General features: G+C 66.6%; 41 protein-coding genes. 31 read left to right on the top strand and 10 right to left on the bottom strand.

All coding sequences use genetic code 11. From position 1 onward, the window contains the following. Nucleotides 1–70: 70 nt before the first annotated feature. The 3 genes from IV088_RS03050 to IV088_RS03040 form a co-directional block, all read right to left on the bottom strand. Nucleotides 71–1,069, bottom strand: coding sequence for a DctP family TRAP transporter solute-binding subunit (locus IV088_RS03050; RefSeq protein WP_291097560.1), 999 nt, complete (start codon nt 1,067–1,069; stop codon nt 71–73). 194 nt (nt 1,070–1,263) lie between these two features. Further along, complete coding sequence (locus IV088_RS03045; protein ID WP_291097559.1) at nt 1,264–1,689, bottom strand: nuclear transport factor 2 family protein; 426 nt, start codon at nt 1,687–1,689, stop codon at nt 1,264–1,266. A gap of 204 nt (nt 1,690–1,893) precedes the next feature. Next, a complete protein-coding gene (locus IV088_RS03040) occupies nt 1,894–3,492 on the bottom strand; it encodes a hypothetical protein (RefSeq protein WP_291097557.1) in 1,599 nt (532 codons plus the stop codon). A 233-nt stretch (nt 3,493–3,725) separates the two neighbouring features. On the opposite strand from IV088_RS03040, the gene IV088_RS03035 reads away from it, so the two are divergent. The 6 genes from IV088_RS03035 (at nt 3,726) to ribB (ending at nt 11,224) form a co-directional block, all read left to right on the top strand. Further along, nucleotides 3,726–5,009, top strand: coding sequence for an acyl-CoA dehydrogenase family protein (locus IV088_RS03035; RefSeq protein WP_291097555.1), 1,284 nt, complete (start codon nt 3,726–3,728; stop codon nt 5,007–5,009). A 24-nt stretch (nt 5,010–5,033) separates the two neighbouring features. Next, nucleotides 5,034–5,636, top strand: coding sequence for a nitroreductase family protein (locus IV088_RS03030; protein ID WP_291097553.1), 603 nt, complete (start codon nt 5,034–5,036; stop codon nt 5,634–5,636). Beyond that, nucleotides 5,633–6,238, top strand: a complete 606-nt coding sequence (locus tag IV088_RS03025; protein ID WP_291097551.1) for an NADPH-dependent FMN reductase — start codon at nt 5,633–5,635, stop codon at nt 6,236–6,238. The genes IV088_RS03030 and IV088_RS03025 overlap by 4 nt, the downstream gene beginning before the upstream one ends. Before the next feature lie 21 nt (nt 6,239–6,259). After that, nucleotides 6,260–7,627 (top strand): oxidoreductase, encoded by a 1,368-nt coding sequence (locus IV088_RS03020; protein WP_291097549.1) that lies wholly within the window; start codon nt 6,260–6,262, stop codon nt 7,625–7,627. A gap of 432 nt (nt 7,628–8,059) precedes the next feature. Further along, a complete protein-coding gene (locus tag IV088_RS03015) occupies nt 8,060–10,054 on the top strand; it encodes a TonB-dependent receptor (RefSeq protein ID WP_291097547.1) in 1,995 nt (664 codons plus the stop codon). Between the two features lie 21 nt (nt 10,055–10,075). After that, on the top strand, nt 10,076–11,224 hold the full coding sequence (ribB, locus tag IV088_RS03010; protein WP_291097545.1) for a 3,4-dihydroxy-2-butanone-4-phosphate synthase: 1,149 nt from the start codon (nt 10,076–10,078) through the stop codon (nt 11,222–11,224). A 10-nt stretch (nt 11,225–11,234) separates the two neighbouring features. Here ribB and IV088_RS03005 read toward each other — a convergent pair whose 3' ends face one another. Then, nucleotides 11,235–12,833: a tetratricopeptide repeat protein gene (locus IV088_RS03005; RefSeq protein WP_291097543.1), complete on the bottom strand. Its 1,599-nt coding sequence runs from the start codon at nt 12,831–12,833 to the stop codon at nt 11,235–11,237. Nucleotides 12,834–13,148: 315 nt separating this feature from the next. Here IV088_RS03005 and IV088_RS03000 point away from each other — a divergent pair, with 315 nt between their 5' ends. Continuing rightward, the gene (locus IV088_RS03000) at nt 13,149–14,666 is read left to right on the top strand and encodes a DHA2 family efflux MFS transporter permease subunit (RefSeq protein ID WP_291097541.1); all 1,518 of its coding nucleotides are present in this window, start codon (nt 13,149–13,151) and stop codon (nt 14,664–14,666) included. Between the two features lie 330 nt (nt 14,667–14,996). Further along, nucleotides 14,997–15,287 carry a hypothetical protein gene (locus IV088_RS02995; RefSeq protein WP_291097539.1) on the top strand — a complete coding sequence of 97 codons (291 nt, stop codon included), beginning with the start codon at nt 14,997–14,999 and terminating at the stop codon, nt 15,285–15,287. A gap of 51 nt (nt 15,288–15,338) precedes the next feature. On the opposite strand, the gene IV088_RS02990 is transcribed toward IV088_RS02995, so the two are convergent. From IV088_RS02990 to IV088_RS02975, 4 genes are all read right to left on the bottom strand, one after another. Next, complete coding sequence (locus tag IV088_RS02990) at nt 15,339–15,773, bottom strand: N-acetyltransferase (RefSeq protein WP_291097537.1); 435 nt, start codon at nt 15,771–15,773, stop codon at nt 15,339–15,341. A 121-nt stretch (nt 15,774–15,894) separates the two neighbouring features. Further along, the gene (locus tag IV088_RS02985; RefSeq protein WP_291097535.1) at nt 15,895–16,434 is read right to left on the bottom strand and encodes a phage tail protein; all 540 of its coding nucleotides are present in this window, start codon (nt 16,432–16,434) and stop codon (nt 15,895–15,897) included. A gap of 31 nt (nt 16,435–16,465) precedes the next feature. Further along, nucleotides 16,466–16,996, bottom strand: coding sequence for a phage tail protein (locus IV088_RS02980; protein ID WP_291097533.1), 531 nt, complete (start codon nt 16,994–16,996; stop codon nt 16,466–16,468). Nucleotides 16,997–17,042: 46 nt separating this feature from the next. Beyond that, a complete protein-coding gene (locus IV088_RS02975) occupies nt 17,043–17,588 on the bottom strand; it encodes a phage tail protein (protein WP_367171560.1) in 546 nt (181 codons plus the stop codon). 632 nt (nt 17,589–18,220) lie between these two features. Between IV088_RS02975 and IV088_RS02970 the strand changes: the two genes are divergently transcribed. The 23 genes from IV088_RS02970 (at nt 18,221) to IV088_RS02860 (ending at nt 55,297) form a co-directional block, all read left to right on the top strand. Then, nucleotides 18,221–24,892: a putative Ig domain-containing protein gene (locus IV088_RS02970; RefSeq protein WP_291097531.1), complete on the top strand. Its 6,672-nt coding sequence runs from the start codon at nt 18,221–18,223 to the stop codon at nt 24,890–24,892. A 149-nt stretch (nt 24,893–25,041) separates the two neighbouring features. Then, the gene (locus IV088_RS02965; protein ID WP_291097529.1) at nt 25,042–28,704 is read left to right on the top strand and encodes a hypothetical protein; all 3,663 of its coding nucleotides are present in this window, start codon (nt 25,042–25,044) and stop codon (nt 28,702–28,704) included. Between the two features lie 371 nt (nt 28,705–29,075). Further along, nucleotides 29,076–30,971 carry a 7TM-DISM domain-containing protein gene (locus IV088_RS02960; protein ID WP_291097527.1) on the top strand — a complete coding sequence of 632 codons (1,896 nt, stop codon included), beginning with the start codon at nt 29,076–29,078 and terminating at the stop codon, nt 30,969–30,971. Between the two features lie 10 nt (nt 30,972–30,981). Next, nucleotides 30,982–31,695: a response regulator transcription factor gene (locus IV088_RS02955; RefSeq protein ID WP_291097524.1), complete on the top strand. Its 714-nt coding sequence runs from the start codon at nt 30,982–30,984 to the stop codon at nt 31,693–31,695. A 259-nt stretch (nt 31,696–31,954) separates the two neighbouring features. After that, entirely contained in the window at nt 31,955–32,773 is an 819-nt protein-coding gene (locus tag IV088_RS02950) for a type II secretion system protein (RefSeq protein WP_291097522.1), read from the top strand. A gap of 27 nt (nt 32,774–32,800) precedes the next feature. Next, nucleotides 32,801–33,694 carry a type II secretion system protein gene (locus tag IV088_RS02945; RefSeq protein WP_291097520.1) on the top strand — a complete coding sequence of 298 codons (894 nt, stop codon included), beginning with the start codon at nt 32,801–32,803 and terminating at the stop codon, nt 33,692–33,694. Continuing rightward, nucleotides 33,695–34,174 (top strand): hypothetical protein, encoded by a 480-nt coding sequence (locus IV088_RS02940; protein WP_291097518.1) that lies wholly within the window; start codon nt 33,695–33,697, stop codon nt 34,172–34,174. Further along, nucleotides 34,171–35,460, top strand: a complete 1,290-nt coding sequence (locus IV088_RS02935) for a hypothetical protein (RefSeq protein WP_291097516.1) — start codon at nt 34,171–34,173, stop codon at nt 35,458–35,460. The genes IV088_RS02940 and IV088_RS02935 overlap by 4 nt, the downstream gene beginning before the upstream one ends. Before the next feature lie 82 nt (nt 35,461–35,542). After that, nucleotides 35,543–36,154 (top strand): hypothetical protein, encoded by a 612-nt coding sequence (locus IV088_RS02930; RefSeq protein WP_291097514.1) that lies wholly within the window; start codon nt 35,543–35,545, stop codon nt 36,152–36,154. Then, a complete protein-coding gene (locus tag IV088_RS02925) occupies nt 36,154–36,828 on the top strand; it encodes a hypothetical protein (protein WP_291097512.1) in 675 nt (224 codons plus the stop codon). Before IV088_RS02930 ends, IV088_RS02925 begins: the two co-directional genes overlap by 1 nt. A 17-nt stretch (nt 36,829–36,845) precedes the next feature. Continuing rightward, on the top strand, nt 36,846–37,610 hold the full coding sequence (locus IV088_RS02920) for a type II secretion system protein (RefSeq protein ID WP_291097510.1): 765 nt from the start codon (nt 36,846–36,848) through the stop codon (nt 37,608–37,610). A 45-nt stretch (nt 37,611–37,655) separates the two neighbouring features. Beyond that, entirely contained in the window at nt 37,656–39,365 is a 1,710-nt protein-coding gene (mshL, locus tag IV088_RS02915; protein WP_291097508.1) for a pilus (MSHA type) biogenesis protein MshL, read from the top strand. Further along, nucleotides 39,362–40,294 carry a tetratricopeptide repeat protein gene (locus IV088_RS02910; RefSeq protein WP_291097506.1) on the top strand — a complete coding sequence of 311 codons (933 nt, stop codon included), beginning with the start codon at nt 39,362–39,364 and terminating at the stop codon, nt 40,292–40,294. Before mshL ends, IV088_RS02910 begins: the two co-directional genes overlap by 4 nt. Continuing rightward, nucleotides 40,291–41,805: an AAA family ATPase gene (locus tag IV088_RS02905; RefSeq protein WP_291097504.1), complete on the top strand. Its 1,515-nt coding sequence runs from the start codon at nt 40,291–40,293 to the stop codon at nt 41,803–41,805. The genes IV088_RS02910 and IV088_RS02905 overlap by 4 nt, the downstream gene beginning before the upstream one ends. Then, a complete protein-coding gene (locus IV088_RS02900; RefSeq protein ID WP_291097502.1) occupies nt 41,789–43,462 on the top strand; it encodes a GspE/PulE family protein in 1,674 nt (557 codons plus the stop codon). Before IV088_RS02905 ends, IV088_RS02900 begins: the two co-directional genes overlap by 17 nt. Before the next feature lie 3 nt (nt 43,463–43,465). Then, complete coding sequence (locus IV088_RS02895; protein WP_291097500.1) at nt 43,466–44,737, top strand: type II secretion system F family protein; 1,272 nt, start codon at nt 43,466–43,468, stop codon at nt 44,735–44,737. Further along, the gene (locus tag IV088_RS02890; protein WP_291097498.1) at nt 44,737–46,965 is read left to right on the top strand and encodes a hypothetical protein; all 2,229 of its coding nucleotides are present in this window, start codon (nt 44,737–44,739) and stop codon (nt 46,963–46,965) included. Before IV088_RS02895 ends, IV088_RS02890 begins: the two co-directional genes overlap by 1 nt. After that, nucleotides 46,962–48,164 (top strand): type II secretion system protein, encoded by a 1,203-nt coding sequence (locus IV088_RS02885; RefSeq protein WP_291097496.1) that lies wholly within the window; start codon nt 46,962–46,964, stop codon nt 48,162–48,164. The genes IV088_RS02890 and IV088_RS02885 overlap by 4 nt, the downstream gene beginning before the upstream one ends. Next, nucleotides 48,161–49,474 carry a prepilin-type N-terminal cleavage/methylation domain-containing protein gene (locus IV088_RS02880; RefSeq protein WP_291097494.1) on the top strand — a complete coding sequence of 438 codons (1,314 nt, stop codon included), beginning with the start codon at nt 48,161–48,163 and terminating at the stop codon, nt 49,472–49,474. The genes IV088_RS02885 and IV088_RS02880 overlap by 4 nt, the downstream gene beginning before the upstream one ends. Nucleotides 49,475–49,501: 27 nt before the next feature. Further along, on the top strand, nt 49,502–50,227 hold the full coding sequence (locus IV088_RS02875) for a prepilin-type N-terminal cleavage/methylation domain-containing protein (protein ID WP_291097492.1): 726 nt from the start codon (nt 49,502–49,504) through the stop codon (nt 50,225–50,227). 161 nt (nt 50,228–50,388) lie between these two features. Further along, the gene (locus IV088_RS02870; RefSeq protein WP_291097490.1) at nt 50,389–51,444 is read left to right on the top strand and encodes an ABC transporter substrate-binding protein; all 1,056 of its coding nucleotides are present in this window, start codon (nt 50,389–50,391) and stop codon (nt 51,442–51,444) included. Beyond that, nucleotides 51,441–54,863: a PAS domain-containing protein gene (locus tag IV088_RS02865; RefSeq protein WP_291097488.1), complete on the top strand. Its 3,423-nt coding sequence runs from the start codon at nt 51,441–51,443 to the stop codon at nt 54,861–54,863. The genes IV088_RS02870 and IV088_RS02865 overlap by 4 nt, the downstream gene beginning before the upstream one ends. Beyond that, complete coding sequence (locus IV088_RS02860; RefSeq protein WP_291097486.1) at nt 54,860–55,297, top strand: response regulator; 438 nt, start codon at nt 54,860–54,862, stop codon at nt 55,295–55,297. The genes IV088_RS02865 and IV088_RS02860 overlap by 4 nt, the downstream gene beginning before the upstream one ends. Before the next feature lie 45 nt (nt 55,298–55,342). Here IV088_RS02860 and IV088_RS02855 read toward each other — a convergent pair whose 3' ends face one another. Then, nucleotides 55,343–56,167, bottom strand: coding sequence for an alpha/beta fold hydrolase (locus tag IV088_RS02855; RefSeq protein WP_291097484.1), 825 nt, complete (start codon nt 56,165–56,167; stop codon nt 55,343–55,345). Between the two features lie 158 nt (nt 56,168–56,325). Then, nucleotides 56,326–57,671 (bottom strand): MMPL family transporter (locus tag IV088_RS02850; protein WP_291097482.1); only part of this gene is annotated, 1,346 nt, incomplete at its 5' end.

Below are 57,671 nucleotides of genomic sequence, written 5' to 3'. Positions count from 1 at the left end.
TACTGGGCCGGCTCACGCGTGCCCAGCAGATTCAGATTGAGCCGTCGAAGACGAGGATGTTCATGGCGGCTTATTTGCGCAGCTTGTCCAGCTCGGCCATCATGGTCTTGACCGTGGCGCCGCCCAGGTTGCCGGTGTGCTTGGCGATCACCAGCCACATCTTCTCTCGCAGCTTGACCACCTCGGCGGGAGGCAGTTCGGTAACCTGCATGCCATCCTCCTTGAGGTTGTAGAGGCCGCTGTCCAGCTGGACGCGTGATTGCTCACGCTGATACCTGGACGACTCGGTGACCGCGTCCTGGACAATCTTCTTAAGGTCGGCCGAGAGCGATTCCCAGAACTTCTTGCCGATCACCACCGACTGCGGGTTGTACTGGTGGTTGGTCAGTGTCAGATACTTCTGCACCTTGAACAGCTTGGTGCTGTTGATGGTTGCAATCGGGTTGTCCTGGCCGTCGATGGCCTTTTGCTCCAGCGCCGCATACACCTCGGGGTAAGGCAGGGGCGTGGGGTTGGCGCCCAGTGCACCGACCCAGTCGACATTGATCGGGTTGGGAATGACGTGCAGCTTGAGGCCGGCGATGTCTTCCACCTTCATGATCGGGCGCTTGCTGTTGGTCAGCACGCGAAAGCCCAGCTCGTAGTAGCCCAGGCCGACCAGGCCCTTGTCTTCCAGCTTGGCATGCAGGCTCTTGCCGAAGGGGCCATCGACCACGGCTTGGGCTTCCTTGGCACTGCCGAAGAGGAGGGGGAGGTCATAGATCGCGAAGTCCTTCACGATGCTGGCGAAGGTACTGGAGTTCATCGAGGCCATCTCCAGGGTGCCATCCTGCAGCGACAACAGGTTGGACTGGTCGCTGCCCAGCGCGCCGCCGGGAAACACGTTGACCTTGAGCTTGCCGGCGGACTTGGCCTCGACGATCTCCGCGAACTTCTCCATGCCCATCACGATGGGATGGCCCTTGACGTTCTGGTTGGCGAACTTGATGGTTCGGGTCTGCGCCTGGGCCAGGCCGAAAGCGGTGAGGGCCGCGGTGGCCACCAGGGTTTTGATGAATGAGCGCTTCATGGGTTTGTCTCCAGAGAGCTTGGGAAGGGATGCGGCAAGCAGGTCAACCGCAGGGGTGGCGTGCCCGGAGCACCACCGCGGCCAAGATGGGGTCAGCCGTAGAACCGGCGCTCGGGCAACATGGCGAGCGAGCCCCAGCCTTCAACTACACCGACGCGATAGGCGTGGCAACGATCGGCGCGTAGCGGCGACCTTTATGGCCGAGGTGGCTTTGGCGGCGCAATCTTGTTGATGCCGCTCCAATGCTCGACCAGTTTTCCGTCGCGCACGCGATAGGCATCGAAAACGAAGAACGGATAGGTGCGCGTTGGATCCTCCGGTTCAGGTTGGGGGAATTCCCCTGCAATGACCACCATATCGCCTTCTGCGACGATGAACGCCGGAGGGATCATCAGATCAGGCTTCACCGAAAGCGGTGGCAAACCACGAAACGTTTCTGCAACGAACGCTTCCAGACCCGCGCGCCCACTGGCGACATGGGATGCGTGTTGACGGTAGTCCTCCGCCACAAAGTCCTTGACAGCCGCGGGATTGCGCGCGTCGAAAACATGGCGATAGAAGTCAATAACGAGTTGACGGTTGCGTGCTTCCTGGCTGGAGGAGTGAATTGGATCGGTCATCTGATTTCCGTGTTGCCTGTCTAAAGGAATGGAGCTCACGGGCGAACGAAGTCCCAAGTGCCCCATCGGGTTGCCGATGCAGTGTCGCCAACGCCGCAGGAAAACAAAGTCTCGGAGGGTCGCGCCGATTCCGTGACGCAATGTGGCCTGCCCACCGGTATGCCCGTGCGTCGCGGGACGGGAAAGCCAATGGACCTGCCGAGGCTAAGAAGCGTTCAAACGGTTCGCAATGGAGTTGAAACCCGGATGCGCTCGCAGGCCGTCATAGGCAGGAGAGGTGAGCAGCAGCAGTTCCTGCATCTGGCTGCGAGACGTCAAAGCACAGTCCAGGCATTGAAACGCCTGTTCGACATCTTCGAGTCCCGTGTGGATCAAGGTCATGGCCGCAGAGTGGGGGCCATCCGTGCGATGGTGTCCTTCCTGCAGGATGCTCAGAAGGCGTCTCGCTTCGACTTCTCTGCCGCTGCGCGCGTAGGCGTAGCCGAGGTGCGCCAAAGCCACGGGATGTTCATCCACCAGGCGGCATGCTTCTTCCAGTTGCGCGATCGCTGTCTTGTGGAATCCTGCATGAAGAAAACAATCGCCGAGCAACAGCCTGGCCGCATCGAACTCGGGTGCCAGAGCCACCGCCCGCTGGGCAAACATGATGGCACCGTCAAAGTCGCGCATGTGCATGCAGACGGCAGCCAGCGATGAATGCGCAAATGCGGACCGGGGGGCGAACTCCACCCCGTGTTCTGCGGCTTGGAACGCTTCCTGCAATCGGCCGGATTGAAGGTATCCCAATCCCATGGCGGTATGCGGTAGACCGTCTGCCGGACTGGCCATGATCGCTTGGCTGAACATCCGTGTCGCTTCGCCGGTATGGCCGGACGCGAGGCAACCCAGCCCGAGCGCCACTTGCTCGCCTGCGGTTCGGTCCCGAATCGCGCCACGGAGATACTCACACAGCGACACGTTGTCGCGCAAGACATAACGCGGGGCCATGTCGTCTTCCACTGTGATCGACGGTGGTCTGGAACGCAGCCAGGATTGAAGCGAAACCGCAACGTCTGTGGCGACCTGCCTTTGAAAGGCGATCACGTCCTCCACGTGTTGTTCGTGACGCTCAGACCAGACGGTCACATCTCGGTTCGGATCAATGATTCGCAGGTTCAGTCGATAGATCTGCCCTTGGCGGAACAGGCTGCCCTCCATCACGTAGGGGGCCTGAGATGCTTGCAGGACGTGCGGCAGCTCTTTCGCGATCTGACCAACACTTTCGCTGGAGCCCCGGGAAAGCTCCACCACGCTCGGCAGATTGGCCAGATGCAGGCTGATTTCATCGTGAAACGCCGTCACGATGTCTGAATCGTGGACGCTCAAGCCTGAGAACGGATGAATCAGCAGTCGTGCCGCAGGAGCTTGGCGGGCGAGCGGCTGCAGCGCCAGCGGCTCATTGTCTTTTCTGTCAAACCTGAAAGTCGGCATGTAGCCGCCCTTTGGCAATGAGATTCTCACCTCATCGTTCACTCCTTCGGTTTGATAGTAGAAGTCCAGGCGGGATCTCAGGCGCCACGCCTCGGTTCGCACGCTGGTCTGAAATTGCGGGTGAAAGTCCCCGTCGTGACCGAAGGCCTCCACGGCAATGGTGAATTGTTTCAGTCGTTTTCCGCGGCCAGCCAAGGTTTCTGACACCAGATATTGCAGTAGCTGCCGCAGGCGCTTCGCGAGACGGAAGGTTTCGCTGTGTACCACGGCATGAAGTGCCGCGGTGATGCGTTCTTCCTGCAGTTCGAGAGTGGGGATGAAACCTGAACGCATACCTGTATCGCTTGTCCTAACGCTGGTCACCGAATCTATTCAGTTTCCTGTCCTGCGGCGTACCGGGTATCTACCGGTGCCTAGGTCACATTGCGTCACGGATTCAGCGAACCAGCTGGGGCTCGGCTCAGCAGAAATACGTCACCGTCGTGGAATCGTCGTGACCCTCCGAGACTTTGCTTTCCGGCTTCGTTGGCGACACTAGCTCAGCTTCTCCAACCAACGAAAACGACATGAACCAACTCAGCAAGCCGGCAGACTCAGACGCCGGCTCCAGCGCAGCCTCCGTCGGTGTCAGGGGCCCGAGTCCCGAAGCAGTGAAGATGCGCGACGCGATCAAAGCGTTGACGCCGCTCCTGCGCGAAACCGCCTGGGAAAGCGAAAGAGCGACGGCCCTCGTGCCGGCGGCCTTGCGCGCACTCGATGAGACCGGCTTCTTCCGCATCACCTTGCCGAAGAAGTTTGGCGGATTTGCTTTCGGTGCACGTGACCTGGTCGAAGTCATCGCCGCCGCGTCCTATGCAGACGGGTCGGCTGGCTGGAGCGGCTTCGCTGCGTCCGGCATCCGAATGGTCCTGGCCTTCAGCCCGCAAGCGGTCGATGAGGTGAGCGCGCAGTTGCCGAACTGGGTCGGCCCGGCCGCTGTCGGCGCGTCGATCTTTTCCACCATCGTCGGCCAGGCCAGACGCACCGACGAGGGCTTCCTCGTGACCGGCAAGTGGATGTACGGCAGTGGCTGCAGCTATGCCGCATGGGCAGTGGTGGGCATCGAGTGGCAAGAGGACGGCAAGCCGGTTCGCGGCCTGGCGCTGCTGTCTCGAGATCAATACGAGGTTCTGGACGACTGGCACGTCATGGGCATGGCTGCGAGCTCAAGCAACAGCATCGTCGCCCGCAACGAGGTCTTCGTTCCGGCATACCGTGTGGTGCGCCACGCCGATTTGCCCATGGCCTTGGGCTCTCTGCCGCAGAAGTACGAAGGCCTGACCTACCGCATGGGTCCTCTGGGGACGATGCTGTCCACCGCACTGGCCAATATCGCCATTGCGCTGGGCATGGCCAAGGGATGCCTCGACGCCTTTGTCGAGCAGGCCAACAAGCGCGTCCCTTTCAACCTGCCTTACGAGACGGTGGCGGCGATGCCGTCATCGCAGGTGGTGGCGGGACGGGTCTACGCGATGGTGCAGGCGGCCGAGGCTTTGATCATGCAAACGGCCGATGAGGTCGATGCACGGGCCCGCCGTGGAGAGGATTTCGCGCCTCGCGAGGAGTCCCTTGCCACGATGACGCTGGTCTATGCCGCCAACCTCTGTGGCGACGCGATCGACGAGATGCAGCTCTGCATCGGCTCATCGTCGGTCAGCCTGCAGAACCCCATTCAACGCTTTGCGCGGGACGTCCGCGTGATGCTGACCCACGGCGCCATCCGTCGGGATCCGGCGGCGGAAATCGCAGGGCGGCACGTCCTCGGGATTCCCCCTTTCAACATGTTTGCCGGCGGCTTGGCGCAGCGCTGATTATTTTTATAAGGAAAAATTTATATGTCTACTTCCTCGAACAACCGCGTGTCGACGTACGCCATCGATCCGATCTATCTCAATCGTTGGTCTCCGCGCGCCTTGGATCCGAAGGCGGTCATTTCCGAGCAGGACTTGATGACCATTTTCGAGGCTGCGCATTGGGCCCCGTCTTCTTTCAACTCGCAACCCTGGCGCTTCATTTACGCACGCCGAGACACGCCGGAATGGTCGCGTCTATTCGATCTCCTGGTCCCGATGAACCAGGCTTGGGCGGTCCGGGCGTCCGCATTGGTCGTGCTGGTGTCCGCGACCACGGCACAGATGCCCGGAGCTCCGGGCCCGATGCCGTCGTACAGCCATTCGCTCGACGCCGGCGCGGCGTGGGCCTATCTCGCGCTGCAGGCGACGCAACTGGGTTGGCACGCGCATGCGATGGCGGGGTTCGACGTCGAGCGCGCTCCCGGCGTGCTGAACGTGCCCGACAACTTCCGGGTCGAAACGGTCATCGCCATCGGCCGGATCGGGGACAAGAGCCTGTTGCCGCCCCCCCTTCAAGAGCGTGAACAGCCCAATACCCGACGGCCGGTCGAAGAGGTGGTGATGGAGGGGGCGTTCAGGCCATGAAAACACATTCTGCCAAGCCGTTCATCGTGGGCATCGGTGGTACGGCCGTCAAGGGCTCATCGACCGAGCAGGCGCTGGTTGTTGCGCTTTCGGTCGCCGAAGCGGCAGGCGCGCGGACCCAGCTCTTTGGCGGAGAGGATCTGCTCGCACTGCCTCACTATGTGCCCGGTTGCACCGAGCGCAATGGTGATGGACGCGCATTGGTCGAAGCCGTCCGTGCCGCGGACGGCCTCCTCATTGCAAGCCCCGGCTATCACGGAACCATTTCCGGCCTCGTCAAGAACGCGATCGACTACTTCGAAGAGTTGGCGAAGGACGAGCGGGTCTATCTGGACGGCACGCCCGTCGGTTTGATCGCCACCGCCTATGGCTGGCAGGCGACCGGCGGAACGCTGGGTGCGCTGCGCTTGATCGTCCACTCGCTGCGTGGCTGGCCCACCCCGATGGGAGCCGCGATCAATACGAGCGAGCGGGTCTTCTCCGACGGCGTCTGCCAGAACCAGGCCGCGGCCAACCAGCTGAATCTGGTGGGCCGCCAAGTTGTCGAATTTGCGGCCCGCTCAGCGCACTACGCGGCTGGCCAAACCATTCAAACCGCCTAAACGTTTGTTACGAAATCAGCCATGTCACTCCCCAATCAATCAATTCGCAATCATCTGCTGACTCCCCCCACGGGGCCGGGTGGTCATCTGCCACTTCCCCCGGCTGTGCCGACCGGTGCCGTTGAGTCGCCTTGGCTCACCGAAGCGGGCCGCTCCATCGCCGCCAAGGTGCGGGGGCTGATACCGCTCATTCGCGAACAGGCTCGGGAAGGCGAACGAATCGGCGCGCTGACGCCGCAAGTGCTCAAGGCACTCGATGATGCGGGCGTCTACAAGATGACCATGCCCATCGAGTGGGGTGGGTACGGGCTCGGTACACGCGACCTGCTTGAGATCATCGGCGTTCTTGGAGAGGCTGACGGATCGGCGGGATGGGCGGCCTTCGTGGGAATCGGGGTCAAGAACTTGTTGGCCCTCGACCCGAAGGTCGTCGATGAGGTTCGTGCCGATGCGCAAGGATGGGTGGGGCCTGCTGTGGTCGGCGCCTCGGTGTTCGCCACGAACGTGGGCCGCGGCCGGCGCGTCGAGGGCGGGTGGATGATCGAAGGACGATGGGCGTTCGGAAGCGGCAGCAAGCACGCCCGCTGGGCCATGGTCGGTATCGAGTACGACCCGGCAACCCACCCAGGCACCGGTCGCGGTGTCGTCGTGTTGCCGCTGCCCGACTACGAGGTCGTCGACGACTGGCATGTCAGCGGGCTGTCGGGAACCTCGAGCAACTCGATCCGGGTCTCAACCGAGACCTTCGTTCCGGAGCATCGATTCCTTGACCTCTCCGAATACCCGATGCGGTTCGGCGAAATGCACCGGCGTTACAGCGGGCCTGGCTACCAGCAGCACGGAACCGCACTGCTCATCACGGTGTCGATTGCCGACGCCGCGATTGTGCTGGGCATGGCCCGTGGCACGCTTTCCTGCTTCACCGAGCAAGCCAACAAGCGCCAGCCTTTCAGCCTTCCGTACCCGACGATCGGTGACATGGCGAGCGCGCAGGTCGCCGCAGGCAAAGCGCTGGCGATGATCAATGTTTCCGCGGCAACGCTCGAGGGCATTGCAGATCAGGTCGACGCGAGAACGGCTGCGGGGCGCGACTTCTCACGTGAGGAGGAGAGCGAAATCAGCCTCAGTGTCGCGTACGCCGCCAACCTCTGCGAAGACGCGATCAACCTCCTGCAGAAGACGATTGGCTCGTCCACCGTTGGGCTCAGCAACCCGATTCAGCGCTTCGTCCGGGATGCCCGCGTCCTGACATCGCACGGCGCCATTCGCCTCGACCCGCAGGCGGAGGTCAACGGCCGCCGACTCCTCGGTCACCCTCCATTTGCCATGTTTGGTGGAGCGGTGCCCGAACGCAGCGCAAAACCGAAGATGGAAGGGCCTCGCACATGAGCGGATTTCGATCGTAGACGGGCGTTGGTGCATGGCGGCCAGGCCCGACCGGTAAGTTGTTGGCGGCGAAAAGTGGGTCGAAGAAGGAAGTGCTCCTGACAAGAGAGCACTCAAGAGCAACCGTCCGGCCGTTAGAGCCGCCACGCCAGACGGTGCAGTGAAAAAAAGCGTATTGAGCGCAATTAATAATTGGAGACAAAGCACATGAATAAGTCGAGACAAGCCCCGTGGCTCCCCTTGCTACTTGCGGCAAGCGTGCCGCTCGCCCCCACGGTGGCGAGCGCCGACGCCACGAGTGCACCGCCTGAGGCCGCTGCGCCGAGCGCCAACGCCGCGAGCGCGACTCAAGCGCCCGGCAGCGTTTTGGGCGCACTTCCACCGCCATTGCCCGGACCTGGAGACCCGCCGCCACCGGGCGACCCTGGCATGCCCATGATGGAATTGCCCATGATGGGTCTGCCCAAGAGCGAGGTCGGGCCTGTATTTCCCATACCCGTTGGGGCTGGCGAACCCGATTTCAAAATATCAAATACCCGCGTCATGCCCGGCCCTGCACTCGCCGGCATCGGCCCTGTTTCTGTTCTTGATGGATTTGACGCCTTGTTGGGACCGGCTCCTCTGCCAAATGGTTTCACTTATCGTGGGGCTGAAATAGATGTGATGGGTGGTTCCTACGGGCGAATTCAGGGACGGGCGCAGGCAGGTCAGCAGATTGGCGACTTTGCTCTGTTCGGCGCCTACAGTGACGTCAAAGACAATGACTGGAGACAGCATGCTGGCGCCCGAATCCAGCAGGCTCACGGTGACCTAGGTTGGCGAGCAAGCGGCAACGAATATCATCTCATCGTGCATGGCGTATCGAGTGTCAACAAAGGCGCGCTGCTGTCACCCGTGGAACTCATCGCCGCAGATCCAACGGCACAACTTAATTATCCCTCTTCATTTAAGGCCGATAGCACTCACGCCAAGTTCACTGGAAACTATGTGCTGGGTGATGGATGGACGGCCAATAGCGACCTATCGTTCGGTAAATTCAAAAGCAATCAGGTGATCACGCTTGGCGGTGCTTTGGTCAACCCGTGCGAGAGCGATCCGACCTTACTCTGCAGCGGCACCATGCCGTACATGGACATCGATGGAAATCAGTTTCCCTCTTTGGACACCCCGTACTACGCCTACCAACAGCTGTTGTCGAGCGAGACGACCTCATGGGGAGCTAAGGCAAGCGCGTCTCATCGTGGAGAACTTCTGGGCCGACCCAACCAATTCACCATGGGGGTCAACTACAACCGGGCCAATGCGCGCGCCAGCTATAGACAGCTGATCGGCGGCATGAACGAAGACGGGGGATATGGGACCAACCTGGGAATAACCGACTCCCCGCCGGTAGGGCAGCCGGAAGAAGCCGAAGCAAAAACCGATTATGTTGGAATATATGCCACGGATGTTATCGATGTTACCGATCGACTGAAAATCGCTGGTGGCGGGCGCTATAGCTATTCGAATGTTGATCAGCGTGACCTGCTCGGCAGGCGCCCGTCGTTTGACCAAAAACGCACTTTTACCCATTTCGCCCCTTCCCTGGGAGCGACCTATGCGTTTGCGCCGGGATTGATCGCCTATGGTGGCTATTCGGAAGTGGCTCGCGTGCTCTCGCCTTCGGGGACGTTTTGTGAGGACAGAGAGTCGGCATGCAACTCGGTACCGCCCTGGTTTGTTTCCGACAAGATCACTGATCAGGCTGTTTACCATACCTACAAAATCGGCGTTCGCGGTCAGCTGCCGATAGCTGCCGCCCAGCTGGGTTGGAATGCCGCCCTATACAGTACCGACATTTCAAACTACACCTATGTGGCAGCAAGTACGGGACGGCCGTCGCTTGCCGACGTCGGCACGGTCCGCCGGCAGGGAGTAAAGCTTGGGGCTGAGGCTATCGTTGGCGTGTTGACGACCTCCGTCGATTACACCTACACCGATGCCCGCTTCAGATCGTCGTTCTCACTCTTTCAGCCGCTCAATACCTCGGCAGACAACACCGGCAACATACATGTGAAGCCGGGGAACTTGTTGCCGAACGAGCCTAGGCACCAAGTGCGAGTGAACATTAAAGGCAATGTGACACCGAAATGGGTCGTCGGCACCTCGTTGCGAGCAGTATCGAATTCCTATTATTTCGGAGACGAAATCAATGCCATGGGAAAGGTGCCGGGGTACTTTGTCGTGAGCTTCAATACCCAATATCGGATCGATAACCATTGGGAGGTGTTTGGCATTCTAGAGAATGCATTCAACAAAACATACGCAGTGACCGGGGGCCTAGCGTCGACCCGTCAACACATCGCGCTGGCGCCTGACGCAACCAATCCGCGCGCACAGGGGCTTGGACAACCGCGCTCCATCTATGTCGGTGTTCGCTACAAGTTCTAGAGCGCGGCAGAGCGACGCAACATGATCAACGATGGCATCAGACAGGTCTCCGCCGCGGCGGAAACAAGGATCTCCTCGGCGCAGGAGATCATCAACGAGGCCCGCAACGGGCGCATGTTCATCCTGGTGGACGACGAGGACCGCGAGAACGAGGGGGATCTCGTCATTCCGGCACAGATGGCGACGCCGGAGGCCATCAACTTCATGGCGACGCATGGCAGGGGACTGATCTGTCTTGCGCTGACCGAGGAGCGCGTTGATCAGCTCGGACTGGAGCCGATGAGCCGCTCGAACGGAACGCGCCATGAAACTGCGTTCACCGTGTCGATTGAGGCCCGTGAGGACGTGAGTACCGGGATCTCGGCGGCGGACAGGGCGCGAACGATCTCTGTGGCCATCGACACCGCCAAAGGCCCGGCAGACATCGTGAGCCCCGGACATGTCTTTCCGTTGCGCGCACGGGACGGCGGCGTGCTCATTCGCGCGGGCCACACGGAAGCCTCGGTGGACGTGGCGCGCCTGGCCGGGCTCAATCCGTCCGGGGTCATCTGCGAGATCATGAAGGACGATGGCACGATGGCGCGCCTGGATGATCTGCTCGTCTTCGCGCAGAAACACGGCATGAAGATCGGCACGATCCGCGATCTCATCGCGTACCGGCTGCTTCACGACCACTCCCTCGAACGAAGAGCTGCGGTGACATTCCATAGCAGGTGGGGCGGTGAGTGGCAGGCGCACGTGTTCTGGAACAGGGCGAGCAAGACCGAACAGGTGGCGTTGGTCAAGGGCGTCATTGACCCTGCACGGCCGGTGCTGGTGCGGATGCACGCCCTGTCGATTTTCGCCGATGCCTTTGGCGAGGTCGGAGAGCCTTCGTCCTATCTCGCGGGGTCGATGCAGATGATCGCCGAGGAAGGAGCAGGCGTCGTCGTGATCGTCAACAAGCATCGCACTGACGCGCTCACCGCGTCGGTGCGGCTGCGCAGCCAGGACGACCGCGATGCGGAGGTCCAGGAGCTTCGTGACTACGGCGCCGGCGCCATGGTGCTGGCCGAACTCGGCATCACGCAGGTCATCCTGCTCACGAACCACCGGCACAGTCTGGTCGCCGTGTCGGGTTATGGGCTGTCTGTGCTGGAGGAACGGCGCATCGACGTCGCCGCACCGTAGGGCCGTGGGCCTACGACAAGTGTGCGCGGCCGGCCAGCGCGCTGAAGCGGGGATAGGCGCGAAGGCTGTCATAGGCCGGCGACGACATCAGCAACAGTTGCTGCGAGTGGGGGCGGGACATGAGTGCGCGATCCAACCATTCGAAGGCCTGCTCCACTTCACCCAGGCCCGTGTGGATCAAGGTCATCGCTGCGGCATTGGGACCGTTCGCATCGTCGGCGCCTTCCTGGAGCATCCCTAGGAGGCGCCGTGCCTCGCTTTGTTGGCCTGTGCGAGCATACGCGTGGCCCAGGTGCGCCAGTGCCGCGGGATGGTCGTGCATGAGGTGGCGCGCTTCCTCCAACTGGGTGATCGCGGTCTTGTGAAACCCTGCGTAGAGATAGCAGTCGCCCAGCAGCAGCTTCACGGCATCGAACTCCGGGGCGAGGGCGACAGACTTCTGCGCGAACATGATGGCGCCGTCGAAGTCGCGCATGTGCAGGCATATCGCGGCGAGCGACGAATGGGCGAACGCCGAGCTTGGCGCCAGCTCAACGCCGCGCTCGGCGGCTTTGTGGGCCTCTTGGAGACGCCCGGATTGGAGATGACCCAGCCCCATCGCTGTGTGCTTTAGACCCTCGCTCGGACTGGCCATGATGGCCTCGTTGAACATCGATGTCGCCTCGGCGGTATTGTCGGCCGTGAGGTGGCCGAGGCCAAGCGCCACCAGTTCGCCGTCCGTCCGGTCGCGGATGGCGCTGCGAAGGTATTCCCGCAGCAGCGCGTAGTCGCGGAACACTTGGCGGGGCGCCATCTCATCCTCGAGCCCGACTGGCGACGGCCTGGCCTCGAGCCACGACCGAACGGATACCGCCACGTCGCTGGCGACCTGACGCTGGAATGCCATCATGTCCTCGACGCGCTGCTCTTGGCGGGTCGACCAGACGACCACGTCTCGCTGTGGATCGATGATGCGCAGGATCAGCCGATAGGTCCGATCCTGGCGAAAGAGGCTGCCTTCCATGCAGTAGGCGGCCTGGGATTCACTGGCGACTTGCTGCAGGTTGGCGCCAGGTTGCCCAACTTTCGAGCTCGTGCGGTGCGACAGCACCGCCACCAGGGGGAGGTTGGCCAGATGCAGGCTGATCTCGTCGTGAAAAGCGGTCAGCATGTCCGCGTCGGCGATATTCAGTCCGGCGAAGGGCAAGATCAATAATCGAGGGGGGGATTCGACGCGTGCGACCGCTCGTACCTCAGTCGCCACAATATGCTCTCTCCGGAGCTCAAATGTGGGCATGAATCCACCCTTCGGCAGCGAGACTCTCACCTGGTCTGTCGCGCCCTCGGTTCGATAATAGTATTCGAGCCGGGACCTGAGTCGATACGCTTCGGTGCGCACACTGGTCAGGATCTGCGGATCGAAGTCGCTGCCATATCCGAACGCTTCCACGGCGATATTGAACTGCTTCAACCGCTCACCGCGGCCCGCAAGGGTTTCGGCAACCAGGTATTGCAGCATCTGCCGCATGCGCGTTGCACGCCGAAAGGTTTCGCTTTGCAGGAGAGCGTAAACCGCTGCGTTGATGCGCTCTTCCTGCAGATCAAGGGGGGTGATTTCGCTTGGAACCATACTCTGCCCGCGCCTATTCCGTGCCAACCAATTTATCTTACTCAGTTTTGCCAGGCGCGGCGCTGGGCACCATGGGTGGGTAGGTCACATCAGGTGACGGATTCGGCGAAATGTGGGTGTTCTCGCGTGATGGTGGAGGAGATCAAGGTGACGCAAGCGCCGTCACCCGCTGCAACTTCGTTTTTTTGCTGGGTGCGCCAGACTGCTTCTTCGTGTCCAACACCTAGAAAACGAAATGAAGCAATCAAGCAAGCCGGCGTTCCATACCGATGGCTCCGCGAGCGAGTCGATGCGGCGCGAGATGGTGGGCGTCGCGTGAACATCTCACAGGACTCTTCAGGCGGCGACTTGAACTCACCTTCGGTGCAGAGGCTGGATCCGCACCTGCGGCGTGTCATGGGCGTCATCGTTCTTGGCGCTTTGATGTCCACCCTCGATGCGACAGTCATCAACGTCGCGATCCGAGGGCTGACGAAGGCGTTCGAGTCGCCACTGGAGACCGTGCAGTGGATATCCACGGGCTACATGCTCTCGCTCACCGCCGTCATCCCGCTCTCGGGTTGGGCCGCCGATCGCTTTGGCACCAAGCGCCTTTTCATGGTCTCTATCGTTCTGTTCCTGGTTGGTTCCGCGCTGTCGGGATTCGCGTGGTCGATGCCTGCGCTCATCCTGTTTCGTGTGCTTCAAGGACTGGGCGGCGGCATGATTCTGCCCACGGGCATGACCTTGCTGAGCCAGACGGCGGGCCCGCGGCGCATGGGGCGGGTGATGGGAATTGTCGGCATACCCGTTGTGATCGGTCCTGTCCTGGGTCCGACCCTGGGCGGATGGCTGGTCGATGAAGTGTCCTGGCGCTGGATCTTTTTCATCAACCTGCCCATCGGCGCCATAGCGCTGTACGCCGCTCACCGTGTGCTCACAGCCGATGAACCGAAAAGCTCTCGCCCCTTGGACTGGCGGGGCTTTTTGCTGCTCTCTCCGGGATTGGCGATCTTCGTCTACGGCATGGCAAAGGCGACGGCGGTTGGGAGTCTGGCCTCGATCGAGGCGGATGCCTGTGTGCTGCTCGGCGTTGCGATGATCATTGCCTTCGTGTTGCACGCGCGGCGCTTCGAAGGCGCGCTCATCGACGTCCGCTTGTTCGTGCGCCCAACTGTCGGCGCGGCAGCACTCACCAGCTTCCTGCTGGGTGCTGCGTTCTTCGGGCTGTCGCTGCTGGTGCCCTTGTATCTTCAGATGTTGCGTGGGTATTCACCACTCGCCACCGGTCTGTTGATTGCCGCGGAAGGCCTGGGAGCGATGTTGGCCATGCCGATCGCGAGCATCCTCACGGACCGGATCGCGGCGGGCAGGGTTGTTCTGGTGGGCATCGCGTGCATCGCAGTCTCTGTCTTGATGCTGAGCGCGATCGAGAACACGACGCCGCTCTGGGTCGTCGAGCTCGCGCTCTTCGTCTTGGGCCTGGGCAAAGGCGCAACGATGATGCCAGCGACCAGCGCGGCGCTGAGTACCCTGCGCAAGCATGAGATCGCGCGCGCCACCAGTGGTTTGAACGTATTGCAGGGCGCCGGCGGGGCGCTCGGAGCGGCTTTGCTAACAGTCGTTCTGACGCGCGGCATAGCGCGCTTTGCGCCAGAGGGAAGCGGCCTCGCAGGGTCTGCCTTCTTCGTCGGGCCAGGTCACGTCGCGCCGGCCTGGCTGGGGCTGGCGTTCAGCCACACCTTTCTTTACTCGCTCGGGGTCGTTGCGCTTGCGGGATGCGCGGCGGCGTTCTTGTTGAAGGGCCGCGTGGTATCCCAAGTCGACCTCGACGGGGATCGAACGCTCGGGTAGAGCCTCTATTGGGCACTTCGGTGCTTCTGCCAACCTCCGAAGTCGGTTGCAGCTCGCTGTGACTGTCGGCGCCAAGCCAAAATGGAGCCACCACTCCGATCCAATATTTGGCCAGGGGGAAGCGACCTTGGGAGGGTCGGCTATGGATAAGTTCAGGGTGCGGGCTTGTTCGTTGATCTCCTCGCCGGTATTGCTTGCTGCATCGTGGGACGAAGATCCACGGGCGCCTGGGCGTTCAGTACCATCTGCCTTGTCGTCTGGATGCCTGCGCCGGTGTTGAACACCGCCCCTTGGTGTGACCCTTGTTTTCGACTTCAATTGCTCAGATCCATGAACCTGTTGACACTGGAACACTTCTCGGGCTGCCTGAACGAGCCCTTTGTCACCCAGCTGGACGGCGTCTCCCTGGAATTCGTTCTGGTGGAGGCCCGGCCCATCGAAACGAAGGCCAACAACACCGTGCGGCGGCCATTTTCCTTGCTGTTCCGCAACTCAGCCGCCGTGCTGTTTCCCCAGAAGATCTACCCCATGCACCACGCTCGGGTGGGTGAGGTGGGCATCTTTCTCGTCCCCATCGCGTACGAAAAAGCCGGGTTTCTCTATCAGGCGGTGTTCAACTGAGTCGGCGCGGAGGGCTCATGGACCCGGGGTCCGGCCCCGGTGGCCGGGTGCTCAAGGTCGCCAGTGCATCGAGAGATGCGCGCCTTCGCTGGCTTCCGTGATGAAGCCCAGCCGTTCGTAGAGCGCGTGTGCGCGGGTGTTCGTTGTCAGCACGTGCAGCCGCACACCGTGCCCCAGTGCGGCTGCATCGGCCTGGGTGTGCTGTATCAGCGCCGAGCCCAATCCACTGCCGCGCATCTTGGGCAGCAGGCTGATGTGGATGATCAGGTGCTCTGGTGGGGTCTGCAGCAGGTAGAAGTTGCCCACCGGTCCCAGATTGCGGTGTTCGATGGCCAGAAACGAGGCCTCTCCATGGTGCCCCAGGTAGTGCTGGTGCTGCAGCAAGAACTGCTGCTCGATGAACTGGCGTTTGACCTGATCGGGCCATGGCGCCCAGGCCATTTCATCGCTGCGCGTGCTGGCATAGAGGTCGCAGAGCCAGGGCATGTCCGCATCGCACAGCGCGCGCAAAAAAAACCCGCGCTCCGCGAGGAGCGCGGGTGTCTGCATGCGGTCGGCGCGTTCCCCGGGGAACGGCGCCGGCGTGCGCAGGCTTGCCGACGCCACGTCAGGGAAACGCCGGGAAGACGCCCTGCAGCGCGATGCAGAAGTTCACGGCGAGGTACGGCTGCTGGTTTTGGTGAGGCTGCCCACCGCCCTGGTTGGGCGAGATCATGTTCGGGGCAAAGGTGGTGTTGGGTGCTGCGGCGTTGAACGGTTTCGCGGTATTGCTGCCCAGCGTGGAGAGTGCGCTGTTGTTGCCCGGTGCGCCGCTCTTTTTGGTGCTGTCGGATTGCGCGAACGCGTTGATGCCGTGGTTGTGCGACGGGATCTCCGAACTGGTGAGGGTGACCGTGCTGACGCCAAAGGTCTCGCCCAACACCCGCTCGCTGAGTCCCGGGCTCTGGCCCTGTTCACAGCCGGCGCGGCCCGCGAAATTGGGCAACTGAAACGTGGTCTGGCCATTGCCACCGTAGGTGGTGCCCAGCAGCGCGAACAGCGCGGTGTTCTGCGAGATCGGCAGCGTGGCGCCGTTGCAGTAGGCCCAGTTGCGCGGGTTGAAGTAGAAGCCGAACATCTGGATTTCGCCGATATAGGGTTCGCTCATGATCTGATTCCTTCGTGGGGTTGTTCTGCGCTCAGGCCTGTTGCGGGAAGATGCCTTCGGTGGCGATGCAGTACTGCACCGTCAGCGTGGGCATGGTGTTTTCGTGCGGTTGCGAGCCGCCACCGAGGGTGGTGGACTGCGGGGACATCGGGGCGGCCGTGGCCCCGGTGAGATCGGTCGCGTAGAAAACGTCGCCGCTGACCGTGCCGGGCAGCAGGTCGCTGCCTGGTGTCAGTGAGGTCGCCGCGCCCGTGGTGGCGATCATGGTGTGCGTGTGCGTTGGCATCTGGGGCGTCAGCAAGGTCACGCTTTCCGTGCCGGCCATCTGGCCCATGACGTAGTTGCTCAGCCCCGGCCCCTGGCCCTGGTGGATGGGCAGGCGGCCACGCAGGTCAGGGACGGCGAAGGTGCTCTGGCCGTCACCGCCATAGGTGGTGCCGATGAGCATGAACAGGGTTTCGTACTGGGAGATCGGCAGCAGGCTGCCGTCGCAGGCCTGCCAGCCGATGGGTGTGCGGCCGAAGCCGAGCATGCGAATTTCGCCGATGTAAGGTGTGGACATGAAACGGTGCTCCGAATGATCAGTCTGGTGCCCTGGGGTCGGGCCGTCAGTCGCGTGAGGGGAAGATGCCGCTGAGCGCGATGCAGAAGTTGATCGCGGTGTAGGGCTGCAGGTTCGGGTGCGGCTGGTTGCCGCCGGCCGCGGCCACCGACTGGGCGTTCATCGCCACCGGCGCACCGCTTGAGGGGGCGTACAGGTTGGCCGCCGTCGCGGAGTTGGTGCTGGTGGCCAGCAGCCGATTGGTGGGGATGCGGTTGTCGCCCGCCGCGGTCGTCGCCGCCATGGTGTGGGTGTGCGCCGGCAGGTTGCTCGACAGCAGCGTGACGTTCTCGGACCCGCCCGTCTGGCCCATCTGCACCGCCGGGGGCTGCCAGTTCGGGTCCACCGAGTTGGCGTAGGCCACGGGGGATCGCCCGCGCAGGTCGGGCAGGGCGAAGTTGGTGGTGCCGTTGCCCCCGAACTGCGTTCCCAGCAGGGAGAACAGCGCCTGGTTCTGGCTGATCGGCAGCAACTGGCCGTTGCATTGCGCCCAGAATTTCGGCGCGAAGTTGAAGCCGGTCATCATGACCTGGCCAATGAAGAAGTCACTCACTTCGATCCTCCCTTGGTGGTTGGTGGCTGCGCAGGTGCCGCGCCGCCTCGCCGCATTCTGTGTGCTTTGAACAGGCGGGGCAAGGCCGCGCACCACGCCCATGTCAGCGTGGGCCAAGGGGTTGGTGCCAGGTCCTGGGGCTGGAAATCCGGACGTTCAGGGCGTCGCTTGCTGCGGGCGGAGCGTCGTGCAGTGGCTCCCAGCCGGCCGTTTCGGAGGGCGTCCTTTTTCGTAAAAACGTTCACGAAGAACGGCAAAATAAGAAATGAAAACAGGCAAATTCGTTGTTGATATGCAACTTGTGTGTAGCTCGTTGTAAATATACTGACCCGTCTTACTGGCCGTTTTTGCGCGCCGATCAAGTCAACAGCTCCGGTCGAACCGACTGTGAGGGAGGGGCAAAAATGCCAGCAGGGTTTGGGGATCTGGGTGTGTCTTCGTGGGTGCGCCGCTTGCGCACGTGGCCGCTGTCGCTGGCGCGATGGATCTGGCTTTGCATGGCGCTGTGTCTGCCGAGTCTGGCGATGGCCCAGGTGTCGCTGTATTGCCCTACGCAAAACCTCACGGTGAGCAATGGGGGATCGGTCACCTCGATCGATCTGATCAATTGTGATGGTCCGACCAATTTCGGGATGGGTGGGCCTAACCCGCCCGACCTGCCGGTGAATGGCACCGCGATTCTGAGTGACCAGACCGGGCCTGGCAATCAAACGGTCACCTACACCCACGATGGCAGCGCGACCACCACCGACACCTTCAAGCTGGATGATGAAAACGGTGACTTTCTCACTTTCAACGTCACCATCACCCCGGCAGCCTCGGCCATCGTGGTGTCACCGGCGTCGCTGCCGACCCTGACCGCCGGCACGCCGTTCTCGCAGACCCTGAGCTCCAGCGGTGGCACTGCGCCATACACCTACACCTTGCAATCCGGTCCCTTGCCGGTCGGCCTGAGCCTCTCCAGCGCGGGGGTGCTCAGCGGTACGCCGACCCAGCGTGGCGGCTACGCCTTCACCGTCCGCTCGACCGACAACGGTGGCGATTTCGTGGACAAGGGCTACACCGGCACGGTGCAGAACCCGAGCCTCGTGCTCGCCACGCCCAGCGGCACCGCCATCCAGGGCGCTCCTTTCTCGCAGACGCTTTCCACCACCGGTGGCGTCGCGCCGTACAGCTATCTTCTGGAAACAGGCACATTCCCGGCTGGCATCAGCATTTCCAGCGCTGGCGTGGTCAGCGGCACCACCGCCACCGCGCCGGGCAGCTACCCAGTCACGCTGCGCGTCACCGACGCCAGCACCGGCCCGGGCAGCTATTTCGAGCTTGAAACCTTCACCCTCACCGTCAGCCCGCCACCGTCGGTGTCCATCGCGGTCGCCCCGGCCAGCGTCAGCGAGGACGGCGCGACCAATCTCGTCTACACCGTCACCCGCAGCCTGAACCTGTCGTCGCCAACTGTGGTCAACATCACCACGGGCGGCACGGCCACCTCGGGCGTGGACTACACCGGCGGCGTGGCCACGGTGAGCATTCCGGCGGGTGCCACCACGGCGACCATCACCATCAACCCCACGGTGGACGGCACGGTCGAAGCCGATGAAACCGTCACCCTGACCGTCGCCGCCGGCAGCGGCTACACCGTGGGCGCGCCCGCCAGCGCCACGGGCACCATCCTCAACGACGACGTGCCCTCGGCCTCCATCGCGGTGTCGCCCGCCAGCGTGGCCGAAGACGGTGCGAGCAACCTCGTCTACACCGTCACCCTGAACCAGGCGTCGTTCTCCGCGCTGTCGGTCAACTTCACCGTGGGCGGCACCGCCACCTCCGGCACCGACTACGCGGCCGTGACCTCCCCGCTGGTCATCCCGGCGGGCAACACCACCGGCACCATCACGGTCAACCCGACCGCCGACGCCACCATCGAAACCGATGAGACGGTGAGCCTCACCCTGGCGGCCGGCACGGGCTACACGGTCGGCGTGCCGACCAGCGCCACCGGCACCCTCCTCAACGACGACCTGCCGACGCTGACCATCAACGACGTCACATTGGCCGAAGGCAACGCGGGCACCACCAACGCCACCTTCACCGTCAGCCTCAGCGAGCCGGCCGGCCCGGGCGGCGTGACTTTCGACATCGCCACCGCCAATGGCACCGCCACGGCGGGCGTGGATTACGTCGCCAACAGCCTGACCGGCCAGACCATCCCCGCCGGCAACAGCACCTACACCTTCACCGTGCTGATCAACGGCGACACGCTCAACGAACCGAGCGAGACCTTCTTCGTCAACGTGACCAACGTGGTCAACGCCGTCGTTGCGGACGGTCAGGGCCTGGGCACCATCGTCAACGACGATCCGCTGCCGAGCCTGTCCGTCAACGACGTCACCGTGGTCGAGGGCGACAGCGGCACCACCAACGCCGTCTTCACCGTCACCCTGAGCGCCGCCAGTGGCCAGACCGTCAGCGTCAATTACGCCACCGCCGACGGCACCGCCACCCAGCCCGCCGACTACACCAGCACCAGCGGCACGCTGACCTTCACACCGGGCCAGACCACGCGGACGATCACAGTGCCGGTGGTGGGCGAGACCGTGCCCGAGGCCGGCGAAACCTTCTTCGTCAACCTCAGCGGCGCGGTCAACGCCACCATCGCCGACAACCAGGGGCTGGGCACGATCACCAACGACGACGTGCCGGTGGTCGTCAGCCCGGGCACCCTGCCCAACGGCGCCGTCACCGCGGCCTACAGCCAGACCCTCAGCGCCAGCGGCGGCGTGTCGCCCTACAGCTTCGCGGTGACGGCCGGCGCCTTGCCCGCAGGCCTGAGCCTGTCTTCGGGGGGGGGGCTCAGCGGCACGCCGACCGCGGGCGGCAGCTTCAACTTCACCGTCACCGCCACCGACAGCAGCCCCTTCCCGGGACCGTTCGCGGGCAGTCGCGCCTACACGCTGGTGGTGACTGCACCGACCATCGTGCTGCCGGCGACCAGCCTGGCCGGCGGCACGGTGGGCACGGCCTACGCAGACAGCATCACGGCGGCTTCGGGCGGCACGGCACCCTACAGCTATGCGGTCACCGCCGGGGCGCTGCCGGGCGGCCTGAGCCTCAACGCCGCGAGCGGCGCCATCACCGGCACCCCCAGCGCACCGGGCACGTTCAACTTCAGCATCACCGCGAGCGACAGCAGCACCGGCACCGGCCCCTACACCGCGATCCAGTCGTATGCGATCACCGTGATCGACATCCCGCCGGTGGCCAATGCGGTGTCGATCACCGTGGCGTACAACGCGGCGGCCACGCCGGTCACGCTGAACGTCACCGGTGGCGCGGCGACTTCGGTGGCCGTGGGCACCGCCGCGAGCCATGGCACGGCCATCGCCAGCGGCACCAGCATCACCTACCAGCCGACCACCGGCTACGCCGGCCCGGACAGCTTCACCTACACCGCGACCAACAGCGGAGGCACCTCGGCGCCGGCCACGGTCACCGTCACGGTGAGTGACCCGGTCATCACCAGCACGGCCAGCGGTGGTTTCGCGGCCACGGTTGGCACGCCATATACCCAGACCATCACCTTGAACGGAGGGGCGCAGCCCTGGAGCGGCTACCAGGTCACCAACCTGCCGGCCGGGTTGTCCATCACCGGCACCACCGCCAACAGCGTGACCGTGTCCGGAACGCCGACCCAGGCTGGCATCTTCTCGCTCACCGGCTCCGCCACCGACAGCAGCACCGGCAACGGCCCGTACACGGTCAGCGAGGTGTATGTGTTGACCGTGGCCGCACCGGGCCTGGCGCTGACGCCGGCCGCCACCACCTTCAACACGCCCTATGCCGCGGCCTACAGCCAGAGCTTCACGGCCAGCGGCGGCACCGGTCCGTACAGCTATGCGTTGACGGGGTCCCTGCCGACGGGCGTGAGCTTTTCGGGCAACACCGTCTCGGGCACACCCACCGTGCCGGGCAGCTTCAACTTCACCATCACGGCCACCGACACCGGCTCCACCGGTACCGGCGCGCCGTTCTCGGTCGCGCAGAGCTACACGCTGACCGTCGCCGCAGCGGCCATCGTGGTGAGTCCGGCGACCCTGCCGAATGCCACCGCCGGCACGGCCTACAGCCAGACCCTCACCGCCAGCGGTGGCGTGGCCGCCTACAGCTTCTCCCTGAGCGCCGGCAGCTTGCCCGCCGGCCTGACCCTGAGCACGGGGGGCGCGCTGAGCGGCACGCCGACCGAGGCTGGCAGCTTCTCGATCACCGTGACCGCGACGGACGCCAATGGCCAGACCGGCAGCCGCGCCTACACCCTGGTGGTGGCCCCGCCCACACTGACCATGACGCCGGCCCCGGGCACGCTCAGCGCCCCCTACGGCGTGCCCTTCAGCCAGACCTTCGTCGTCAGCGGCAGCCCGGGCCCGTACAACCGGGTGATGATCGGATCCCTGCCGACCGGCTTGTCGATCAGCGGCTACACGATATCGGGCACGCCGACGCAGTTGGGCAGTTTCAACATCAGCATCATGATGGTCGACTCCGGCCTGACCGGCACCGGCGCGCCGTTCTCGATCACGCAGAACTACACCATCGAGGTGGCCGCGCCGACCGTTGTGGTCAGCCCGGCGACGCTGCCGAACCCCGCCGTCGGCGTGGCCTACAGCCAGACGCTCACGGCCAGCGGGGGCATTGCGCCCTACGGCTTCGCCCTGTCCAGTGGCAGCCTGCCCGCGAGCCTCACCCTGGGCAGCGGCGGCGCGCTCACCGGCACGCCGACCCAGGTGGGCAGCTTCAGCTTCACGGTCACCGTGACCGACAACTTCGGTCAGGTCGGCAGCCGCGCCTACACCCTGGTCGTTGGTGCCCCCACGCTGACGATGACGCCGGCGGCGGGCGCGCTGACCGCCCCCTACGGCGTGGCCTATTCACAGGTCTTCACGGCCAGCGGCAGCCCTGGTCCATACACCTATGTGCTGACCGGCGCATTGCCCACCGGCTTGACCTTCAGCGGCAACACGCTCTCGGGCACGCCGACCGCGCCGGGGAGCTATCCGGTCACGCTCACGTCGACCGACAGTGTGCTGACCGGCGCGGGCTCGCCGTTCGCGATCGCCCAGAACTACGTGGTGGAGGTGGCGGTACCGACCATCGTGATGGCGCCCGCCACGCTGCCCGAGCCGGTGGCCGGTGAGGCCTACAGCCAGCTCATCACCGCCACCGGTGGTGTGGCGCCCTACAGCTTCTCGTTGACCGGGGGGGCGTTGCCCACAGGACTGACCTTGAGCACTGCCGGGCTGCTGTCGGGTATGACCACGCAGGTGGGTGCTTTCAGCTTCACGTTGACCGTCACCGACGCCAATGGCCAGATCTCGACCCGCAGCTTTGCACTGGCGGTGACGTCGAGTCCCCGTCAGACCCTGAGCAAACAGGTATTGGGCAACGCGGACGAAGACGGCAACGGCCAGGTGTCGCTGAACGACACCCTGACCTACCGCATCACTGTGAGCAACTCAGGATTCGTGGCGCTGACCAACGTGGTCATCAACGACGCGCAGACCAACCCTGGTAGCACCACCTGCGCCAGTGTCCTGCCCGGCCAGACCTGCGTGCTGCAGGGGACTTACCGGGTCACGGCGGCCGACGCCCGGGCCCGCCGGGTGGTGAACGTGGCCACGGTGACGGACAACGTGTGTGCCGCGGGCAGCCAGGACGCGCAGTGTCGGGTCACCCTGACGACACAGGTGGTCGCCGCGGTGGTGCGGGCCAAGGACGATGACTTCGGCGAGGTCATGTGCCCGAAATCGGACGTGGTGGTGGGCAACGCCTACAAGAACGACACCCTGGACGGCCGGCCCATTCGTGCGGCCGACTTCCTGGGCACGGTGACCTCGGCGGCCAAGCCCGCCAAGCCGGGCAAGCCCGTGCCCGAACTCAACACGGCCACGGGGGAGGTGAAGGTACCGGCCGGCACGCCGGGTGGCACCTACGTCATCGGCTACCGGATCTGCCAGCGCAGCGTGTCGAACAACTGCGACAGCGCCCGGATCGTGGTGAAGGTCAAACAATGCCAGGTGCTGGTCCGGGTGATCAAGACCGCGCAGACGAAGCAGGTTCGCGTGGGCGACTTCGTGTCCTACACCCTGCAGGTGGACAACCTCACCGAGAACGACGGCAAGGTGGACGGCCTGCAGATCGTGGACACGCCGCCGCCGGGCTTCAGCCTGGTGCCGGGCAGCGTGCGCTTCCAGGACGAGGACACGCACGGTTCAGTCGACGGGATCGGCCCGATCACACTGGGCCAGATCGACCTGGCGAGCAACGGCCGGGCGTACATCAGCTACGTGATGCGGGTGGGCGCCAACGCGCGCCGGGGCGATGCCGTCAACTCGGCCGATCCGTTCCTCGTGGGCGGGAAGGCCGGCAGCACGGCCGATTCGTTCAACGAGGGCGGGAAAGTCGGCAGCACGGCCAAGGCCGTGGTGGTGGTGATCGCCGACGCCGAAGCCGATGAGACCTCCATCATCGGCAAGGTGTTCATCGACCGGGACGGCGACGGCTGGCAGGACAGCGCCGACGCGCACGACGTCCGGATCCAGGGGGGCATCGATGCCGCTGTCTATGTGGCCGGTTCCACCACCGTGGACCGCGGACAGGGCGCGCAGCCGGAACCCGATGCGAGCGCACCGCTGCTGCACGGCATCCGCATCGGCACCCTGCGCGGACGGGGCGACGCCGATCCGGCGACCCCGATGTCCCGTGTGGTGATCAGCCAGTGGCTGACGGCCCCGGTGTGGGTTGGTGACAGCGTGATCACCAGCGGTGAGGGGACACGCATCACGGTGAAACCCAGCGGCGAGGTGGTCTACGGACATGAAGGCGATGTGGCCGCCGGGCTGAACGGCCAGGACCTGCGCGTTGAGCGCACGGTCACGGCGGTGGATGGCAAGCACCGGGTGGACTACATCCTCACCAACCGCGGGGTGTCCGAGCTGGGCCTGCCCGGCGTGCGCCTGGCCAGCCCCGAGGGTCTGGTGGTGCAGACGGACAGCTACGGCCGTTTCCACCTTGAAGGCATCGATGCCGCCGCGCGGATTCGCGGACGCAACTTTGTGCTGAAGCTGGACCCGGTCAGCCTGCCGCAGGGCGCTCGCGTGACGACGGAGAACCCCTTGGTGCGTCGCCTGACCGGCGGCCTGATGGTGCGGTTCGACTTCGGTGTCGGATTCGACAACGCAGCGCCTGCCGCCGTCGTGGTGCCGCCACCGCCTCCGGCGCCGGGGGTTTCGACACCCACACCGTCGCGTTGATGGCCCGCACCTGACCCGAGGCTTCCGAAGGTGAACGCCTTCCCCGCCTGCCAAGAACCCGAGGGTGGTGATCGCGCGTCTGTAGCGCACACCGCCCTGGGTCAGGCGACCCCTTGAAACCGCACACAACCCGTACGGATGACTGCAAGATGAAACCCACCTCACACCACATCGAACGTCTTGTCGCCATGCGCCGCCAGCGCACCGGGGTGGACTGGTTTCGCGGTGCCGCGCTGCTGCCGCTGGGCGCGGTCCTGGTGTTGACGCCCCTGGCGGCCAGCGCCCAGACGGCAGCTCCTGCCACGCAGGCACCGGCCACGGTGGCCGCGCCGGCCACGACACAGGTGCTCCAGGTGAGGCCCGGGCAGGTGCTGACCCTGCCGGGCGGTGGCCGGCTGTGGGCGACGGAAGACCCGGCCAACCTCAGTCCGCAGATGAACGTCTCGTCCACCTCCATCGCCGGCATCCGCGACGACCGATTGAGCGAGGGCCTGAGCTTCAACTACAGCAGCAACTACGCCAGCTTCATCGAACGCATGGAACTGCTGGTGTTCAGCGGGCGCGACACCGATCTGGTCAAACCCCTGGTCGCCCTGCCGTTGCCGGTGAGCGGCGAGGGCGTGGCGCAATGGGACGGCCAGTTGCCGGCGGGCCATGGCCTGCGGGCCGGTGACACCCTGGTCTATCTGGTGCGGGCCTACGGCAAAGGCGGTCAGCTGGACGAAACACAGACGCGTTCGGTGCGCCTGTACACCGAGCAGGAGTGGCGCCTGGCCAAGGAGCAGTTGCTCAGCGAGAGCAACCAGCTTGCCGACGGCTTCACCCTCGACCAGCGCCTGGCGCGCCAGGCGCAGCTGGTCAACGGCCTCGTGAAGCAGAACATCCCCCTGTCGGGCTCGATCGTGCGGATCTTCGGGCAGGACATTCCGGACGACGCGCAGATCAAGATCAACGGCAAGACGGCGTCGCTGGACATCAACCGCCGCTTCGTGTCCGAGTTCCTGCTCCCGGTCGGTTTGCACGGCCTGAAGATCGACGTCAGTGGCTTGAAAGCCACCCCGGACTTTTCGCGCCAGCTGGACGTGAACATCAGCGGCGAGTATTTCTTCATGGTCGGCATGGCGGACTTCTACCTGTCCAAATCCAAGGTGTCGGGCAACATCGAACCGGCCTCGGCGGAAGACGGCTTCGATCAGGAACTGCTCAAGGAAGGGCGCCTGGCCTTCTACCTCAAAGGCAAGATCCAGGGCAAGTACCTCATCACCGCCCAGGCCGACACCGAAGACCAGGAACTCAACAACCTGTTCAAGAACTTCTTCAAGGCCACGCCGCAGGACATCTTCCGGCGCCTTGATCCGGACCAGTACTACTCGGTGTACGGCGACGACGCCAGCGGTTACCGCGACGTGGACAGCGCCGGCAAGCTCTACGTGCGGCTCGACTGGGACAAGAACCAGGCGGTCTGGGGCAACTTCAGCACGGGCATCGATGGCGGCGAGTTCAACCAGTACAACCGCACGCTCTATGGCGGGGCACTCAAGTGGCGCAGCAACGAGACCACCCGGTTCGACGATCCGAAGGCGCAGGCCACCGTGTTTGCCTCGGAGGCCCAGTCGGCCAAGGGCTACAGCGATCTGCTGGGCACCGGCGGCAGCCTGTATTACCTCAAGCACACCGACGTGCTGCGGGGCTCCGAACAGTTGCACGTCGAGGTCCGTGACAGGGTGACCGGGCAGGTGGTCCGGCGCGGGCGCCTGGCCTTCGGCACCGATTACGAGATCGACTACATCCAGGGCCGCGTCATCCTGAGCCGCCCACTGGGCCGCAGCGACCTGGACAGCGGGTTTGGCATCACGCGCCTGAGCGCTGAAGGCGACCACGAGAACCACCTGCTGGTGGACTACGAGTACGTCCCCGAGGGCATGGAAAACCTGGTGGTCGGCGGGCGCGGCCAGGTCTGGGCGGGCGACCACGTGGCCGTCGGCGGCACCGTGGTGTCGGAAGACCGCGCCGGCGACGACTACAAGCTCCAGGGGGTGGATGTCACGCTGCGCGCCGGGCGGGGCACCTACCTCAAGGCGGAGCTGGCCCAGAGCGAATCGACCCAGTCGGACGTGCACTACTCCGACAACGGCGGGCTCACCTACGTCCAGAGGGCGGTGGCCGTGGAGACCGAGGACCGATCGGGGCGGGCGGTGGGTGTCGAGGCGAAGGTCAACCTCTATGAACTCGGGCTGACGAAAGGCAACGTGAGCGCGGGGGCCTGGTACAAGGACCGGGAGGCCGGTTATTCCACCGCCCGGGCCGAATCGGCCGGGCTGCACAGCCGCGAGGCGGGTGTCGAGCTGGTGGGGCAGGTGGCTGCCGACCTGGACGTGGGGGCGCGGCTGAGCCGGCGCGAGACCGATGCCCAGGCGAGCATCGAGCAAGCCCAGTTGGTGGGCAACTGGCGCCTGGACGACGTGCAAAGCGTGGGCTTGGAGCTGCGCCGGATCCGCTCGGCCGAACCGGGCGGGGACTTTACTGAGAGGGACGAGGCCTTGCGCAACGCGGGGCAGGGCATCGGCACCGCCACCTACATGGGCCTTCGCTACAAGCGCAAGTTCGGGGGCCAGACCGAAGGCTATGCCTTTGTGCAGAGCACCCTGCAAAGCGACGAGACGCTGAAAAACGACCGCTTCGGACTCGGGGCCACCCGGTACTTCGGCGAGCGTTCGTCGGCGACCGCCGAGGTCTCGACGGGCACGCGCGGGGTGGCCGGCAAGCTGGAAGGCAGCTACTACGTCACACCCGACTACAACCTGTACACCCGCTATGCCTACGCGACGCAACCGGGAGACCTCTTTGGCAGCGACCCGTTTGAAGAGGGCCTCGGTCGCAGCCTGTCGCTGGGGCAGCGCTGGAACGCGGGCGGCGGCCTGAGTCTGTTCCAGGAGGCGCAGCTGAGCGACCGGGCCGGGGAGAGCGGGCGCGGCCAGAACCTGGGCATGGACTACAACATCGCGCGGCACTGGCAGCTGGGCCTGCGGTACGCGCAGAGCCGGATCGAGGATGCCGAGGGCGGCGAAACCCTGCGTCGCTCGGGCAGCGTGCTGGCCAGCTACAACGACAGCCGGACCAGCTTCACCCCGCGGTTCGAATACCGCCGGGACCGGGGTGCTCAGGCCCGCAACCAGTACCTGCTGAGCGTGGGCCTGACCCGCAAGTTCAGCGAAGACTGGCGCACGGCGGTCCGGCTCAGGACCTCCCTGACCCGCGACCTGCTAGACCGCAACGACGACGCCCGGTTCACCGAAGCCAGCGTGGGGCTGGCGTACCGCCCCGCCGCCAGTGGCCGCTGGGCCTGGCTGTCGAAGTACACCTACCTGTACGACCTGGGCTCGGTGGCGCAGATTTCGCCCACCTCCGGCGTGGCCAACAACGCGGTGGATCAGCGGGCGCACATCGCCGCCACCGAGGTGCTGTACCGGATCAACCCGGTGTGGGAGGTGGGCGGCAAATACGCCTACCGCAACGGCGAATTGCGCGAGGGGCGCAACACCGGGGCCTGGTATGAAAACACGCGCCACTTCGTCGCCGGGCAGGTCCGCTACCGCGTGCTGCAGAGCTGGGATGTGCTGGTCGAACACCGCTGGTTGCAGACCGTGCAGGACAAGAACCAGCGGTCCGGCTGGCTGGCCGGCGTGGACAAGCAGATCACGCCCCATTTCCGCCTCGGGGTGGGCTACAACTTCACCGACTTCAGCGACGATTTGCGCCACTCGGACTATCGGTACAAGGGCTGGTACCTCAACGCGGTGGGCGTTTACTGAGCGGGTGCACTGTCGCCTCGCTGCGGGCCCTGCACCGGGGTGCGCCGGCGAAGCCTGACCAGCCGGTGCCACCAGCGTCGACAGACGCTCAGGCAGAATCGCCCGTCAGCCTTTGACGAGGCCGCGCTGGCGACGTGCTTGCTGCCGGTCGGGGTGTCGTGTGTCCAGGCTGTCGAACACCGATGAACCGCTTCAATCACCACCTGACCTCCTACCAGGCTTTTTGGGTCTGGGTGTCCGAGCAGAAGCGGCGGATGCGGCGCCTCCCTTGGGCGGGTTTGCTGCTGGGGGCCTGTGTCGTGGCCGCAACCGCCTGGCTCTGTGTCTCGACATCACGCCTGACCGAACGGGCTGGGTGGCCGGGCGTCACCATGGCCTTGAAGGTGGACGGGCAGGCTCGGCTCGACATCGAGCAAGTGGCCCGGCTTTCCGCAGACGCGTTTTCCCCGGTGCCCGCCACGGTCTCCCTGGGTCACACCGCCGCCGCGCACTGGTTTCGTCTCGTGGTTCCTGCAGACGCGCAAGGTACGGCGACCGTGGTGGTGCAGCCCAGCGACCTCGACGACGTGCACCTGTATGTGCCGGACCCGCAGAGTGCCAACGGCTGGCAGACGCACCGCCAGGGCGACCTCAGTCCCTACACCGATCGGGTCCGAAAGATGTTGCCGTTTGCGGCGGACGTGAACATGCGTCCTGGATCGGTCGTTTTTGTCCGGGTGCAGACCCACCATGCCAGCAACATTCGGGTGCGGCTGCTCAGCGCGGCGGCGGCGGACCGGGAAAATGCGGCCACCCTGGTCGGGGTGGGGCTCAGCGGGGGCGTCGTGCTGGTGCTGGCCTGCGCTTCGTTGCTGTCGGCCATCGTCTTCCGTGACCGCTACTGGGCCGCCAACGCCCTGTTTCAGCTGGCGACCATGGCCTCCCTGTGGGCCTGTTTTGGTCTGGCCAGCCAGTTTGTCTTTCCCACCGAGCCGGCGCTGGCGGACCGGGTCACCATGGTGTGCGGGTTCGCGCAGTTCTTTTTCGGCAGCCTGTTCTACCGGCTGTTGTACCGCCGGTATGGCGCGCCCGGCTGGCTGGCGCACTTGCAGTCGCTCACCTTGCTGGTCTTTCCAGCCCAACTGGCCCTGCTGGCACTCGACCAGGTGGCCTGGGCGCTGCAGCTCTACAACGTGGTCCTGCCTTTCGTCATCGTGTTGGGGCTGGCCATGGTGGCAGCGCTGAATGGCCCAGACGCGTTGCTGCTGAACCTGCTGCGGGTGAACCTGCTCGGCACAACGACCTGCATCGCGCTCCTTTGGGTCACGCAACTCGGGTGGTTCGAAACGGGTTTCATGCCGCTGATCCCCAGCGTGTTCATCAACGTGTTGACGGCGGTGGTGTTGCATCTGGTGCTGGTCCGACGCCATGTGCTGCTGGGCCGCGATCGGGACCGTGAGCAGCGGTCCCTGGTGTTGAGTCGACTGCACGTCGATTTCCAGCGCAGCAAGCGCGAAGAAGACGGTCGTTTTCTCAGCATGCTGTTGCACGAAATGCGTTCGCCCCTGGCGGTGCTCCTGGTGGCCGCCAAGGCCCTGGGCAAGAAGCTGCCCTCGCTGCCGCTGGCGGACGCCGTGCAGGAGGGGGCTGCCCGCGATGTGTCCCGCATCGACAAATCGGTCCGGCAAATGCGGGACATGTTGCAGCAGGTCCAGATCTCGAGCGAAATGGAGCACGGGGTGGGACCAGACTTCGCGCTGCATTCGCCGCATTTGCCGGCCCGCTGCAATGCGGACGAGGTGAGTGCCGTGTTGGTGTCCGAGCACGAGAGCTTTGCGCGCCTTGACGTCAGTGGCTTGTCGGCCCGCATGCGCGAGGACCAGGCGGTGGCGGGCAACGCACAGATCGTGTCCATGATGGTCAGCAACCTGGTCGACAACGCGGTCAAATACGCCGCCGCTGACACACCGATCGTCATCCGGTCTTCGGTCCGGCCAGGCAACTGGGAGCGACCCCTCCTGTGGAGTCTGGTGTTGTCCAACGGTGTGGGGCCCATCGGGTTTCCCGATCCCCTTCTCGTGTTCACCAAGTACTATCGTGCGCCTGGCGCGCGACAGCATTCAGGTACCGGGCTGGGGCTGTACTGGGTTCGAGGCATGGCGCGGATACTGGGCGGTGACCTGACCCACGTGGTCCAGGGCGATCAAGTGATTTTTGAACTGGTGCTGCCGATTCTTGAAGGGGAGCCAAGCGAAGAAGAAGAGAGCCGGTCCACGGCTTCCAGTTGAAAGCCATGCATTGGAAAACGCGACTGTGTGGGACGTGATCGTCTGCGAAGACTTCACCGATTTGCGCGAGGCCATGGCGGACTATTTGCGCGAGTCGGGTCAGTGGCAGGTGAGGGCCGTGGGCGACGGCCAGGCGCTGCGCCAGACGCTGGTTGATCGCGGGGCTGACGTGCTCTTGCTCGATGTGGGCTTGCCTCACGAATCGGGTATCGAGATCGCGCGTTGGGCCAAAGCGGCGTACCCCGCGCTGGGCATCGTCATGCTCTCTGGCCGCACGTCGCCTTCCGACCGGCTGGCCGGCTGGCGCGCTGGGACCGATGGCTATCTGAGCAAGCCGGCGCAGATGGAAGAGGTGGAGTTGGCGCTCAAGGCCATCGTGATGCGCGGTCGATCCGCGCGGGCCTTGTCCAAGCCTGCACAGAACGCCCCGGTGCTTCTGGTGCAGCAGGATGTGCTGGTTTCGACCGACGGTGCGCGCTGCCGGCTCGCCCCCCGGGAAACCATGCTGCTCCAGGTGCTGGCCATGCCCCATGGCTCACTGGTGCTGCAAGACACCCTCGTAGGCCTGCTTTGGCCGGACGACAGCGAGAACCAGGAAAACGCGCTGTTTTCGCTGGTCCGTCGTTTGCGCCGCAAGCTCGACGGCATCGGCTTCCCCGCCGACGCCCTCACCGTGGTGCGCGGCCGAGGCTACAAACTCCGCGCCCCCTTGCGCCTGGGCTGACGCCCCTGCCAACCTTTCGCGGGTGCCGTGGTGGGGCGGGCAGGCGCGCGCCCGCCCACGGAGGCGGCCCTCTGTGCGCAATGTCACGTTTGATGCGTAGCAACTACAAAAGGCGCTCCAAGACTTGAATAAGTCACACCAAATAAGTCCTCAATCATTGCAAAATGTTTCAAAAGGCGACAGGTTGTGACAGATGGAGCGTGGGTGCGTGTGAGAAATTGATCCTCAACGCACCCCACCCAATCATTCAGGAGATTGCATGAAGCACGGTTTAGCGGCGGCCCGAGTGGCTGCAAATTCGAGCAAGCGCGCGCAGGGCGGCTTCACCTTGGTGGAGTTGTCGGTGGTGCTGGCGGTCATCGGTCTGATCATCGGCGCGATGGCCATCGGCAAAGATGTGCAGCGCAACGCCGAGTACACGAAGGTCAAGAACAAGTTCATCGACCAGTGGGAGCAGTCCTACAACCAGTACTACCAGCGCACGGGCGTGGTGGTGGGTGACAGCCAGGTTCAGCCGCAGTTGATGGTCAATGGCGCCAGTTTCGTGGCGGACTCCGGGGGCGTGAACTCTGGCGGAGACATGACCACTGCAGCGGCCCCTCCCCGCGTGTGTGACAAGGCAGGCAATGCCAACATGACCGAGCGAGGCGATGCGGCGGTCGATCTGCGCACCCAGATGACCCAGGTGGGTGTGCGCATGCCCCCCGGCCGTGCCGAAGGTTTTGAAGACCGCTATGTCTATCTCGACAGCAACGGCAACCCTCAGGAGGTGCAGGTCTGCTTCCAGTGGAACCCACCCGCCAGCCCGGAAGGCTCCGGCAACGTGATGATCATCTCGGGCCTCACGCCCGACCTGGCCCGCATGCTCGACCAGATCACCGACGGCAAGCCCGACGCTCAGGAAGGCCGCTTCCGCCTGCAAGGCATTGCCAACGGCACGGCCAACGCGCCGGGCGTGCAGTGGAACCGCACCAACGACGATTCCATCGCCAGTGTTGCTGGCGCTGCGGGCGACAACACCCGCTTAGACGAAGACCAGGTCGTGACCGTGGTCGCCGTCTACAAGATGAACCAATAAGTCCACCCCTCCACCGGACCACCCACCATGAAGCAATCAACGCGCAACCGCCGTGCCGCCCAGTCGGGCTTCACCCTGATCGAACTGACCCTGGTGCTGGCCGTGATCGGCCTGATCATCGGCGCCATCGCCATCGGCAAAGACGTTCAGCGCAACGCCGAATACACCAAGATCTCCAACAAGTACCTGGAGCAATGGAAGATGGCCTACGACCAGTACTACCAGCGCACGGGCACGGTGGTCGGCGACTGCCAGCAGGCGCCCACCTACATGGTCAACGGCAGCGAAACCAGCATTGACAGCGCAGTCTCTTGTCAGCGCGCGGGTGGACAGGCGGTGGCGGGCATCCCCGAGAACTTCACCAACACGGGCCTGAAGGTCTGCCAAGGCCAGGGCTACGCGGCCGACGAGACCGGCGGCGGCGACGTCGGCCTGGCGACGCAGAGCCTGCGCGACCTGATGACCCGCCACGGCGTGCGCATGCCGCCCGGTCGTGGCGAAGCGCACGAAGACCGTTATGTGTACCAGGACACCAACGGCAACACCACCGAAGTTCAGGTCTGCTTCCAGTGGAACCCCGCCGGCACGGCCAGCGGCGCCGGCAACGTGATGGTGGTGCGGGGCCTCACGCCCGACTTGGCCCGTTACATCGACCAGATCATCGACGGCAAGCCCGACTCTCGCGAAGGCCGCTTCCGCATCCAGGGCCGGGCCGCTCACGCTCAGGCTATTGACGCCAACGCCCCAGGCACCTCGTGGGAGGCGAACAACACGATCGCCAGCAACATCGCCGGTAACGCTCAGTCCGCAGCTGACACGACTGGTGTCGGTGCTGGGAGCGGTGGCGCCACCGCCACGGGCCGTGAGTACGACGAAGACCGCGTGACGCTGCTCACCGCCCACTGGATGATGGATCAGTAAATGGCCTTGCCCCGTCACGTTCGCCTGGGCATTCTGGGCATCGCCACCGCCGCGCTGGCCGTTGCGGCCTGGGCGGCGCTCGACAGCGTTTCCCGGCTGAGCCAGGCCCGCCAGCACACGGTGCAGACCCGCACCGAGCTGGACCAGTTGCGCAAGCTGCTGCCGGCCATCGAACAGCGCGAGGCCTTCAACAGGGAGGCCGACGTGATTCGCACCCGGATCGACAAAGGCGGGCTCGACCCGGAGCGCTGGACCCATCGCCGGGTTCAGCGGACCGCGGCCGTCGTGTCCCGGCAGGACGCTGAAAAAACCCTGGGCCAGCTGGTGGGTGTCAATGCGCGGCAGTGGTTCGCGCCCGAGACCTTTGCCGTGTCGGTGATCAGCCCCGAGGCCGGACTGTTCACGCCGGCCCTGCCGGACGACCGGGGTTTCAGCCTCGAGATGACCGGCATGGTCCATTTCCCGATCAGCGCACCATGAACCCAGACCAGATCATCCTCATCTCGCCTCAGGGCTGGTTCCAGTTCAAAGAGGGCCACTGCCTGCCGCTGGAGCCCTGGTCGGGGCTGGAGGGCTCTGCCCTGGTGGTGGTGGATTTCGAGCAATCGCAGTCGGGCGTTCAGGCTTGCAAGGGCAAGGCCGAGTACGCGGCGGCCCTGATCGAGAAAAACGTCCGCACCGAAGGCCTGGTCGAAGGCCCGCTGCAGGTGTTCATCCACAAGCAGATCCGCCACACCGACAGCACGCTCGCGCTGTTCACGGCCGTGCCACTGGACGCCTGGCAGCAGCTGCAGACCTGGGCACAGGGCCAGCGTGACCATTGCCTCGTCGCTCCCCTGATCGGTCTCCTGCCCGCCATGGCCACCGAGGGGCGGGCGCACGTGCTGCGCGCGGGCACCCAGCTGCATGCCTACAGCGAGTCCGACGGCAAGATGCACTACGCGGGCGCCACCGCGCTGGGCACGGACGTGGCGGACATGCAGGCGCCTTTGCGCGCGCTGATGGCCCAGCTCCGGGCCAGCGCCGGGGGGGAGGCCAGCCAAGGGATGTTGTGGTCCTCGACCCTGACCGACGATGTGGGCAGCGAGCAGACCCTGGCGAGCAAGCTCGCCGAGCTGTCGTCGCAGGAGGTCAAGCTGGTGCCGCACGACACGCTGCGTGGCGAAGGCACCGACCGCCGGTCGTCGTCACTCTCCCACCTGATCGGGGCCGCGGGGCAGAAGGCGGTCCAGGCATCGGGCCTGGCCAAGCTGGCCTGGATGAGCGAATCCTATGTCTTGCCACTGGCCGCCATGATCGCGGTGGTGGCGGTGGGGCTGGGCGGCTTTGCCGTCTTTTCGCACCAGCGCGCGCAGCAGGAAACGCAGGTCGCGGCTTCGATGCAGGGCGACATGGAGGGTTTGCGCCAGCGCGTCGCGCTCGTGAACCAGGCCGCACCCGTGCCCGAGCTGGACGCTTCGATGGCGTTGACCCGGCAACTGGGTCATGCCGCCATTTACGACCCCGTCCAGATGCTCGACACGATCCGCCGCGCGGCAGGCGCCGCCGTGCGGGTCCAGAACGTGCAGCTCGTCAAGGCCGACGCCACCAACAAGGCCCGCTTCCGTGTGGATGGCGTGGTGATCGACGGTCGCAACGAGGAGTTGAGCCGCTTTTTGACCGAGTTGAAACGGGAAGGATGGCAGGCCGAGCCCGCCAACCCCGGTGACAACTCGGTGGGTGCGTTCGCCTACCAACTCAAGCCCGTGGTGAACAAGAGTCTCTGACCCGCCGACAGGCCTCACCGGAGTCCGGCCGACACAGTGGATGGGCAACGTCCTGGCTCCGGGGCACACACAAACAGAACGCATGAAATACGCAGCCTTGACCCTCAGCACACTGTCGCTGGCCATCCTGGCCTGGGGGACGGTGACCATGGCCCTCCAGATGGGACCCGGCGGACGCCCCCTGCCCGGGAACGACGTGTCGATCCGGTCCCTGTCAGACCAGCAGATCAAAGAGCAGGCCGAGGTCCTGGAGGCATTGGACGCCATGCGCGAGGTGTCCATGAGCCGCATGAAGGATTTCCCCGGCGCTGGCGAGGCGCAAGGCCTCATGGGCCAAGCCGCCCACCGGCTCCAGCCCCAGTTCGACAGCATCTTTGCGTCGTCGCCGCCCGTGGTCGAGAAGGTGGCGGTCGCAGGCGCACCGCGCCTGCCCCGCGCGATGCCCACGATGCCGGAGTCGCTGCCCGCGCCCCGTGTCAGCCTCGTGCTCCAGGCCGGCAGCGAAGGCCGCGCGATGGTGGACGGCCGGCTGGTCCGTGTCGGTGACCCCGTGGCCGAGGGCATGGTGGTGAAGTCCATTTCCATGGAGTCCGTCGTCTTCGCGTCCCGCGGCGAAGAACTTGTCGTGGCCGTGCCCCTGGAGCGCCTGCGGGTGCTGGGCGCGTTCCCGGCCTCGCGGGCGAGAGGCAACTGATGAACAAGGGTGTTCTCTGGGGGGGTGGTCTGGGGCTGCTGGTGCTTGCCTTCCTGGGCGGTTTCTGGCTGGCCGGGTCCTCCCCCGGGTCGCCTGGTGACCTGCAGCCCGCACTGAGCGCGCCGCCATCGGCGCCGTCTGCAACGGGTGCGTCCGGAGCGCCCGGCCCGTTCAGCCCGTCCACGCCTTCGCCACCGCCCGGTGCGGAGGGCGCGCCCCCGGCCACCGCGGCTGCGCCCGCCGCCGGCCAGGCCCCCTGGGCCGCGCCGGGCGGCTCGGCGGGCCCCGCCAGCGCCCGCCCGGCCAAGAGCCGCGAGGAGCGGCGCAAGGTCCGGGAGCAGGTGCGCGCACTGTCCGCCGAGCTGCAGGCCAAGGGCACCAGCGTCACCATGCAGGACGTCCGCACCTACCTCGACAAGGTCGAGCGCCTGGGCGGCGGCGAGTTCGATGCGCGCTACTTCAGCACCATGCGCCAGATCGTGGACCAGGCCGGGCGTGCGCAGGCGCTCAACCAGGAGCTGGCCAAACTCTCGCAGAGCACCGCCCCCGCCGATGTGGCGCGCAAGCAGGCGATCCTGGCCGAGCTGCGCGACGTCAGTGGCAAGGTCAGCGGTGGTGCGGCCGCGCTGCAGTCGTATGCGAACGAAGTCGCTGCCGGCGGGAAGCCGCGTTGAGCGGGTGGACATGCAGCATGGCCGCCCGCCGTCACCCATCCGCACAAAGAGGCTTCACCTTTCTGGAGCTCGCCCTGGCCCTGGTCGTGGTCGGGCTGGTGTCCTGGTCGGCCTTTTCCGCCTATGACGTGTTCCACGACGCCCAGGACCGGCGCGAGGCGCAGGACAACGCCCGCCATGTGCAAGGCCAGTTGCGCGCCTTTGCGCTGCGCCACGGGCGCCTGCCGTGCCCGGACACCAGCGCCGCCGGCACCGGGTATGAAAACCTGTCGGCCGGCGTGTGCGCGACCAGCAGCCAGGTGGGCTGGTTCCCCTACGTCAGCGCCGGCCTCGCCGTGCCCACCGACGACCGCCGCGCCCGCTACGCCGTGTACCGGCGGGCCAACGCCACGGCGTCGCTCGACGCCGATCTCGCGGTGGCCAGGGAGCGCAACGGCGATGCCCCGGGCCAGGTGCAGCACCAGGACGTGGGCGATCTGATCGTGGCCCTCAACACCGCCTCCGGCCACTCGGCGTCGAGCACCCGTGCTTATGTCACCGGCGACGGCGGCATGGCCGGCGCCATCGATTGCGCCGCCAACCTGTCGCAGCTCACCGCTTACTGGCTGGTCATTCCCTTGCAGGACCGCGACGGCGATGCCGACCGGCTGGACGCCCCCAACACCCTGGCCGGCCCGTGCGCGGGCGGACCTGCTTCGCCCGTCAGCGCCACGAACGACGACATCGTGCTCGCCGAATCCCCCGCGCTGCTGGCCGGCTGGCTCCGACAGAACCTGCCCTGACCCCACACCTTCGCCCACCGATCCCTTCCCACTTCAGATCACGTCATGCACACCTCCAATACCAAGAAGACCAGGCCCGGACTGGGAACGACCGCTGCGATCCTTTCCTCGGTGCTGCTCGGCGCGTGCGTGTCGCCGCCGCAACAGAGCGCCAAGCACCTGTCGGACGCCGACAGCGCGAAGCTGGCGCGCATGCAGGAGGTCGCCATGGCCGAGTCGATGAAGCTGATGGCCAAACAGGACGAGCTGCTGCGCGACCTGCGCAAGAAGGCCGAAGCCAAACCCGTGCAGCCCGCCGCCCCGGTCTACGACCCGCTGGAGGGCAAGACCATCAGCGTGGCCATCGCCAACGGCAGCATCAGCCAGATCCTCACCGCCTTCGCCGACGCCGCGAAGGTCAACCTGATCGTGGAACCCTCGGTCGTGCAGCAGGGCGCACAGACCGACATGTACCTCAAGGACGTGTCGCTGCGCGAGGCCTTCAACGAGGTGCTGCGCAGCTACGACGTCGCTGGCGAGGTCCGCAACCAGACGTTGCGGGTCCGTCTGCACGAAGAGAAATTCATGTCGCTGGGCTTCCTGAACGTGAGCAGCCAGATGGCCCTGAACTCCGGGGGCAATGTGTTCGGCGCCAACTCCACCGCGGGGAACTCGGCGATCTCCGGCAGCCTGTCCATGAGCGCCAGCGCCGGCAACCGCACCGACCCCTACACCGAGATCGAGAACAACCTGCGCACCATCCTGGGCGACTCGAAGCTCACGTCGGACGACGACCGCACTCCGCCCACCGCCGCCCAGCAGGCACCCACCATGGTCCGGCAGCCCAACCAGGGCCAGGGCTTCACCCTCAACCGCACCACCGGCACCCTGTACGTCAAGGCCCGTCCGTCGCAGATGCGCTCGGTGGAAGACCTGATCAAGCGCACCCAGAACTCGCTGACCAAGCAGGTGTACATCGAGGCGCAGCTGATCGACGTGACGCTGAACGACGGCTACCAGTTCGGCATCGACTGGACCCAGCTGCGCAGCCGCCTGGCCCTGAACTTCGGCATCGACTCGCTGGCCCTGGGGGGCGGCGCGGCCAGCCTGCCCGGTGCCTCGCGGGCCTACCCGGCCAGCTCGCTGACCATCCCGTCGCGCGTGGTCGGCTCCACCTCGGGCAGTGCGTCCGGTGGCCTGGCCTACCAGGACCAGAACGGCTCGTCGGTGATCAACGCGCTGCGCTCGTTCGGCAACCTGCGCGTGCTGTCCAACCCCAACATCCAGGTGCGCAACGGCACCCCGGCCATGTTGTCGGTGGGCACCAGCCAGCGCTATGTGTCGCGCTCCAGCTCGGCGCAGAACAACATCGGTGGCGGTGCCAGCACGGTCACTTCCGACGTGCAGACCGACGCCGTGTTCTCCGGCGTGATGGTGGGCGTGCTGCCCATGATGCGCGACGACGGCACCATCGAGTTGCTGATCAACCCGGTGCAGAGCGATGTCGATCCCAAGACCCTGGAACTGGTCAGCGTCAATGAGACCAACCGGGTCAGCCTTCCCCACGTCGCCTACAAAGGCCTGACCACCACGCTGAACGTCAACGACGGCGATGTGGTGGTGGTGGGCGGCCTGATCGACCAGTCGACCAGTGGCGCCAACAGCGGCGTGCCCTTCCTGTCCGACGTGCCCTTCTTCGGCAAGCTGGTGACCCAGGAGGGCGACAGCCACCGGACCCGTGAACTGATCGTGGTGCTGCGCGTTCGCGTGCTATGAGCCTGATTTACCAAGCGCTTCAGCAAACCGCCGAGCAGGCCACTTCGCGCCCCTCGGCGGAGAAGCCGCCGCTGTCGTCCCCCCAGACCGCCCCGGAAGCGGTGGGTGGCCGGGGTCGCCACATGGTCCTGGTCGGGGCCGCGATGGCGGGCGTCGGTGTGCTGGGGGGCTTTTTCATCAGCCAGTGGGGCGGGGCCGAGGCCCGGCCAGCCCCGGCGTCCGTGGGTGCGGCGGCGTTGCCGGCGAAGCCGTCTGCCGTGGACACCCTCTACGGCGCCGAGCAGGCCACACCCGTGCAGAACAGCCTTCCCCGCATGGAGGCACCGCTGCCGACCGCGTTGCCCAGCCTGACGCTGACCTACGCGCTGCCGGTCGCCGTGCAGGCCCCGGCGCCCGCCAAGGCAGCCGTCCAGCCTGTCACACCTGCGCCGGCGGGTTCGGCGGATGCTGCGCCGGTGTCGATGCCTGCCCCGGCGCCGGCCTTGAAGGAGCCGCCAGCGACCGCGGTGCCGGCCAGGCCCGCTGCCGCGCCGGTGGCACCCGCTGCGTCTGCCGCGCCCGATGACCTGTCCGAGCGTTTCGAGGGCATGAACCACGCGCTGGACAACAAGGACGACGCCACCGCGCGGCGGCACCTGCAGGCCATCCAGGCCCAGTTGCCGGCCACCTCGGTCGCGCGCCTGCGCGCCGAGGCCTGGTTTGCCTACCAGTCGGGCGACCTGAGCTCGGCCCAGCGCACCTACCGCCGCCTGCTGGACCGGCTGCCCGGCGACGAGCAGGCCGCGTTGACGCTCGCCTCGATCGAGAAGAAAAGTGCGCGACCCGACCAGGCCCGCGACATCCTGTCCAGGTCGCTGCGGGTCAACCCCGGCTCCGTGCCGCTGCGCAGCGCCATGGACCAACTGGCCGCCAGTGAGGCACCCAAATGAGCACCCGCAACAGCCACCTGGCCACGCTGGGACTCGTGCGCAACCCGTTCCCCTACACACCCGACGCGGGCAGCTACTTCCTGACCGCCCACCTGGAAGAGCAGTTCGTCGAGCTGGCCCACTGCATCGAATCGCGCAAGGGTTTCTGCCTGCTCACGGCCGAGGTCGGCATGGGCAAGAGCACGCTGGTGCGCCGCCTGATGGCCGAGCTGCTGGGCAAGAACGTGGTGTCCGCGTTGGTGTTCAACACCTTCCTGCAGGGGCAGGAGCTGCTCGCAGCGATCCTCCAGGACTTCGGTCTGCAGAGCGCCGGCACGATGTCGGCCGACATCGCCACGCTCAACCAGTTCCTGCTCGACCACCACCGCGAAGGCAAGACCTGCCTGCTCATCATTGACGATGCGCAGAACCTCTCGGCCAGTTCGCTGGAGCTGATCCGCCTGCTGTGCAACCTGGAGACCGATCAGGAAAAGCTGTTGCAGATCCTGCTCGCCGGGCAGCCCGAGCTGGAGGAGATGCTGTCGCAGCACAGCCTGCGCCAGCTGCGCAGCCGGGTCGCCAAACACTCGCGCCTGCACGGCCTGAACAGCACCGAGATCGCGGACTACGTGAAGTTCCGTTTCGACTCGGCGGGCAACGACGGCACGCTGGTGCTGCAGGCCGACGCCTGCCAGCTGCTCTGGAAAGAGACCCAGGGCGTGCCGCGCCAGATCCACGTGATCCTCGACCGCTGCCTCTATGGCCTGGCGGCGAAGAACGGCAACGTCATCGACCTGCCGCTGATGCGCCAGGCGATCGAAGACAGCAGGGTCGATCTCGGGCCCACGACGGGCGTTGCCGCCCCGGTGGCCGCGCCCGTAACCACAGCGCCTCGCGGTGTGCCCGTGGCCTGGATCGGATCGGGCCTGACCCTGGCCGGCGTGGTCGCGGCGGTGGTCCTGTTCAACGGACGGTCGGTCGCGCCGGTGGCTTTGGCCGCGGTGCCCGCCGTCACCGTGGCGGGCCCGTCGGTGGCGACCGCTCAGCCGCCCCAGACCTTGCCCGCGCCCGCCACTGAAACCGTCGTCGCCTCACCCGCAGACAAGGGCGCTGTGGCCACACCGCTCGCCGCGGACCGACCGGCCAGCGCGGGCTGTGACCCCAAGGTCGCCTGGCCCAGCGGGCACCAGCAGGTCAGCCAGCCCCTGAGCGAACTCACCCAGCGTCTGCTGGGCGAGCGGCTGGCCCGGCTGGACGATGCCTGCACCGAGGTGCGGCAGGGCCAGACCTGGCTGACCTGGGGCGCGGTGCCCAACGGTTACGCCATGGACCAGCGCCTGGCCACGGCACAGATACAGATCGCCCTCAGCCACTACGGCAGCCTGCTCCCGCAGGCGGTGGACGGCGTGTGGGGGGCCAAGAGTCAACGGGCCTTGCAGCAGTTTCAGACCGGCGTCGGCCTGGAGCCCACCGGCAACGTGGATGCCCTGAGCGGATTGATTTTGGAGAGGTTTTATGTTCAAGAACGGTGAGGGCGGAGACAGCCCCCAGGGCGTGGGGCATCGCCGCCTTGGCGACATGCTCGTGGCCAGCGGGCTGGTCAGTCAGGTGGCGATCGACTACGTGCTGCAGAAGCAGGTGGTCGAGGGGCAGAAGCTCGGGCGCATGCTGGTCGAGCTGGGGTTCCTCAGTGCGAAAGACCTGGCGCGCCACCTGGCCATCCACCGCGGGCTCGAATTCAGGGAGGTGCCCACGGTGGAGCCCGAGGTGACGGCGGCCTTCAACCGCAACCTGTGCCTCACCCACAACTTCCTGCCGGTCGGCCGCGAGGGCGACAAGATCCGCGTGCTGCTGGGCGACGCCGAGCCCGAGACCGTGGCCGCGCTGGTGCAGCGCCGGGTGGGGCAGGAGGTGCTGTTCTGGCAGGGTGATTTTTTCGCGGTCACCGACGCGATCCACCAGCACTTCTATTTCAAGGAAAACCCGACCGAGAAGCTGATCGAGTCCGAGATCCGCCGCCTGAGCGACGACCGCGACCACGCCTACAGCCCGGAACGGCTGATGGAGCTGATCCTGCACACGGCGGTGCGTGAACGCGCCACCGACGTGCACATCGCGCCCACGGCCCACAGCCGCACCGTGCTCATGCGCATCGACGGCGTGTTGCGCCCCATGTTCGCCATGCCGGTGACCATGGACCGCCTGGTGGCCTTCATCAAGCTCAAGGCCGACATGGACGCCAGCGAGCAGCGGCTGCCGCAGGACGGCAGCTTCGCCGTGAGCCTGATGGACTCGCTCTACACCATCAGGGTGTCGACCATGATCTCCGAGTTCGGCGAACGCATGGCCCTGCGCCTGCTGCCCGAGCGCAGCGACCTCGACCGCCTGCAGGACCTGGGTTTCCTGGAAGAAGACGTGGCCGAGATGGAGCGCTCGTTTGCGCGCCCGCACGGCCTGATCCTCATCACCGGTCCCACCGGCTCGGGCAAGAGCACCACGCTGCACGCCGCGCTGCGGGTGCAGCCGCTGGTGGAGCGCAACGTGCTGACGGTGGAAGACCCGGTGGAGCACCGCGTGCCCGTGGCCTGCCAGACCGAGGTGAACCGCCGCGCCGGCTACGACTTCGCCAGCGCCATGCGCCACTTCCTGCGCCACGACCCCGACATCATCCTGGTCGGCGAGGTGCGCGACGCCGAAACCGCGCGGGCCGCGCTCGACGCCGCGTCCACCGGTCACCTGGTGCTGTCCACGCTGCACGTCGGTGGCATCTTTGGCGTGGTGCCGCGCCTGCGCCTGCTGGGCGTGGACGCCGAGACCGTGGCGGAGAACCTGGTCGCCGTCATCAACCAGCGCCTGGTGCGCCGCGTCTGCCCGCACTGCCGCACCGGCCGGCCGGCCACCGACGAAGAACGCGCCTGGCTCGGTGTGCAGGACACGCCCACGCTGTTCCATGGCGTGGGCTGCCCGAGCTGCCGTGGCACCGGCTACCGGGGCCGCCTGCCGGTCTACGAGGTGCTCACCGTGCACCGCGAGCTGGCCGACGCGATCATGGCCGAGGCGCCCCGCGCCCGGCTGCGCGAGCTGGCCGAGGCGGGCGGGCTCAAACCCATGTCGCGCCTGGCCCGTCACCGCGTGCTGGCGGGCGAGACCACGCTCGAAGAAATCCGACGCGCCATTGGCTGGGACTGATCCATGAGCATCGGTTTGCGCACCTATTTCTACCGCGTGCTGCTGCCGCACGGGAAGGTCGAATCCGGCTTCCTGCGGCTGCTGGTCGAGCGCGACCACTCGGTGCGCCTGCGCCTGGAGCAGCGCACCGATGGCACGGTCCTGCACCTGCTCCGTCTGCCGGAGTGGCTCAACGCGCTCAACGAGTTCCGCTTGCGCATGTTCCGCAAGCAGATCCGGACGCAGGACCTCGCGGGCTTTCTGCGCGACATGGGCATCATGCTGGAGGCGGGCGTGCCCATGATGGACGCGCTCAAGACCCTGGTCGAAGACGACTCGGGTTCGAGCGGCGTGTCCGACATCGCGACCCGGGTGCACCTCGACCTGTCGTCGGGCATGCGCATGCCCCAGTCGTTCGACCGCCACCCCGACGTGTTCCCCGAAACCGTGCGCAACCTGTCCGAGATCGGTGACCAGTCGGGCGAGCTCTCCCGGATGCTGCTGGAGTCGGCGTCGCACGTCGAGCGCCTGATCGACATCCGGCGCGACATCCGCACGGCCCTGATCTACCCGATGTTCGTGTTCGCCACGGTGCTGGGCGTGGGCTTCTTCTGGCTCTATTACGTCGTGCCCAACCTGGCGGCGCTCTTCAAGCAGCTGCAGGCCAAGCTGCCGCCGCTCACCCAGTGGCTGATCGCGGTGTCCGACGTGCTGGTGCAGTACCTGTTGCTGTTCCTGCTTGCCGTGGTCCTGGTGATCGCGGTTGTGGTCTGGGCCTACCGGTACTTCCCCAGGTTTCGACGCGGCATCCACGAGCTGGTGCACCAGCTGCCGATCGCGCGCACGCTGGCCACCTCGTCGGGCATGGCCTTCATCAGCGAGCACCTGGCCCTGCTGGTGCGCGCCGGCCTGGACTTCATGACCAGCCTGGACATCCTGTCGCGTGCCACCACCGACTACTACTACCGCGAGCGCCTGCTCAAGGTGCGCGACGGCGTGGCGCGGGGCGAGGGCGTGGGCGCGTCGATGCGCCGCGTCGGCGGGTTCCCGGCCATGGCGGTGCGCATGATTGCCGTGGGCGAAGAGTCGGGTTCGCTGGACAAGCAGCTGGACCGTCTGGCGCAGGAGTACCGCAAGCGGCTGGACGTGGTGGTCAGCACGCTCAGCGAGATCATCAAGCCGGCCCTGATCCTGCTGGCCGGCGGTCTGTTCATCTTCATGATCGTGGCCCTGTTGCTGCCCATCTACGACCTGGTGCGCCAGTCGGTGAACCAGTCGCTCGGAGGGGGCGGATGATGTCCATCAACGTCGCGCAGGGTCGGGGTCGGAGCGCCCGCCACATGGGTCGGCAGGCGCAGCGAGGTCTGGGCCTGCTGGAGGTGCTGCTGTTCGTGTTCGTGCTCTCGGGCATGGTGCTCGCCGGTTACCTGGGCTGGCGCGAGCGCACCGCCCTGCAGACCGCGCGCACCGAAAAATCGACCCTGTCGCAGGCAGACCAGGCGGTGATCACCTTCGCCACCGTCATGCGCCGCCTGCCGTGCCCCGACACCGACCGCGACGGCTCGGAAGACTGCGGCGCCAATGCGCAAAAGGGCTGGCTGCCGTCGACCACGCTGCGCCTGGCCGGCGCCGACCCGGGCGTGGCCATCGGGCAGCTGCACTACCTCGTGCAGCGCGGCACCACCGACATCGACCTGGCCATGCTGAGCGACAGCTGGCGACCGCTGGAATACGACGACGCGGTGCCGACCTTCGCCGCCATGCGCGACACCACCGCCAGCGGGGGCACCTACCAGGCCGACATCCTGACGCTGCCCGACCTGTGCCAGCGCCTGGGCGAAGGCACCGGCGCCACGTTTTCCACCGCCCTGGCGCACGTGACCTCGTCGCCCGAGCGGCCCGTGGCCTACGCGCTGGTGCACCCCGGCCTGGCCGACGAAGACGGCGACGGGTCGCTGTTCGACGGCGTGAACCCCGACGCCGTCAACGCCTTCGACGACCCCAACCGCTCGCCGCTGCTGGGCGGCTACGACGACCTGGTGCTGGAGCGCTCGTTCACCAGCCTGCAGGCGGCGTTCAGCTGTCAGCCGCTGGCGCAGTCCATCGACTCGCTGGCGCTCGGTCTGGACGTGGTCGACCAGGTCGATCAGATGCGGGAAGACAACATCGACGCCGCCGAGCGGGCCGTGATTTTCGCGGCCCTGGGCGCGGCGATCACGGCGGTGGAACTCACGGCGTCCATCGTCGAGGCTGCCTCGGACGCGGGCAACGCCGCCGCCGACGCGGCCCTGTGTGGCGCCTCGCTGGGCCTGGCGGTGAACGCCTGTGCCGCCATCGGGCCGCACATCGGCGGGGCGGTGGCGGCCGGCATCACCACCGGCTTCAACATCGCCTCCATCGCCCTCAACGTGACCGCCGCAGCGCTGGCGGGCAATGCCCTGGTGCTGGCCGACAACAGCCGCCCGCCTTCGTCGGTGGCCTGCCCGGTGCCGAACGTGGCCGACGCCCTCGCCAGGGCACAGGCCGACCGAGACGATGCCGTGGCCGACCTGGCGCAGCTCCAGACCGATCTCGCGAACGCTCAGGCCCGGCTCGCGACCGCCAACACCGCAAGGACCAACGCGATCAACAGCCTGTATGCGGCGATCCGCAACGGCACGGGCAGTGCGCAGATCGACGACCGGGTGCCGCCCCTGATCGCCGCGGCGGGCGACTACGTGGCCCGGCAGCGGGCCTACGACGAGGCCGCCGCCGATGTGAACAACTACCAGACCCTGGTGACCAACTGGTCTGCCACGGTGGCCGACTACGACGCCATGCTGGCGACCCGCACGACCCGCATTCCGGTGCTGCAGGCCGAAATCACCGCGCTCGACACGCAGATCGCGGCAACGACCGATCCCGTGGCCCGCGACGCGCTGATCGCCACCCGAACCGAAAAGTCTGGCGAGCTGTTGCTGCTTCAAGACCTCACGACCTTGAACAACGAAAGAAACAACGCCATCACCGAGCGGGACACCGCCAGCGCCAACCTGGCCGCTGCCCAGACCGCGTTGGCGCTGGCCGGGCCGGCGCTCACGGCGGCCCGCAACCAGTACCAGACCACCTACTCCAACATCGTCAACGTGACCCAGTATTCCTTTGGTCCCCTGAACGCCTTCGTGGCCTGCAACCCTGCGCTGGTCAACCCCTGCCCCAACGGGTCGGTGAACACCGCGCCGGCCGTGCAGGCCGCCATGACCGCCTTGCTCGGTGCCTCGGGCAACACCGGCTCGGTGCAGCCCCAGACCACCAGCCGGTTTGTCAGTCCCTACACGATCCAGAGCGAGATCGATGGCATTCAGGCCGAGTTGAACAGCGCAGGGGACCGGGTCACACGCGCCCAGGACCTGTACGACGATGTGCTGGCGCAGTCCCAGAACCCGCCGTCCTGCACCGTCACCGGCTCGGGGGTCACGCCCTGGTCGCCGGCCGCCGCGGGGGACATTCTGGTGAACACCGACATCAAGGGAGGCACACGATGAGCCGCCGCCTGCGCCGCCAGGGCGGCTTTTCACTGGTGGAACTGAGCGTGGTGCTGGTGATCTTCGGCATCGTCGGGCTGATGCTCTGGCGCTGGGTCGCCGACACCCGGCAGCCCGTGAACCTGCAGGACATCCGGCGCCAGGTGGGCGAGACGCAGTCGGCCATCGAGGGCTTCGTGCTCTCGCGCAGCCGCCTGCCCTGCGCCGCGTCCGACACCGGCGGCGTGGAAAACTGCGGCGATGCCACCGCGGTGTTCATGCCCTGGCGGACCCTGGGGCTCAGCAGCGAGCTGGGCACCCTGCACTACGGGGTCAACCGGGGCGGCGGGTTCAACCTGGGGGTCACGCCAGTGGCCCGCGACATCAACATCAGCTTCAGCGGCGTGCCGGTGATGGCGGTGGACGATGCCGCAGCGCCTGCCGCCGTGCTGGCGGCGGGCCGGGTGACCGCCGAGCTCTTTGCTGCGCAGGCCCAGCGCTCCGTGGTCAACGGGCTGGATCTCTGCGCGGTGTTGCGCGACTACGCCAACAACCCGGCGGCCGCCGGCACGCTGCGGGCGGGCAACATCGCGACCGAACTGCCCGTGGCCTACACGGTGGTGCACCCGGGGCTCAACGGCCAGTTCGAGGGCAACAACGTGGTGGGTGCGGGGGGCAGCTGGCGCTACGACCTGCCGGGCCGCGTGCAGGACGCCACCTACGACGACATCGGGGTGGCGGTCGGCCCGGCCGACCTCTCCGCGCGCCTCGGTTGCGTGGCGCGCCTGAGCGCGGCCCAGGCGGCGGTGCAGGTGGCCTTCGCCCAGTACGACACGACCCGGGTGATGCAGGAATACTGGTCATTGCGGGCGTTCGACATCACGACCGCCGAAGACGGCGTCTCGGGCGCCGAGACCGGCATCACCATGGCGGCCGTGGGCCTGGCCATCGCCACCACCAGCACCCTGGTGGGGCTGGCCTCGGCCGCGAACACCGAAGGCCTGACCGTCTACGCGGTGGTCATCGCCGCCGTCAACATGGCGGTGGCCATCACCGAAACCGTGCTCGCGGCGCAGGATCTGGTGGACGCGCAGGAGGCCCTGGTGGAGGCCCGCGCCAAGCTGGTGGCCACCAGCGACTACGCCGCCACGGTGTTCAACACGCTGGCCGATGCGCTCGCCCGCGGGGTCGAGCTGGACAGGAAAGGACTCAACCCATGAGGCAACACGCGCGGGGTTACACGCTGGTCGAGGTGTCGGTGGTCTTGCTGGCCCTGGGCCTGGTGCTCTGGGGCGCGGTGGTGTTCTGGCAGCAGTCGGCCGGGCAACGCAGCTCGGCCCTTCAGCTGGACGTGCAGCAACAGGCCAAGCAGTCGGTGACGGGGTTCCTGCACGCCCGGCACCGCCTGCCTTGCCCGGCGGCCGACGCCAACGGCGTCGAGTCGTGCACCTCGGGCACGGGCGGGCTGCGCCAGGTGGGCTTCCTGCCCTGGCAGACCCTGGTCTTGCCCCGGCCCGAAGCCGGGCGTTTGCGCTACGGCGTGTTCCGGGAGCCTTCGGCCACCGCCGCCGAAGACCGCGACCTGGCGGTGGGCCGCGACCGCATGAACCCGCTGCGCGTGCGCACGCCGAGCCCGCGCCCGCAGAACGGCAACGCGCCCAACGGCAATGCGCCGCCGCTGCCGGTGGCTGCCGCCGGCCAACTCGGGGCGACCGAGTCGGGCGACACGTTCGAACCACTGAACACCGCCTGCAACGCCGCCAACGTGCCCCCGTGTCCGCTGGGCGGTGAGGCGTCGGTCGGTCAGGTGGACGTGTGTCTGGCCCTCAACACCGCCTCGGACCCGACCAGTGCCCCCACCGGCCGGCTGGGCGTCTCAGCGGGTGGCGTGCGCCGCCCGGCCGCGTTCGTGATCGCGGCGCCCGGCCTGCTGGACGCCGACGGCGACGGGCAGGCCTTCGACGGCGCCAACGCCACGGCGAGCGACACGTCGCCCACCTTCGAGTCGGCGAACACGCGCGGCACCAGCAGCTACGACGACAGCGTCATCGCCGCCAGCCACACCGAGCTGTTCGCGCTGCTGGCCTGCGAGACCGGCCTGTCGGCGGCCGAACACGCGCACTTCAACGCCGCGATCGGCGCCTTCGTGCTGGAGCGCGCCTTGTACGACTACCGCGACCAGCTGTACGTGATGGTCAAGCTGGCCGAGGCCGACGTGGCCGCCGCGGCCGCCGGCGTCGCATCGGCCATCGCGGGCGGTTCGGACGCCGGTCAGGCGATGTCGGCCGCCGTGGGTGACACCGTGCTGAGCGTGGGCGCCCGGTCGTTCCAGATCGGTCTTGCGGCGGTCGGTATCGCTGCCGCCGTGGCGGGCGGGGTGATGGCGGCACTGGGCATGATCGACTCGGCCGCCTCGCTGGTCGACGCCATCGCCACCCACGACGAGTTCGCGGCGCGCACCACCGCCATCACCGACCTCGCCATTTCGATCAACCGCAACGCACTGATGGCCGATGCCATCGGTTTCTGACACCTGTCCTGTCCCGGGATGTGCACCATGAATTTCCGTATCTCCCCCAGACAACAGCGGTCGCCCCGAAGCCAGCGCGGCTTCACCATGGTCGAGCTGAGCGTCAGCATGCTGGTGATCGGCCTCCTGCTGGGTGCCGTGGCCGTGGGCCGCGACCTGCAGCGCACGGCCGCCAACCAGCGCCTCTCCAGCGACTTCGTGCAGGGCTGGCAACTGGCCTACGAGGCCTACATCAACGGCGTGGGCCGCCCTCCCGGTGACAGCGCCACCAGCCCCACGGGGCAGGTCAATGGCGCCACCGCGGGCCGCGCGCTGCTGTGCGGCGATGCGCTGCAGAACGCGTTTCTGGCCGCCGGCGTGCGCCTGCCCGAAGGCCGGACCGAGGGCCAGGGGGACCGGTACGTGTACCTCGACAGCAACGGCAACCCGCAGGAGGTGCAGGTCTGCTTCCAGAACGTCGACTGGGCCGAGCCGGGGGCGACGGTGGGCGCCTATGTCACCCGTCCCCGCAACGTGATGGTGCTGACCGGGACCACGTATTCGCTGGTGTCCATGCTGGACCAGCAGGTCGACGGCCGCAGCGACGCCCGTTTCGGTCGCCTGCGTGAACCCGTGCAGGCCAACGCGGTGGCCGTCACCACCGGCCAGCTCTGGAGCATCGACGACCGCGACCAGTACGGAACCACCAACGCCCGCACCTTCGACGAAGACCAGGTGGCCGTGACCACCGCCTACCTGCAGATGATGCGGTGAACACCGGCCCTCGCTGACGGTAGGAACGGGTGCGTCCACCGGTGACAGTGGGTGGCGAGCCACGCTGCCGGGCGAATTGAGGGACTTGACAGGGCACCGGCGCGGCGCCCGGGGCTGGGAGTGACAAAATGAAACACATTCACCGCTCTCCAGATCCCCACATGCCACACACGACCCGATGGGAAGGCCCGCAGCCGGGGCTGCGCCGTGCCTGGCCACGTTCGGGTGGGTGGTGGCCGCTGCGCCGCGCGCTGTGGCGGCTGGCACGGGCCCTTCTGCTGCTCCCGCTGGTGTGGCTGGCCGCTTGCCAGCCACCACCGCCGGCGCCACTCAAGGTGGGCATGAACGCCTGGGTGGGTTACGACCCGCTGGCGCTGGCGCGTGAAGAAGGGCTTCTGGACGCCCGGCAGGTCAAGGTGATCGAGCTGTCGTCGAGCTCCGAGACCTTGCGCAATTTCCGCAACGGGCTGCTCGACGCCGCCGCGCTGACGCTGGACGAAACGCTGCGGCTGGCCGACGACGGTGTGGACGTGCGCATCGTGGCGGTGCTCGCCGTGTCGGCCGGCGCCGATGTCGTGCTGGCCAATGCCTCGGTGGCCAGCCCCCGGGACCTGCGGGGCAAGACCATCGCGGTGGAGGGCACGACGGTCGGTGCGCTGATGCTGCAGCGCCTGCTGCAGGCGGGCCGGCTGCGGCAGGACGAGGTGACGGTGCGCAACCTGGAGGCCTCCCAGCACCTGTCCGAACTCAAGAGCGGCCGGGTGGATGCGGCGGTGTCTTACGAGCCCCTGGCCGGCGCCATGCACGAGGCGGGTTTCCGCCCGATCTTCGACAGCCGGGCGATGCCCGGCGACATCATGGATGTGCTGGTGGTGCGGGCGCAGGCGCGGGCGGCGCGGCCGCAGCAGGTGGCCGAGCTGTTGGCCGGCTGGCAGCGGGGGGTGGCGGCGTTGCAGGAGCGGCCCGAAGCCAGTGCGCGGCTGCTGGCACCCGGGGCGGGCCTGACCGCGGACGGCTACCTCGCGACGCTCAAGGGCTTGCGGTTTGTCACCGCGCCGCAATCGGAGGAGCTGCTGTCGGGCCGTCCCAGGCGCCTGGGCCAGCAGGCCGAGGGCCTGGCCCTGACCCTGAAGGCCATGGACCTGATCCGTGACACCCCCGACTGGGGGCGCCTGCTGTCAGACGATCCGGTGGCGGTTCGGGAGGGTCTGCCATGAAGGCCTGGAGCCGGGGCTGGGTGTTGGGCATGACGGGCCGCCAGCTGCTGCCCTTGCTGCTGTTTGCGCTCGCCTTGCTGGGCATCGGTCTGCGCTACCAGGGTCAGATGGCGAAGATCGATGCCGATGTCGAGCGCCTGGAGACCCTGCGGCTGCGCGAGCGGCTGAGCATCGAGCAGGCCCGGATCGACGTGCGGCTGGGCCAGGCCGACCCGCTGCGGCTGCGCCGCCTGGTCGGGGCGCTCGGGCTGCACGATGGGCTGGACCGGGCCTACCTCACCGGCCCCGGGGCGGCGGTGCTGGCGTCGTTGTCGCGGGGGGACCTGGGGCGACCCGTGTCCCAGGTGGCGCAGGACACCCCGGGGCAGGCCTGGATGGTGCCGTTGTTCACCCGGCCCGCGCCGTCGGCCATCACGGTCGAGCGGGTGGCGGGGCAGCCGCTGCTGACCGGCCTGGTGCCGCTGATCGACGGCCACCGGCTGGGGGTAAGGGTGGACATCGGCCATGCGCTGGCGCTGCGCCGGGCCAGCGTGCAGCGCGAGGTGGCCCGCGAGGCCCTGGCCGCGCTGCTGGTCACCGCGGCCCTGGCCCTGCTGCTGCACCTGCTGTGGTTCCGGCGTGCCCGCCAGCTGGCCCAGGCGCTCAAGGCCATGGGGGAGGGCGATCTGACGGTGCGCACCGGGCTGCGCGGCCGCGACGAGCTGGGTCTGATCGGCAAGGCCGCCGACCGCATGGCCGAGCAGCTGCAGACGGACCGCGCCCGCGCGCTGCACATGGGCGAGCTGGTCAACCGCTCACCGCTGGTGGTGATCGAATGGCGCAACGCACCGGGCTGGCCGGTGAGCTACGTGAGCCAGTCGGTGGCGCAGTGGGGCTACACGACGGCCGATTTCCTGGACGGCCAACTGCAGTTCAGCCAGTTGCTTCACCCGGACGACGCACCGCGCATCCACGACGAGGTGGCGGGGTACATCGCACACGGCCCCGACGAATACCGGCAGGTCTACCGACTCCGCTGTGCCGACGGGCGCTGGGCCTGGGTCGAAGACCGGACCTCGCTCACGCGGGATGGGCAAGGCGAGGTCCTGTCCATCAGCGGCATCCTGCTCGACACCACGGCGCAGAAAGCCGCCGAGCAGGCCCAGCACGAGCAGGCCGAACTGCTGCGCATGTTCTACGAGCTGCCGTTCCTGGGCATGGCGATCTCGTCGCCGACCGACAAACGCTGGCTGCAGGTGAACGACCGGCTGTGCGAGATCCTGGGCCATTCCCGCGAAGAACTGCTGCGCATGACCTGGGCCGAGATGACACCGCCCGGCGACCTGGAGCGCAATGTGGCGCTGTTCGACGAACTGCTGGCGGGGCAGCGCGCGGGTTACCAGATGTCGAAGCGCTTTGTGCGCAAGGACGGCCGCCTGGTGCACACCGAGATCGACGTGCGCGCCGTGCGCGACGCCGATGGTCGCGTCAAGCGGCTGTTCGCCACCATCCAGGACGTGACCGAACGCAAACAGGCCGAGGCCGCGCTGCTGAGCAGCGCGCAGCAGCTGCGCGAGGCGCAGCGCATCGGGCGCATGGGCAGCTGGGCGTTCGATCTGGACGCTGGCGAGGTGGTCTGGTCGGAAGAGGTCTACCGCATCCACGAGACCGACAGCGACCACTTCAAGCCGTCCTACGAGAGTTTCCTGACCACCATCCACCCGGACGACCGCGAGCGGGTGAGCGCGACCTACCAGGCCTCGATCGAGCAGGGCACCGTGTACGAGACCGCCTACCGCATCTGCCTGCCCGGTGACCGCCTCAAGCACCTGCGCGTCAAAGGCGAGACCGAGTGGCACGGCGGGCGACCGGTGCGCACGGTGGGCATGGTGCTGGACGTGACCGACATCACCCTCGCCCAGCAGGCCCTGCAGGAGAAGGAGTCCATGCTGGCCGAAGCGCAGGACATCGCTTGTCTGGGCAACTGGAGCGTCGATCTCAGGACCCAGAAGGTGGTGTGGTCCGATGCCATGTTCCGTCTTCTGGGCTATGACCCGACGAAGGACGAACCAGGAGAGGCATTGTTTTTGAACCGCATCCACCCGGGCGACCTGCAGCGGGTGCTGAGCCAGATGCGGCGGCATGCCGAGGGTGAGCCCGGCGAGTTGCGGGTGATGGAACACCGCATCGTCACACCCGCTGGCCTGCGCCATGTCGAGCTGCACGCCCGCCTGGCCTGTGATGTTGATGGCCAGCCCCTGCGCCTCTATGGCACCACCATGGACGTGACCGAACGCCGGGAGGCCACGAGTGCACTGCAGGACTACAAGGAAATGCTCGAACAGGCGGAGGCGCTGGTCAAGCTCGGCAGCTGGGCGGGCGAGGTGGGCACCCAGCGCCTGACGGTGTCGGCCCAGCTGTTTCGCAACGTCGGTCTCGATCCATCGGGGCGCACGCCCACCGACGCGGAGTACCTGGCCCGCATCCACCCCGACGACCGGGCCATGGTGGTGGACGACATGCAGCGCATCCGCAATGCGGAGGAAGTGGGCGACCTGCTGTTCCGCACCGACCCGGCCTGGGGGCCGATGCGCTGGCTGCGCCGCACGGTGCGCCGCGTCACGCGTGAAGCCGAGGGCCGGGGGCCGCGCTACATCGGCACCCTGCTCGACGTCACCGACACCATGCAGGCCGAAGAGCGGCTCAGGCAGCTGAACCTGGAGCTGGAGCAGCGCGTGGCCGAGCGCACCAACCAGCTGAGCCAGGCCAACCAGGAGCTGGAGGCCTTCTCCTACACCGTGTCGCACGACCTCAAGGCGCCGCTGCGGGGCATCGACGGCTACAGCCAGCTCCTGGTGGACGACTACGGGGATCGGCTGGACGCCGACGGGCGCGAGTTCGTGCAACGCATCCGGCAGGGGGTGCAGCAGATGGGCGCGCTCATCATCGACCTGCTGGAGTACTCGCGCATGGAGCGCCGCGGCATGGCGCAGGAGCCGGTCGCGTTGCGGCCCCTGGTGGAGCAGATTCTGGAGGGTTACCACGCCGACATCCAGACGCAGGGTGTGCAGGTGAACCTGTGTGTGGAGCCCCTGACGCTGGCGCTGGACCGCGAAGGGATCTCGGTGGTGCTGCGCAACCTGATCGGCAATGCGCTGAAATTCAGCCGCGACAGCCAGCCGCCGACCCTGGAAATTGGTGCCCGCAGCGTGCCCGGCCGGCGTATCCTGTGGGTGCGTGACAACGGGGTCGGGTTCGACATGAAATACCACGACCGCATGTTCGGCATCTTCCAGCGCCTTCACCGGGCCGAAGAGTTCCCGGGCACGGGCGTGGGCCTGGCGCTGGTGGCCAAGGCGGTGCAACGCATGGGCGGTCGTGTCCGGGGCGAGAGCAGCCCGGGCGCCGGCGCCACCTTCTATCTGGAGTTTCCCGAATGAACACTGGCGTGAACCTTCCCCCGATCCTGCTGGTCGAGGACAACCCGATGGACCTCGACCTGACGCTGCGCGCGTTCAACAAAAGGAAGTTCTCCAACCACGTGCAGGTGGCGCGCGACGGCGAAGAGGCGCTGGCCTTCATGCCGCGCTGGGAGGCGGGCGAGGCCCTGCCGGCGGTGATCCTGCTCGACATCAACCTGCCCAAGGTCAGCGGGCTGGAGGTGCTGCGCCAGCTCAAGGCCCACGAGCGCTTCCGCCGCATCCCGGTGGTGATGCTGACCTCGTCCCGGGAAGACCGGGACCTCACCACCGCCTACGACCTCGGTGTCAACTCCTACATCGAGAAGCCGGTGAGCTTCAACAAGTTCATGGAGGTCGCGGAGCAGATCGAGCTGTACTGGTGCGTGCTCAACGAGCGGCCAGACCGGCTTTGATGCGGGCGGCGGCGGCGCCCGCGCGTGGCCCGGGCCTCTCGCGGCTCACAGAAGCCATTTGCGCAGCAGCGCGTTGAACACCTCGGGCTGTTCGAGCTGGGGGGTGTGCCCGCAGTCCTTCAAGCGCACCAGCTCCGAGCCCTTGCACAGGCCATGCGCCCTGACGGAGTGGGCGATCGGCAGCACCACGTCCTGCTCACCGTGAACGATGCGCGTGGGCACCCTCAGGCCTTGCAGGATCTGGTGTGACCGCGTCCACACCGCTTCGCGCTGGCCGCGCAGCGTGGTCATCGCGCGCAGCTGCTTCAGAAAGTGGGCCGCGGCGCCGGGCCTGCGCACATTGCGCTCGATGGCGGTGCGCACCGGTGGCGTGATCGCCTCGGGCCGAAGGACGATGGCCTTGATCTGTTGGGCCACCGCCGTGGGGCCCGGCCGGTTCATCAGCTCCCCGAGCCAGGGCAGTGCCATCAGCCTGAAGGCGCCGAACACCTCGGGCCCCAACGCGGCCGAGTTGGCCAGCACCAGCGAGCTGACGCGGGCGGGCGCCTGGGCGGCCATGCGCAGGGACATGGCCGCGCCGAGCGAGTTGCCCACCAGGTGCACCCGCTGAACCCCGAGGTGGTCCAGGAGTGACCAGGCCGCGCGGGCCTGCCCCTCCAGGTCCATCGCGTCGGCGGATTCATCCGACAGGCCATGGCCCGGCATGTCCCAGGCGATCAGGCGCAGGGACGGGCCCAGGTCGTCGAACTGCCGGTGCCAGAACTCCAGCGACTCGCCGATGCCGTGGGTCATCAGCACCGCCGGCCCCTCGCCACCGCTGTCCCGGCAGCGGATGCTGGCGCCATGGATCGCAACGATTGAATCGGTCATGGTGATGCCTTCAGAACGGAATGGTGGTCTTGATCCAGAACGGCGCTCCTTCGCTGCTCGAGCGAACGCTGGAGTTCTGGGCCAGAAAGTGGGCGAGGTCGGGCTCCATGGGGTCTCCTGTCGAGGGGGTGAAAAATGGATGGGGGGCGTTCAGGCTTTCAGACGGTGGCGGTGTCGACCTGGGACACAGGCGCTTCGGCCGCTGGTGTGCGGGCGGCCCGGGCGGTGGGCAGCAGGAAGTGCGCGAGCGCGGGCAGCAGCACCAGCGCACCCACCATGTTCCAGACGAACATGAAGGCCAGCAGGATGCCCATGTCGGCCTGGAACTTGATGGGCGAGAAGGCCCAGGTGCCCACGGCCAGCGCCAGCGTCACACCGGTGAGCATCACCACGCGGCCGGTGAATTGCAGCGCGTGCGCATAGGCCTCAGCCAGACTGGCACCGGCGCGCAGTCGGGTGAGCGTGACGCTGAGCACGTAGAGCGCGTAGTCCACACCGATGCCCACGCCCAGCGCGATCACCGGCAGGGTGGCGACCTTCACGCCCATGTTCAAGCCCACCATCAGCGCTTCGCACAGGATGGAGGTGAGCATGAGCGGCAGCACCGCCACGATCACCGCGCGCCAGGAGCGGAAGGTGATCCAGCACAGCAGCACGACGGCGGCATAGACCCACAGCAGCATCTGGCGCATGGCCTGGCGCACCACGATGTTGGTGGCCGCGTCGATGCCGGCGCTGCCCGCGGCGAGTTTGAAGGTCAGCTCGGGCGAGTCGTGCTCGGCCTTGAAGCGTTCCACCTCGGCCACCACGCGTTCCAGCGTCTCGGCCTTGTGGTCTTTCAGGTAGACGTAGAGCGCCAGGAACGAGCAGCTCTGGTTGAACAGCTCACGCGGCGCGCGGGTCTGCACACCGCCCAGGGCGCTTTCGTTGGGCAGCAGCTCGAACCACTTCAGGTGCCCTTCGTTGTAGCCCACCATGGCCAGCTTGGACAGCGCGGCCATGGAGTTGGTGGATTCCACCCCGGGCAGTTGCTCCAACTGCCAGGCCAGCGCGTCCAGCGTCGACAGTGCGTTGTAGCTGGTGCAGCGGTCGGGCGGCGTGGTGGCCATCACGGTCAGGATGTCGGTGCTGGCCGCGTAGTGCGAGATCAGGTAGGCGTTGTCCTGGTTGTAGCGCGAGTCCGGGCGCAGCTCGGGCGCGCCCGGGTCGAGGTCGCCGATGGACAGGTGCAGGCTCACCGCGAAGCCGGCCGCGGCCAGCAGCGCGCCCGTGCCCACCGCCAGGGCGGCGGCGGGCCGTTGGGTGAAGCGGGTCAGGCCCGACCACAGGCGCGACTTCTGCAGGGCCTGCGCCGAGTCCGCGCGCAGGCTGCGCTCGGCCGCCTGGGGGCTCACGCCCACGTAGGACAGCAGGATGGGCAGCAGCAGCAGGTTGGTGACGATCAGCATCGCCACGCCGATGCTGGCGATCAGCGCCAGGTCCTGGATCACCTTGATCTGGATGA

The sequence above is a fragment of the Hydrogenophaga sp. genome, from assembly GCF_018780075.1.
In the GTDB taxonomy this organism is placed as follows: domain Bacteria; phylum Pseudomonadota; class Gammaproteobacteria; order Burkholderiales; family Burkholderiaceae_C; genus Hydrogenophaga.
Note: the sequence above shows the minus strand (reverse complement) of the source record. Positions and strands in the feature narration are given on the sequence as shown.

Coding starts and splice junctions, on each gene's coding strand:
- IV088_RS03050 (WP_291097560.1), bottom strand. CDS start 1,069: ATGAAGCGCTCATTCATCAAAACCCTGGTGGCCACCGCGGCCCTCACC.
- IV088_RS03045 (WP_291097559.1), bottom strand. CDS start 1,689: ATGACCGATCCAATTCACTCCTCCAGCCAGGAAGCACGCAACCGTCAA.
- IV088_RS03040 (WP_291097557.1), bottom strand. CDS start 3,492: ATGCGTTCAGGTTTCATCCCCACTCTCGAACTGCAGGAAGAACGCATC.
- IV088_RS03035 (WP_291097555.1), top strand. CDS start 3,726: ATGAACCAACTCAGCAAGCCGGCAGACTCAGACGCCGGCTCCAGCGCA.
- IV088_RS03030 (WP_291097553.1), top strand. CDS start 5,034: ATGTCTACTTCCTCGAACAACCGCGTGTCGACGTACGCCATCGATCCG.
- IV088_RS03025 (WP_291097551.1), top strand. CDS start 5,633: ATGAAAACACATTCTGCCAAGCCGTTCATCGTGGGCATCGGTGGTACG.
- IV088_RS03020 (WP_291097549.1), top strand. CDS start 6,260: ATGTCACTCCCCAATCAATCAATTCGCAATCATCTGCTGACTCCCCCC.
- IV088_RS03015 (WP_291097547.1), top strand. CDS start 8,060: ATGATGGAATTGCCCATGATGGGTCTGCCCAAGAGCGAGGTCGGGCCT.
- ribB (WP_291097545.1), top strand. CDS start 10,076: ATGATCAACGATGGCATCAGACAGGTCTCCGCCGCGGCGGAAACAAGG.
- IV088_RS03005 (WP_291097543.1), bottom strand. CDS start 12,833: ATGGTTCCAAGCGAAATCACCCCCCTTGATCTGCAGGAAGAGCGCATC.
- IV088_RS02995 (WP_291097539.1), top strand. CDS start 14,997: ATGAACCTGTTGACACTGGAACACTTCTCGGGCTGCCTGAACGAGCCC.
- IV088_RS02990 (WP_291097537.1), bottom strand. CDS start 15,773: ATGCCCTGGCTCTGCGACCTCTATGCCAGCACGCGCAGCGATGAAATG.
- IV088_RS02985 (WP_291097535.1), bottom strand. CDS start 16,434: ATGAGCGAACCCTATATCGGCGAAATCCAGATGTTCGGCTTCTACTTC.
- IV088_RS02980 (WP_291097533.1), bottom strand. CDS start 16,996: ATGTCCACACCTTACATCGGCGAAATTCGCATGCTCGGCTTCGGCCGC.
- IV088_RS02970 (WP_291097531.1), top strand. CDS start 18,221: ATGGGTGGGCCTAACCCGCCCGACCTGCCGGTGAATGGCACCGCGATT.
- IV088_RS02965 (WP_291097529.1), top strand. CDS start 25,042: ATGAAACCCACCTCACACCACATCGAACGTCTTGTCGCCATGCGCCGC.
- IV088_RS02960 (WP_291097527.1), top strand. CDS start 29,076: ATGGCCTTGAAGGTGGACGGGCAGGCTCGGCTCGACATCGAGCAAGTG.
- IV088_RS02950 (WP_291097522.1), top strand. CDS start 31,955: ATGAAGCACGGTTTAGCGGCGGCCCGAGTGGCTGCAAATTCGAGCAAG.
- IV088_RS02945 (WP_291097520.1), top strand. CDS start 32,801: ATGAAGCAATCAACGCGCAACCGCCGTGCCGCCCAGTCGGGCTTCACC.
- IV088_RS02940 (WP_291097518.1), top strand. CDS start 33,695: ATGGCCTTGCCCCGTCACGTTCGCCTGGGCATTCTGGGCATCGCCACC.
- IV088_RS02935 (WP_291097516.1), top strand. CDS start 34,171: ATGAACCCAGACCAGATCATCCTCATCTCGCCTCAGGGCTGGTTCCAG.
- IV088_RS02930 (WP_291097514.1), top strand. CDS start 35,543: ATGAAATACGCAGCCTTGACCCTCAGCACACTGTCGCTGGCCATCCTG.
- IV088_RS02925 (WP_291097512.1), top strand. CDS start 36,154: ATGAACAAGGGTGTTCTCTGGGGGGGTGGTCTGGGGCTGCTGGTGCTT.
- IV088_RS02920 (WP_291097510.1), top strand. CDS start 36,846: ATGGCCGCCCGCCGTCACCCATCCGCACAAAGAGGCTTCACCTTTCTG.
- mshL (WP_291097508.1), top strand. CDS start 37,656: ATGCACACCTCCAATACCAAGAAGACCAGGCCCGGACTGGGAACGACC.
- IV088_RS02910 (WP_291097506.1), top strand. CDS start 39,362: ATGAGCCTGATTTACCAAGCGCTTCAGCAAACCGCCGAGCAGGCCACT.
- IV088_RS02905 (WP_291097504.1), top strand. CDS start 40,291: ATGAGCACCCGCAACAGCCACCTGGCCACGCTGGGACTCGTGCGCAAC.
- IV088_RS02900 (WP_291097502.1), top strand. CDS start 41,789: ATGTTCAAGAACGGTGAGGGCGGAGACAGCCCCCAGGGCGTGGGGCAT.
- IV088_RS02895 (WP_291097500.1), top strand. CDS start 43,466: ATGAGCATCGGTTTGCGCACCTATTTCTACCGCGTGCTGCTGCCGCAC.
- IV088_RS02890 (WP_291097498.1), top strand. CDS start 44,737: ATGTCCATCAACGTCGCGCAGGGTCGGGGTCGGAGCGCCCGCCACATG.
- IV088_RS02885 (WP_291097496.1), top strand. CDS start 46,962: ATGAGCCGCCGCCTGCGCCGCCAGGGCGGCTTTTCACTGGTGGAACTG.
- IV088_RS02880 (WP_291097494.1), top strand. CDS start 48,161: ATGAGGCAACACGCGCGGGGTTACACGCTGGTCGAGGTGTCGGTGGTC.
- IV088_RS02875 (WP_291097492.1), top strand. CDS start 49,502: ATGAATTTCCGTATCTCCCCCAGACAACAGCGGTCGCCCCGAAGCCAG.
- IV088_RS02870 (WP_291097490.1), top strand. CDS start 50,389: ATGCCACACACGACCCGATGGGAAGGCCCGCAGCCGGGGCTGCGCCGT.
- IV088_RS02865 (WP_291097488.1), top strand. CDS start 51,441: ATGAAGGCCTGGAGCCGGGGCTGGGTGTTGGGCATGACGGGCCGCCAG.
- IV088_RS02860 (WP_291097486.1), top strand. CDS start 54,860: ATGAACACTGGCGTGAACCTTCCCCCGATCCTGCTGGTCGAGGACAAC.
- IV088_RS02855 (WP_291097484.1), bottom strand. CDS start 56,167: ATGACCGATTCAATCGTTGCGATCCATGGCGCCAGCATCCGCTGCCGG.